General features: G+C 42.9%; 41 protein-coding genes and 1 riboswitch (1 of these 42 running past the window's edge). Of the genes, 17 read left to right on the top strand and 24 right to left on the bottom strand.

The genetic code is table 11. The features are described from left to right. The 3 genes in view from AC07UV_RS10660 to AC07UV_RS10650 are tightly spaced (at most 10 nt apart) and all read left to right on the top strand, a layout consistent with a single transcriptional unit that may run on beyond the window. On the top strand, nucleotides 1–1,127 hold the 3' portion of the coding sequence (locus AC07UV_RS10660; protein WP_495183697.1) for a TolC family protein. Its footprint begins 262 nt before the window's first position; only the last 1,127 of its 1,389 coding nucleotides appear in the window; its start codon lies off the left edge, out of view; it ends in the stop codon at nucleotides 1,125–1,127. Nucleotides 1,128–1,137: 10 nt separating this feature from the next. Continuing rightward, nucleotides 1,138–4,428, top strand: coding sequence for an efflux RND transporter permease subunit (locus AC07UV_RS10655; protein WP_495183696.1), 3,291 nt, complete (start codon nucleotides 1,138–1,140; stop codon nucleotides 4,426–4,428). Beyond that, on the top strand, nucleotides 4,425–5,522 hold the full coding sequence (locus AC07UV_RS10650) for an efflux RND transporter periplasmic adaptor subunit (RefSeq protein WP_282256092.1): 1,098 nt from the start codon (nucleotides 4,425–4,427) through the stop codon (nucleotides 5,520–5,522). Before AC07UV_RS10655 ends, AC07UV_RS10650 begins: the two co-directional genes overlap by 4 nt. Nucleotides 5,523–5,669: 147 nt before the next feature. Here AC07UV_RS10650 and AC07UV_RS10645 read toward each other — a convergent pair whose 3' ends face one another. Further along, nucleotides 5,670–6,707 carry a linear amide C-N hydrolase gene (locus AC07UV_RS10645; protein ID WP_495183695.1) on the bottom strand — a complete coding sequence of 346 codons (1,038 nt, stop codon included), beginning with the start codon at nucleotides 6,705–6,707 and terminating at the stop codon, nucleotides 5,670–5,672. Nucleotides 6,708–6,961: 254 nt separating this feature from the next. Here AC07UV_RS10645 and AC07UV_RS10640 point away from each other — a divergent pair, with 254 nt between their 5' ends. The 4 genes from AC07UV_RS10640 to AC07UV_RS10625 all read left to right on the top strand — a co-directional run bounded on the left by AC07UV_RS10640 (nucleotide 6,962) and on the right by AC07UV_RS10625 (nucleotide 9,869). Next, complete coding sequence (locus tag AC07UV_RS10640) at nucleotides 6,962–7,519, top strand: YdcF family protein (RefSeq protein WP_495183694.1); 558 nt, start codon at nucleotides 6,962–6,964, stop codon at nucleotides 7,517–7,519. Between the two features lie 168 nt (nucleotides 7,520–7,687). Beyond that, the gene (locus AC07UV_RS10635; RefSeq protein ID WP_495183693.1) at nucleotides 7,688–8,473 is read left to right on the top strand and encodes a class I SAM-dependent methyltransferase; all 786 of its coding nucleotides are present in this window, start codon (nucleotides 7,688–7,690) and stop codon (nucleotides 8,471–8,473) included. A gap of 58 nt (nucleotides 8,474–8,531) precedes the next feature. Beyond that, on the top strand, nucleotides 8,532–9,455 hold the full coding sequence (locus AC07UV_RS10630) for a Dyp-type peroxidase (RefSeq protein WP_495183692.1): 924 nt from the start codon (nucleotides 8,532–8,534) through the stop codon (nucleotides 9,453–9,455). A 51-nt stretch (nucleotides 9,456–9,506) separates the two neighbouring features. Next, entirely contained in the window at nucleotides 9,507–9,869 is a 363-nt protein-coding gene (locus tag AC07UV_RS10625; RefSeq protein WP_495183691.1) for a DUF4180 domain-containing protein, read from the top strand. 82 nt (nucleotides 9,870–9,951) lie between these two features. On the opposite strand, the gene AC07UV_RS10620 is transcribed toward AC07UV_RS10625, so the two are convergent. Then, on the bottom strand, nucleotides 9,952–10,434 hold the full coding sequence (locus tag AC07UV_RS10620) for a VOC family protein (RefSeq protein WP_495183690.1): 483 nt from the start codon (nucleotides 10,432–10,434) through the stop codon (nucleotides 9,952–9,954). A 179-nt stretch (nucleotides 10,435–10,613) separates the two neighbouring features. Between AC07UV_RS10620 and AC07UV_RS10615 the strand changes: the two genes are divergently transcribed. The 3 genes from AC07UV_RS10615 (at nucleotide 10,614) to AC07UV_RS10605 (ending at nucleotide 14,092) form a co-directional block, all read left to right on the top strand. Further along, entirely contained in the window at nucleotides 10,614–11,105 is a 492-nt protein-coding gene (locus tag AC07UV_RS10615) for a GNAT family N-acetyltransferase (protein ID WP_495183689.1), read from the top strand. A gap of 53 nt (nucleotides 11,106–11,158) precedes the next feature. Next, complete coding sequence (locus AC07UV_RS10610; RefSeq protein ID WP_495183688.1) at nucleotides 11,159–12,055, top strand: AraC family transcriptional regulator; 897 nt, start codon at nucleotides 11,159–11,161, stop codon at nucleotides 12,053–12,055. A gap of 96 nt (nucleotides 12,056–12,151) precedes the next feature. Next, complete coding sequence (locus AC07UV_RS10605; protein WP_495183687.1) at nucleotides 12,152–14,092, top strand: oleate hydratase; 1,941 nt, start codon at nucleotides 12,152–12,154, stop codon at nucleotides 14,090–14,092. A 74-nt stretch (nucleotides 14,093–14,166) separates the two neighbouring features. Here AC07UV_RS10605 and AC07UV_RS10600 read toward each other — a convergent pair whose 3' ends face one another. The 5 genes from AC07UV_RS10600 to AC07UV_RS10580 all read right to left on the bottom strand — a co-directional run bounded on the left by AC07UV_RS10600 (nucleotide 14,167) and on the right by AC07UV_RS10580 (nucleotide 19,743). Continuing rightward, complete coding sequence (locus tag AC07UV_RS10600) at nucleotides 14,167–15,306, bottom strand: serine hydrolase domain-containing protein (RefSeq protein WP_495183686.1); 1,140 nt, start codon at nucleotides 15,304–15,306, stop codon at nucleotides 14,167–14,169. Between the two features lie 18 nt (nucleotides 15,307–15,324). Then, nucleotides 15,325–15,999, bottom strand: coding sequence for a LytR/AlgR family response regulator transcription factor (locus AC07UV_RS10595; RefSeq protein WP_495183685.1), 675 nt, complete (start codon nucleotides 15,997–15,999; stop codon nucleotides 15,325–15,327). Nucleotides 16,000–16,004: 5 nt separating this feature from the next. Next, nucleotides 16,005–17,504, bottom strand: coding sequence for a TlpA family protein disulfide reductase (locus tag AC07UV_RS10590; RefSeq protein WP_495183684.1), 1,500 nt, complete (start codon nucleotides 17,502–17,504; stop codon nucleotides 16,005–16,007). 73 nt (nucleotides 17,505–17,577) lie between these two features. Beyond that, a complete protein-coding gene (locus AC07UV_RS10585; protein WP_495183683.1) occupies nucleotides 17,578–19,086 on the bottom strand; it encodes a sensor histidine kinase in 1,509 nt (502 codons plus the stop codon). Nucleotides 19,087–19,179: 93 nt separating this feature from the next. Further along, nucleotides 19,180–19,743: a Crp/Fnr family transcriptional regulator gene (locus AC07UV_RS10580; protein ID WP_495183682.1), complete on the bottom strand. Its 564-nt coding sequence runs from the start codon at nucleotides 19,741–19,743 to the stop codon at nucleotides 19,180–19,182. 202 nt (nucleotides 19,744–19,945) lie between these two features. Between AC07UV_RS10580 and AC07UV_RS10575 the strand changes: the two genes are divergently transcribed. After that, on the top strand, nucleotides 19,946–20,638 hold the full coding sequence (locus AC07UV_RS10575) for an HAD family hydrolase (RefSeq protein WP_495183681.1): 693 nt from the start codon (nucleotides 19,946–19,948) through the stop codon (nucleotides 20,636–20,638). A gap of 63 nt (nucleotides 20,639–20,701) precedes the next feature. Here AC07UV_RS10575 and AC07UV_RS10570 read toward each other — a convergent pair whose 3' ends face one another. Beyond that, a complete protein-coding gene (locus AC07UV_RS10570; RefSeq protein WP_495183680.1) occupies nucleotides 20,702–21,226 on the bottom strand; it encodes a DinB family protein in 525 nt (174 codons plus the stop codon). A 223-nt stretch (nucleotides 21,227–21,449) separates the two neighbouring features. On the opposite strand from AC07UV_RS10570, the gene AC07UV_RS10565 reads away from it, so the two are divergent. The 5 genes from AC07UV_RS10565 (at nucleotide 21,450) to AC07UV_RS10545 (ending at nucleotide 29,404) form a co-directional block, all read left to right on the top strand. Continuing rightward, nucleotides 21,450–22,130, top strand: a complete 681-nt coding sequence (locus AC07UV_RS10565; protein ID WP_282249706.1) for a response regulator transcription factor — start codon at nucleotides 21,450–21,452, stop codon at nucleotides 22,128–22,130. Then, the gene (locus AC07UV_RS10560; RefSeq protein ID WP_495183679.1) at nucleotides 22,130–23,506 is read left to right on the top strand and encodes a HAMP domain-containing sensor histidine kinase; all 1,377 of its coding nucleotides are present in this window, start codon (nucleotides 22,130–22,132) and stop codon (nucleotides 23,504–23,506) included. The genes AC07UV_RS10565 and AC07UV_RS10560 overlap by 1 nt, the downstream gene beginning before the upstream one ends. 162 nt (nucleotides 23,507–23,668) lie before the next feature. Further along, entirely contained in the window at nucleotides 23,669–24,814 is a 1,146-nt protein-coding gene (locus AC07UV_RS10555) for an efflux RND transporter periplasmic adaptor subunit (RefSeq protein ID WP_495183678.1), read from the top strand. A gap of 25 nt (nucleotides 24,815–24,839) precedes the next feature. Next, nucleotides 24,840–27,947: an efflux RND transporter permease subunit gene (locus tag AC07UV_RS10550; protein WP_495183677.1), complete on the top strand. Its 3,108-nt coding sequence runs from the start codon at nucleotides 24,840–24,842 to the stop codon at nucleotides 27,945–27,947. 173 nt (nucleotides 27,948–28,120) lie between these two features. Next, nucleotides 28,121–29,404, top strand: coding sequence for a TolC family protein (locus tag AC07UV_RS10545; RefSeq protein WP_495183676.1), 1,284 nt, complete (start codon nucleotides 28,121–28,123; stop codon nucleotides 29,402–29,404). A 5-nt stretch (nucleotides 29,405–29,409) separates the two neighbouring features. Here AC07UV_RS10545 and AC07UV_RS10540 read toward each other — a convergent pair whose 3' ends face one another. The 4 genes from AC07UV_RS10540 to AC07UV_RS10525 form a co-directional block, all read right to left on the bottom strand. Continuing rightward, nucleotides 29,410–30,987, bottom strand: coding sequence for an MFS transporter (locus AC07UV_RS10540; protein WP_495183675.1), 1,578 nt, complete (start codon nucleotides 30,985–30,987; stop codon nucleotides 29,410–29,412). Nucleotides 30,988–30,989: 2 nt separating this feature from the next. Next, complete coding sequence (locus tag AC07UV_RS10535; protein ID WP_495183674.1) at nucleotides 30,990–32,048, bottom strand: HlyD family secretion protein; 1,059 nt, start codon at nucleotides 32,046–32,048, stop codon at nucleotides 30,990–30,992. Further along, the gene (locus AC07UV_RS10530) at nucleotides 32,048–33,430 is read right to left on the bottom strand and encodes a TolC family protein (protein WP_495183673.1); all 1,383 of its coding nucleotides are present in this window, start codon (nucleotides 33,428–33,430) and stop codon (nucleotides 32,048–32,050) included. The genes AC07UV_RS10535 and AC07UV_RS10530 overlap by 1 nt, the downstream gene beginning before the upstream one ends. A gap of 372 nt (nucleotides 33,431–33,802) precedes the next feature. Further along, nucleotides 33,803–34,567 (bottom strand): DUF3050 domain-containing protein, encoded by a 765-nt coding sequence (locus AC07UV_RS10525; RefSeq protein ID WP_495183672.1) that lies wholly within the window; start codon nucleotides 34,565–34,567, stop codon nucleotides 33,803–33,805. 210 nt (nucleotides 34,568–34,777) lie between these two features. Continuing rightward, nucleotides 34,778–34,871, top strand: a riboswitch (SAM-I-IV-variant riboswitch). A gap of 68 nt (nucleotides 34,872–34,939) precedes the next feature. Here AC07UV_RS10525 and AC07UV_RS10520 point away from each other — a divergent pair. Beyond that, a complete protein-coding gene (locus tag AC07UV_RS10520; RefSeq protein ID WP_120259035.1) occupies nucleotides 34,940–35,206 on the top strand; it encodes a 5-oxoprolinase in 267 nt (88 codons plus the stop codon). 160 nt (nucleotides 35,207–35,366) lie between these two features. Here the strand turns inward: AC07UV_RS10520 and AC07UV_RS10515 are convergent, their stop codons facing one another. The 12 genes from AC07UV_RS10515 to AC07UV_RS10460 form a co-directional block, all read right to left on the bottom strand. Next, nucleotides 35,367–37,718, bottom strand: a complete 2,352-nt coding sequence (locus AC07UV_RS10515; RefSeq protein ID WP_495183671.1) for a glycoside hydrolase family 95 protein — start codon at nucleotides 37,716–37,718, stop codon at nucleotides 35,367–35,369. 6 nt (nucleotides 37,719–37,724) lie between these two features. Beyond that, nucleotides 37,725–39,710 carry a sialate O-acetylesterase gene (locus AC07UV_RS10510; protein ID WP_495183670.1) on the bottom strand — a complete coding sequence of 662 codons (1,986 nt, stop codon included), beginning with the start codon at nucleotides 39,708–39,710 and terminating at the stop codon, nucleotides 37,725–37,727. A gap of 97 nt (nucleotides 39,711–39,807) precedes the next feature. Continuing rightward, the gene (locus AC07UV_RS10505; protein ID WP_495183669.1) at nucleotides 39,808–42,006 is read right to left on the bottom strand and encodes an alpha-galactosidase; all 2,199 of its coding nucleotides are present in this window, start codon (nucleotides 42,004–42,006) and stop codon (nucleotides 39,808–39,810) included. Nucleotides 42,007–42,018: 12 nt separating this feature from the next. Next, on the bottom strand, nucleotides 42,019–44,259 hold the full coding sequence (locus AC07UV_RS10500) for a glycoside hydrolase family 95 protein (RefSeq protein ID WP_495183668.1): 2,241 nt from the start codon (nucleotides 44,257–44,259) through the stop codon (nucleotides 42,019–42,021). A 21-nt stretch (nucleotides 44,260–44,280) separates the two neighbouring features. Continuing rightward, nucleotides 44,281–45,876: a solute:sodium symporter family transporter gene (locus AC07UV_RS10495; protein WP_495183667.1), complete on the bottom strand. Its 1,596-nt coding sequence runs from the start codon at nucleotides 45,874–45,876 to the stop codon at nucleotides 44,281–44,283. 19 nt (nucleotides 45,877–45,895) lie between these two features. Beyond that, nucleotides 45,896–46,936, bottom strand: a complete 1,041-nt coding sequence (locus AC07UV_RS10490; RefSeq protein WP_495183666.1) for a GntR family transcriptional regulator — start codon at nucleotides 46,934–46,936, stop codon at nucleotides 45,896–45,898. A gap of 9 nt (nucleotides 46,937–46,945) precedes the next feature. Then, nucleotides 46,946–48,970, bottom strand: a complete 2,025-nt coding sequence (locus tag AC07UV_RS10485) for an alpha-galactosidase (RefSeq protein ID WP_495183665.1) — start codon at nucleotides 48,968–48,970, stop codon at nucleotides 46,946–46,948. A gap of 11 nt (nucleotides 48,971–48,981) precedes the next feature. Further along, nucleotides 48,982–50,160, bottom strand: coding sequence for a DUF4998 domain-containing protein (locus tag AC07UV_RS10480; protein WP_495183664.1), 1,179 nt, complete (start codon nucleotides 50,158–50,160; stop codon nucleotides 48,982–48,984). Nucleotides 50,161–50,180: 20 nt separating this feature from the next. Beyond that, complete coding sequence (locus tag AC07UV_RS10475) at nucleotides 50,181–51,371, bottom strand: DUF5000 domain-containing lipoprotein (RefSeq protein WP_495183663.1); 1,191 nt, start codon at nucleotides 51,369–51,371, stop codon at nucleotides 50,181–50,183. Between the two features lie 22 nt (nucleotides 51,372–51,393). Then, on the bottom strand, nucleotides 51,394–53,292 hold the full coding sequence (locus AC07UV_RS10470) for a RagB/SusD family nutrient uptake outer membrane protein (RefSeq protein ID WP_120259044.1): 1,899 nt from the start codon (nucleotides 53,290–53,292) through the stop codon (nucleotides 51,394–51,396). 13 nt (nucleotides 53,293–53,305) lie between these two features. Continuing rightward, a complete protein-coding gene (locus AC07UV_RS10465) occupies nucleotides 53,306–56,494 on the bottom strand; it encodes a SusC/RagA family TonB-linked outer membrane protein (RefSeq protein ID WP_495183662.1) in 3,189 nt (1,062 codons plus the stop codon). Nucleotides 56,495–56,769: 275 nt separating this feature from the next. Further along, nucleotides 56,770–57,075, bottom strand: a complete 306-nt coding sequence (locus AC07UV_RS10460) for a hypothetical protein (RefSeq protein ID WP_120259046.1) — start codon at nucleotides 57,073–57,075, stop codon at nucleotides 56,770–56,772. Nucleotides 57,076–57,671: the final 596 nt, after the last annotated feature.

Raw genomic sequence — 57,671 nt, 5'->3', positions numbered from 1 at the left:
GACTCGGTGTTGCTTCTTCGGGTGCGGCACTTCCGGAGCAAAATTGGAATTCCGCTTTTGGAGCGCTTTATCTTGCCAACATCAATTGGGATATCTACACCTTTGGTCGCAGGAAAGAGCGCATCGAATTGAGTAAAGCGGACAGCAGACGATTGGAAATTGATCTCCAACAAGAACAATTTCAACATAAGATCAAGATTGCCGCAGCCTATCTGAATCTTCTGGCGAGCCAGCGTCTTCAAAAAAATCAACAGAAGAACCTTGACCGCGCTCTGGTATTCTTTAACATCGCGGCCACCAAAGCCAAGAACGGGATTTTGCCCGGTGTCGATTCAACCTTGGCCTCGGCAGAAGTATCCCGCGCGAAGATCAGTTTGAATCAGGCCGGAGAAAATGTGAAGGAGCAAAACAACAAATTAACGGTACTGATGGGGATCAACGCAACAGACCTTCAGATTGACACTGCGCTGGTAACAAAAACACCCACCCAGCTACTGACGACCGACCCAACACTGGTGGACAATAATCCCGTGCTTCAATATTACAAAAGCCGGATTGAAGTTGGTGAACAACAGCTGCGACTGTCAAACAAGGAATATCTGCCCACCTTATCGGCCTTCGGTGTTTTCCAGGCAAGAGGTTCTGGCTTCAAAAGCGATTACACAACAGACCTCCATGCCTTTACAAGAAACTACTGGGATGGTATCCGTCCCAACCGACAAAACTATCTTTTGGGCTTAGGGATCAATTGGAATTTAACCACGATCGCCCGAATCAACAAAAAAATCAGCGCACAACGGCATACCAACGATGCTTTACGGGAGGAATATCAAACCACCGCAGCAGAGTTTGTTGCACAGTTGGATGCCGCCGACGTTAAGATCAGATTAGCACAACAGAGCGATATCGAAGCCCCCCGACAAGTATCAGCGGCCCAACAGGCCTACAATCAAAAGATGGCTATGTACAAAAACGGTCTAGCGGCACTTGTGGATGTCACCCAAACCCTATATACACTTAATAGAGCCGAAACAGATCGCGAAATCGTCCATATCAACCTGTGGCAATCACTTTTGCTGAAAGCAGCAGCAGCTGGAGATTTCGATATTTTCAACAAAGAACTATAAATAACACCGCATGAATTTAATACGTTTTGCCTTACGTAAGCCGATATCCATTCTTGTACTGGTCATGGGACTTATTGTATTTGGAATAGGCGCAGTACGCACCATCAAGGTAGACATTTTACCCAAAATGAACCTTCCTGTTATTTATATTGCGCACCCCTTTGGAGGTTATTCTCCAGATCAGATGGAGTCTTATTTTGCTAAAAACTACGTCAATATCCTGCTTTTTGCCAACGGGGTCAAATCCATTGAGACCAAAAACATCCAGGGGCTGACCTTAATGAAGATCTCCTACTACGAAGATACCAACATGGCGCAGGCTGCAGCCGAATTGAGTGCATTGGCTAATCGTATCCAGGCCTCCTTTCCTCCTGGATCACAACCGCCCTTTATTATCCGGTTTGACGCATCTTCACTCCCTGTAGGGCAGCTTGTACTCAGCAGTGATAAACGTTCCAACAACGAACTGCAGGATCTAGCCAATGTCTATGTACGGGCTTCTTTTACCTCCATACCGGGATTACTTTCCCCGCCACCATTTGGAGGTAGCCCACGTACAATCGAAGTCAATGTTGATCCCGATTTGATGCGCAGTCACAACATGACCCCTGATCAGGTCGTCGAAGCGTTAAAACTCAACAATCAAACCGCACCTGCCGGAAATGTCCGTATAAAAGATAAAAACTATATTACACCCACCAACAACACCATTCGCGATGTGAAAGATTTTGAGAAAATCCCGCTTTTTAAAGGCGGAGTACAAAATCTCTATCTGGGTGATATAGCTACTGTAAAAGATGGTGCCGATGTCACGGCAGGTTATGCACTCGTCAATGGTAAACGATCGGTCTACGTCAGCATTGCCAAAGCCGGTGATGCCTCCACTTGGGAAGTCGTACAAAATTTGAAGGCCGCACTTCCAAAAATACAGAATACCCTTCCCGAGGATGTAAAACTATCCTATGAGTTTGACCAATCCGTTTATGTCATCAACTCCGTCAAAAGTTTGATTACCGAAGGCGCTATCGGAGCAATACTCACCGGTCTGATGGTCTTATTATTTTTGGGCGACCGTAGAGCAGCTTTAATCGTTATTTTAACAATCCCAATCTCTGTTATTTCGGGCGTGCTCTTCCTGAAACTATTTGGACAGACGATCAATCTAATGTCACTGAGTGGATTGGCACTGGCAATCGGCATCCTCGTTGACGAGAGTACAGTCACGATAGAGAATATACACCAACACCTGGATATGGGCAAACCCAAAGCATTGGCAATCTGGGATGCCTGTAAGGAAATTGCCCTACCAAAACTGTTGATTTTATTGTGTATCCTTGCCGTATTTGCGCCGGCATTTACGATGACAGGTATTCCGGGATCCCTATTCTTACCCTTGGCCCTGTCCATTGGATTCTCCATGATTATCTCCTTCCTGCTTTCACAGACTTTTGTACCGATCATGGCCAACTGGCTTATGAAAGATCATCACAAAACCGGTCCACATAAAATAAATCCAAAAGGACTGAATGCAGATGAAGTAAAATTTGCCGAAACGGGTCTATCCGTTGAATCCGAACAAGATACCCTGAATCAAAAGAAACTTCTTGTTGAACGGGAAGATTTTAACAACGATGGCAAGATCAGCCTATTTGAACGCTTTAGAAATCAGTTTATGAAAATGATCGACAGATTGTTCAAGCAGAAGAAAATTATCACCGTCGTCTACCTAGTTGGTGCCATAAGCCTTGTACTCGTTTTGCTCAATACGATTGGACAGGACGTATTTCCAAAGGTCAATTCGAGCCAATTTCAGATGCGTCTGCGTGCGGTTGAAGGAACCCGTATCGAACGTACCGAAGAGAAAGCCAAACGCGCGTTGGCCGAACTTGAAAAACTCGTTGGAAAAGAACATATAGGGATCTCCTCCGTGTACATTGGCCAGCACCCCGGGCAGTTCTCTGTATCACCGATCTATCTATTTATGGCTGGGCCTCATGAGGCAGTTTTTCAAATAGCCCTTAAAGATTACGAGCACGATATGGACAGCTTCCGCGATGAATACAGAAAGCGACTCAAGGCCGCTCTTCCAGATGTGCAAGTTTCCTTTGAACCCATCGAACTCACTGATAAAGTCTTGAGCCAAGGTTCACCAACACCGATCGAGGTGCGAATTGCCGGCAAGAACAAAAAAAATAATGAGAAATATGCAGGCAAATTAATCGAAGAACTGAAAGCTATTCCCTATTTCAGGGATGTGCAGCTAGCGCAATCCATCAAATACCCGTCCTATGACATCAATATTGACCGGGTACGTGCCGCTCAGCTAGGTATTGACCTTGCAGAAGTAACCCGATCATTGATCGCAGCAACATCGTCCTCCCGTTATACTGAGAAAAATACCTGGATTGATGAAAAAGCGGGGCTATCCTACAATGTGCAAGTACAGGTTCCCATTGATAAAATGAAAGACGAGAAAGAGATTGGAGAAATTCCATTGTTAAAAAATTCGTCAAGGCCAATACTGAGCGATATTGCAACCATTACGCCATCTTATACTTATGGCGAGAACGACAACCTAGGTGCCATGCCCTACATTTCTGTCACCGCCAATATCGACCATACGGATCTGAAAACAGCCTCCAATGATGTACAACGTAGTATTAAAGCTTTGGGCGAACTTCCACGCGGTCTTTCGGTGGAGCAAATCGGGTTGGGAAAAGTATTAAATGAAACTATGGATAGCCTACAGGCAGGTCTGGCGGTAGCAATTATTGTGATATTTCTGATGCTTTCGGCCAACTTTCAGTCGTTCAAAGTATCCTTGGTTGTTCTCACCACCGTACCAGCAGTTGTCCTTGGATCCTTACTGATGCTCTTAATGACCGGTTCAACACTCAACATGCAATCCTATATGGGTATTATTATGTCTGTGGGTGTATCCATCGCCAATGCGGTACTATTGATCACCAATGCAGAGCATATTCGCAAGCACAATCAAAATGCATTGGCAGCAGCACGTGAAGCAGCTTCCCTGCGTCTACGTCCAATTATTATGACCAGTTTGGCCATGATTGTCGGGATGTTACCAATGGCCATTGGTCATGGTGAAGGTGGTGAACAAGTATCACCATTGGGACGTGCCGTTATCGGAGGCTTACTCTTCTCCACTTTTGCCGTACTGGTGATTTTACCGTTGATATTTGCTTGGGCACAAGAGAAAAGTAGCACCCAATCGATCTCCTTAGATCCAGAAGACGAAGAAAGTAAACATTATATCGCAGCATTAAAACCTTTATCATGAAACACAATCTCCTAAAAATATTATCCGCAGTAGGCCTACTCGCCTACTTAACCGGATGTCAGTCCGCAGCTGAGGAAAACAGCAAAAAAGTGGCAGCGGTAACGGCAAGTCCAGTAATGGAAACATTTGCGCCGTCTAAACAGAAACTAACAAACAAAATGCAGATACCCGGCGAGATCAGTGGATTTCAACAGGTAGAAATTTATGCCAAAGTGAGCAGCTATGTACGGGCATTAAAAGTTGACATTGGCAGTCGGGTTCAGGCCGGACAGCTGTTAGCTGTACTTGAGGCACCAGAATTGAGTTCACAGTTGTCAGCCGCAAAATCAAGATTAAAGTCGCAGGAAGCGATTTACATGGCCACCAAAAGTACCTACGATAGACTATTCGAAACCAGTAAAGTTGAGGGTACCGTAGCACGTCTGGATCTCGAAGTCGCTGAAGCAAAAAAGAATGCTGATTTCGCCCAATTTCAGGCAGCAAAATCAGCCTATGCGGAGGTACAGAACCTACTGAACTACCTCGAAATACGCGCACCATTTGATGGCGTTATCGCTACACGTAATGTCAATCAGGGTGCCTATGTCGGACCAGCGGGCAGAGGTTCGGAGATGCCTATCATGACCATCCAGCAACAGAGCAAGCTCCGCTTGGCTGTTGCCGTACCCGAACAATACGCAGGCTTCCTGGCAGCAGATCAACCGCTGCAGTTTACCGTAAAGTCATTGCCGGGTCAACAGTTTTCAGGTAAGATCGCACGCAAATCCGGGGCGCTGGATAGCAGATTCAGATCTGAAAGAGTTGAAATCGACATTACCAATACCAACAACAAACTCATCCCGGGTATGGTTGCTGAGGTCGAGCTGCCCCTGACTTCTCAGGATAGCACCTTTGTTGTCCCCAAAACAGCAGTCTTTACCTCAGGTGAGGGAAGTTTTGTCATCGCCGTTGTAGACAATAAAACAAGTCGTGTTCCGGTACAAAAAGGACGTAGCATTGATGGACAGGTAGAAATATTTGGCAATCTTAATCCTACCATGCGGCTTGTGAGTAAAGCCGATGAAGAGATCGCGGATGGCACCACTGTTAAATAAAAGCAAGGCAGCTGTCCTAAAAATAAAAAGCGAAGCCCATGAGAACTGACCGTTGAAAAGAGGCTCTGGGGAATACAAATGAATTAAAAACCAATGGGGTGTCCAAAAATATCGGACACCCCATTGGCTTTTATTATTTTTAAACGACTATATACCCATAAATTTAAAGGCGTTGGCAGATTTAAATAGTCCATTTGAGATGCCATTAATTGCTACGCCCTGTTTTAAATCCAGTTTCATTGCAGGGGAGCCCTTTTTCAAATCAAATTTAGTAAGATCCACCCATAAAGTTCCCGGAGTCAACACATTCTCAAAATAATAAACTTTATTCTTTTGGTCTGCGACTGACCGCCATCGGGTAGAGGAAATATTAGGTTCAGTTTCCGAGCTGATACCAAATGGGACAGAGCAATTACGAATGACACTAAATACACTTGCGACAGCGGTTCGTGTATCCTCCGTTTGTGGGATAGCATTGATATAATACGAAGCACGCACAAAACGATCTGCAGCCCGATTGGTACCCGGAAGCATAATTGTCCCCGGGATTCCTTGCCAGTATCTGTTTAAAGCCAGCTGTTCCTCAAATACGGGTGAATTTGTCATCACCGTATATGCTGCATTATGGTGAATAACCAATTTTCCATTGATATATTCAAAGATGGCATTGTCACCCGTTGCATCCGAAAGGGATAGGTGTACGGTTGTAAATTTTTCGGTTCCCGGAATATAGTCACTCACAATTACAAAAGGCTCGTCCTGCAACACCTTCACCGCCTCAGCCACCGTCGCAAAATTGTCAAGTACATATTGTGCCCAAGCCGAGATCGCTACCCCCTTTTTTGTTCCGGCAGGATCAAATTTAGGATAAGTAGACTCGACCAGCCAAAGTACATTGGCGACCAGTCCCTTTTCATTCAGTCCATCCACGGTCGCAATATCCCATGCGCTAGAAATCACACTTCCATATTGTGATGTCCAGGTCAGCGACTGCGGCCCCACTTCTCCACTTCTTTGCATACCTCGCGGAAATACCCAAATATTCGCAGCAATGTCATCCTTCCAGTCCATGCTACGTGCTGTTATAACGGTTTGACCGGGTCCCTTATAGACCACTCGGGTGCAGGCATTCGTCTCTCCATGCAGGAGGAACACAATTAAAATAATTGAAAAAAGATACTTCATAAAATAGTTGTTTGACATATTAACAAATACTTAATGATTTTGTTTAAACAAAACTATTAATAAAAAAAGCAACATTAAAAGCAATATCCCTAAACAATTAACATCTTATCCGCTGAAAGATCCTGTTTTCCAGCCGCAGATCATTTTTTTGTAGCCTAAGCCTTTTAGTTTTTAACCTTATTTTTTCTTATTTTCAAAATATGTCACTACAACGACAGTGAATCATTTAACTAAAAAATCAATTGCCAAAGGACATGTTGAAGATCTTTAAATCAGGGATAAAACTTGGGCTTATCGTATTTCTGATCCAAAGTACATTGATTTGTATCGATGGGCTGCGTGACAAAAAGACCAAAGCGGCTATCGGTATTGTCCTCGGTAATAAAATCAATCCCAACGGTAGTCCCTCGGAGAGACTGCAGGAACGATTAAACAAAAGTATCCAGCTATACAGGGCACACCGAATTCAGATGATTCTTGTCAGTGGAGGATTGGGAAAGGAAGGTTTTTGGGAGGGTGACAAAATGAAAGACTATCTGATGCAGAACCATATTCCATCACAAAAAATTATTGTTGACAACTATGGTAATGATACCGAAAAAACAGTGGTCAACAGTATCCATATTATGGACAGTCTGCACTACGAAAGTGCCATTTCCATCTCCCAATATTTCCATCAGACACGAACAAAAGCGCTCTTTCGAAAAAAGGGATTTGTCAATATCGAAAGTGCAAGTCCCATTTATTTTGAATGGCGTGATGGCTATTCAATCTTCCGGGAGTTTGTTGCCTACTACAAAGAGGCCTTATAACGCAGATAAAAAAGAGCTGCGTAAATCCATTTATGGTACCTTATAATTTATTGTACCTTATATTTGAGCGTATCTCCAAGCTGATAACCATCCACGAATCATTCAATCAAAAAGAAGTTTGTTTTATCGTCAAAGCAAATTATATTTACGGCACACTAAACCAATCAAATGAAAGAGAAATTTATTGATAGAAAAGACCAACAGGCAAATAAAATATTTGAGAGACGAACATTAGCAAATGACTATCGGACTATTCTCTCCTTGTTAAAACCCGGTTTGGCTATCCTCGATGTCGGCTGTGGTACCGGAACACTGACAAATGAAGCCGCATCACTTATCGCGGACGGAACAGTGATCGGTTTGGACAACACCCAATCTTTTATAGATATAGGGAATCAACAGTACGGTGACAGCGCCAATCTTAGTCTGGTCTGTGATAATATTTTCAGTTATGAGCCACCACATCAGTTTGACCTGATTATGACTGCAAGAACAGTGCAATGGTTGAGTGATATTCCTGCGGCCTTAAAACGGTTCAAATCCTGGTTGAAACCCGGAGGACAGCTTTCGATCCTGGATTATAACCATACCGCAATTGAATGGAACCCAGCACCACCGACCAGTATGCAGGAGTTTTATCATACTTTTCTGAAATGGCGTGCCGATGCGGGCATGAACAACCGTGTCGCAGATGAAATCGCCGCTTTACTCCAACAACAGGGATTTACAGCCATTGAGACGATCAACGCCGATCAGACCTATACCAAGGGCGATGATCATTTTCAGACCAATCTTGGAATCTGGATCAAAGTTGCCCAGTCGCAACAAATGGTAATAGAAGGATATATTACAGATGAACTGCGTTTAAAAGCCATCGAAGATTACAGCAACTGGATCGAAACAGAAGCGCTATCGATGACCTTAAAAATGAATGAGGTGAGAGGAAAAGCATAGATTACAATTTTATTTGTAGCTTAGTATTATTGTCAATGTCCAATCAACACAATATTTTATGAACAATCAAGCGCAGAATGTTATCGATTCACCCAGCAACAATACCGTTTTCATGGTATGGAATTTTCAGGAAAATAAAGAGCTGAAACCGGTGTTTGAACGGATCTGTGCCCTGGTCGTCAATCTGAATAATTCGGCTCAGGTACGTTCTACTGGTATAAAAGCGAGTATCGTCATGGGGATCAGTTATCATGCCTGGAAAAAATTAGCACTACAGGAACCATTACCAAAAGAATTGATTCCTTTTGAGCCTATCGTAGGTCAAAAACATGTCGCTGTTGCTACCCCAGGTGATCTCCATTTTCATATCCGAGCTGAAGAACAAAGCTATTGTATTGACATGGCAGCCGAAATTTCCGATGTACTGGCAGCAGTTGCTGATTGCAAGGAAGAAATCCACGGTTTTCGTTATTGGGATAGAAGAAGCATTCTAGGTTTTGTCGACGGCACCGAAAACCCGACAGGTGAAGACCGTGCTTTCTTTGGTATTATTGGAGATGAAGATCAAGCCTATAAAGGGGGCAGCTATCTTTTTGTTCAAAAATACATTCATGACATGAACAGCTGGCGAGCCTTACCGGTATCCGAACAGGAAAAAGTTATTGGCCGAAGTAAAACCAATGATATTGAAATGGCGGATGAGGTAAAACCTACAAATTCGCATTCGGCCTTAGCCAATGTAGGCGATGATCTCAAAATCGTCAGGGACAATATGCCTTTTGGTAATATCGCCAATAATCAAATGGGCACCTATTTTATTGCTTATGCCAGTAGATTTAGTACTGTGACACAAATGCTAAAGCGAATGTTTATCGGTGAGCCTGAAGGTAATTACGACCGTATTCTGGACTTTAGTACAGCCCAGAGTGGCACATTATATTTCTGCCCATCTATTGATATGCTGAAAGATTTTGCCGGATAAGGCAATCTTTAAGGCTTAAAGACAATCATTACTACTCAATATATTACAACTATGCAAATCGACGTTATCCAAGTAAACGATAAAAATATCGCTGAAGTAAAAGACACTGATATCCTCATCAACAATCTCGATGATGGTTTACAGATCATGGTAGATTGTAGTGTACAGGAAGCATACAAAGCAATCTTATATCAAGAAAATATTTCGGCTGATTTTTTTGAACTCAAAACTAAGTTAGCTGGGGATATTCTTCAAAAATATACGCAGTACGATTTTGACGTTGCTATTGTTGGTGACTTTTCCATTTATAATAGTAAAAGTTTGAATGATTTTATCTACGAAAGTAATAAAGGCCGTAAGATCAACTTTGTTGCTACGCGGGACGAAGCCATTACTAGACTATCAAAGGGTTAACGGTGCAGCTCGATCCATTCAAGGCTGCCTGTCAAACTCATTTCATAAAAAATAAGCGACTAATAAAATAGCCGCTTATTTTTTATGAAAGCTGCAACCAATTCTCGTAAGACATTACCCCCAATTCTGGCCTCCCCTCGTCTTCCAATAGGGCAATAAATTCCAATTGATTTCCATCTGGATCGTTAAAATAAATGGCCAGTGCCGGCATCCAGGCAAATACCATTGGTTTTTCTACACCATCTTTCAAAAAATTGTAAGGCTGTAAATCCCTTTCCCTGAGATAGTCTACAGCGTAATTCAGGATATCTTCTTTACTGGTTCTAAAAGCAAAATGCCGTGGCTGAAAATTTGCTTCCTCCTGCCAGAGTCCCAGCATATACTCCTTACCTGTACCGACCCATAGAAAGACGATAGGTCGATTGGGATCACGGTGTGCGATCCGCAGGCCAAGTACCTTCGTATAAAAATTGACAGACTCCTCCAGATTACGTACCTGGATATGCGTTTCATATAATCCTGCTATCTTCATTGTTTCAATAGTTAAATGTAATCCAGTTTCCATACAGCATTCCAAACTTTTGTTGGCATGAACCGATGTATTTATTCCTTCATGACAATGTAAGTTAAATTCCGATCTCCCAATTGGCAAAATCAGAAATAAGACAGAAAAATGATTATTTGGAGCACAACTTTTGATTTAATAGAAAAACAACCTTATCTTGTGTAGAAGACACATTAGCCATGTACAACACACTAGAATTAAAAAAATACACTGCCGAAGATTTCGTTCTTTTTCGAGACCTTACCAAAGACGATGATATTATGAAATATATTTCGGGTGAGGGATTAACAGCCGAGCAGGCCGAGAAAAAATTCGCTTCAATTCTCGAAATCAATACAGATCCATTATTGGGTTATTTTAAGGTGATAGATTCCGAGAGCCAATTATTTTTGGGCGACTGCAAATTAGTCAACTATAAAAAAGATCCAACCGTCTTCGAAATCGGTTATTTGCTTAAAAAAGAGTTTTGGCGTAAAGGTCTCGGTACCAAAATCTGTGAATCTCTGCTGGCGATGGCCAAAAGCATCGACGCCAATAAGGATGTGATCGGCATCATTGACCCAGATAATGCTGCCTCCAGACAATTACTGACAAAGTTTGGGTTCCAAAGCTACTTTGTTGGTATAGAGGATGAGCTAGCGACAGAGAAACTTATTTTAAAGCGCACATAACCTATTTTATCCAACCGAAAGAAAAAGGTCAATTGCACATGACAATGCCACCTATGAAATTTAGTATCAAGATCAATCCAAATACACACGACAGCCTACAAGACACTTTATCTTTCTTTGGTGTAGATTGCAATCGACCTTATTACATCTCATCAGGAAATCCCCTTTTCGAATACCCCAGAAATTCATTCCGAATTGATTTTTATGCCATTTGCATTTGCACGGCTGGAACGATTACAGTAGAAATTGATAATCAAGAACATACACTATCACAGGATAGCTTACTTGTTTCAGCTCCTTCCACCATCATCAAATTTACAGCGGTCAGCAAGGATTTCAGAATGAAACTACTTTTCTTTGACAAGTTGTTTCTACTTAAAAACATTGCCAACCCATTTTTTATAGAAAAACTGGGACTATTCAACAACGCGACATTCGCAATTATACCCGAGGCGGAAAAACTCGCCGGAAAATTATTAAGGCTCCTTGAATATTTAAGAGAGGTGACCCTCAGGGCGACACGTTTTACCCCCGACATTATTCGCACCATTATCTTTAACATGCTGCTAGAAATAGCCGATGTGCTGGCCGTGGAGGACCAACATGCAGTTGAAACAATTCAGGAGGCCAATAGCCTCTACTTTAAGTTTACGGATCTGGTACAGCAACATTGCAGCCAATCCAAAGATGTAAAATATTACGCCGATCGGTTATTTATTTCAAACAAATACCTGATTAGTATTGTTAAGAAGGCATCTGGAAAGACGCCACATGAAATCATAGACGAAAATTTGCTCAAAGAGGCCTATGCCCTACTCGGAAATCCTGAGAAGACCATTTCCGACATTGCCTACACTATAGGCTTCAATTCGATCTCTGCATTTGGCCGTTTTTTCAAAAAGTACTCCATGTTATCGCCTTCTGAATATCGAAAAAGACAAAATATGTAAAAAAAGGAAATTCGGTAGAACAATAGCGAATTTGAGGGCATAAATGATCTAAGGAGTATAGCTAACTTTACTCAAGAATTAAAAACAATAAGAATCATGAAAGAAATCACCTCAAAATTCGACAAAGTATTAAATGCATCTGCTGAATATGGAAATGTAAATCATGAACCGGATTCAAGCACAGAACAACAACGCAATACGCCCAAAAAGGCCATGCCTTTTTCAGATCAGATAGGAAATTACCAACGCAATAAAGGTATACCGAACAAATCCTACAAAGACAGCAAAATCTATATTGTCGGTAGCGGGATTGCGGGTATGTCCGCAGCATACTATTTCATTCGTGATGGACATGTCCCCGCAGAAAATATCACCTTCCTGGAGCAGTTACATATCGAAGGCGGATCCTTGGATGGTGCCGGTAATGCGAAAGATGGTTATGTCATCCGTGGTGGACGTGAAATGGACATGACTTATGAAAATCTATGGGATATGTTTCAGGATATTCCAGCATTGGAAATGCCAGCTCCTTACAGTGTGCTTGACGAATATAGATTGATCAACGACAACGATTCCAACTATTCAAAAGCACGGCTTATCCACAATCTTGGTGAAATCAAAGATTTTAGCAAATTTGGGTTGGCCAAAAAAGATCAACTTGCAATCATCAAACTCCTGTTGAAAAAGAAAGAAGAATTGGATGACCTGACGATTGAAGATTATTTCAGCGAATCTTTCCTAAGCAGTAATTTTTGGACCTTTTGGCGCACCATGTTCGCCTTTGAAAACTGGCATAGTTTATTGGAATTAAAGCTGTACATGCATCGCTTCCTTCATGCAATTGATGGATTAAACGACCTTTCGTCCCTTGTATTTCCTAAATACAATCAATACGATACCTTTGTCACCCCATTACGCAAGGTGTTACAAGATAAAGGTGTTAAGATCCAGTTCAATGTGCTGGTCAAAGATCTTGACATACAGAGCAATACTGAAGGAAAAACCGTTGAAGGCATCATTACCGAACAAGATGGCAAGGAAGTACGCATTCCACTTGGTCCAAATGACTTTGTGATTGTCACGACCGGCTCAATGACCGAAGATACCTTCTATGGTGATAATACCAAAGCACCGATCATCGGTATAGACAACAGTACCAGTGGACAGAGTGCCGGCTGGAAACTCTGGAAAAATCTGGCCGCCAAGTCAGCTATTTTCGGTAAGCCAGAAAAATTCTGCAGCAACATTGAAAAGTCAGCCTGGGAATCTGCTACCCTGACCTGTAAACCCTCGGCTTTGATTGAAAAATTAAAGGGCTATTCGGTCAATGACCCCTATTCAGGAAAAACAGTCACCGGCGGTATTATCACAATTACAGACTCCAACTGGTTGATGAGCTTTACCTGTAACAGACAGCCACACTTCCCCGGCCAGCCCGACGATGTCCTTGTACTTTGGGTTTATGCCCTATTTATGGACAAACAAGGAAATTATATTAAAAAGACTATGCCTGAATGTACCGGAGATGAAATTTTGGCCGAACTATGTCATCATCTGGGAATCATTGATCAATTGGATGATGTCATCAAAAATACGATCGTCCGCACGACATTTATGCCCTATATCACCTCGATGTTTATGCCTCGTGCTAAAGGCGATCGCCCAAGAGTAGTTCCAAACGGATGTAAAAATCTAGGTCTCGTTGGACAGTTCGTCGAAACCAACAACGATGTGGTATTTACCATGGAAAGCTCCGTCAGAACGGCACGTATAGCTGTGTACGAACTCTTGAATCTCAACAAGCAAGTACCTGATATCAATCCTTTACAATATGATATCCGTCATTTGTTGAAGGCCGCACGGACGCTCAATGATGATAAGCCGTTCATAGGCGAAGGACTATTGCGTAAAATTCTGAAGGGATCCTATTTTGAACATATTCTTCCCGGAGGAGATGAAGAAAGTGAAGATCATGAATCATTTTTGGCCGAGCAGTTCGGTAAATTCAGAGATTGGTTAAAAGGAATTAAGGGTTAATTCTAATCCAAACGCCAAATCGCCTATGTCTTTTCCAAAAACATAGGCGATTTTATTTTCAATCAGCAGACATGCTAATTCGCATATACCGCATTTAGCCAGCCGAAAACAGATTTGTTTTGGGCACTTGGATTCATGGGCTTAGGCAGTTTAAGTACACCAAGCAGCGCGTCAAATGCATCCGCAATCTGGAGATCATCACGATTGCTAAATATAGTGATAACAAGGTCTTTCTGCTGATCTAAATACACAATATTATGGAAACCCGTTGATTCTCCCGAATGGAAGAAAAGCCTATTTCGCTCCAAAGGATAGATAAACCAGCCTAAGTTGTAGGAAACACCATCTTTTACCGGAAGGCTCTCTGTTTCCAGAAAATCCTGTATAAGGACTTCGGGAAAACGCTTATGAAGCAAAAAATTAGCCCTTTGATGATACTCCAAAGCCGATAGATAAACACCACCATCGCCTTGAGTCGCACTGGTCAAACTCTGATCGGCAAAAACAAAGGTATCCTCCTTAGGATGATAACCGAAAGCCCGATTGGGGATAGCCGAATCTACAGTGTAAACGATTCCATCGCGGATACCATTCGGCAGAAACAAATGCTTTTTCACAAATGCCGCAAAAGACTCCTTTGCCACCTTTTCCACAATCAAAGCCAACAGGCAATAGCCCGTATTGCTGTACCTGAATTGACTCCCCGATGGAAAATAAACAGTATCAGTCTGCCGGATATAATCCAGCACATCCTTATCCGAAACCTGCGCTGTTCGATCACTCGGTATCAATGCCTCATAATCCATTATTCCCGAACGGTGCTGAAGTAATTGAGCAACGGTAATACCCTGCAAAGCCAAGGGCAAATCGTCAAAGAAAAGTCCCAATTGATCCGTTGGTTTTAGGTTTCCCTGAGCAAACAGACTGCAAATAGCCTGTGCCGTCACCTGTTTACTGACGGAGGCCATCCGAAAATGGGTCTTTTCCGTGATCTTTTGTTTCGTTTTTAGATCCGCTATTCCGACTGCATATTGATAACGAATCTGTCCATGCTGACTAATTGCAACAACTATCCCAGGTTCATTTCCATTCGGATAATAGTTGGAAAGCGTTTTATCTAATAAAGATTTCTCCATATTTTGTCCCATCGTATAGCTTGCTACACACATAAAAAGTAAAATGAGTTTTAGGTACATGATGTTATAGTGCTGCATTGCTTTTATTTTTGTGTATTAATACAATTTAAGATCTGTATAGGTGGTACCAATAGGTATTATTCTGTCAGCTACCCAGATCTGGGCACGATCAAACTTTGTCATCTTGCTCTTTGCAACAATAAACGCTCTGTGGCAACGCACAAAATCAGACTTTGGCAGCAATTCGCTGAGCTCACTGATGGTGATCCTTGAGCTAATCAGTTTATTCGATAGGTGTATTTGTGTATAGTTGCCAGAAGCTTCAATATAGTGTATATCTTCAAATTCGACCTTTACATGCTCATAGCCATCTTTTACAAAAAAATAGTCCTTGTTGGTTTCAGCCTTTGTGGATCTCAGATGGTACAATTCATGTGTTTTGTTACAGGCCTTTAAAAATCGAGCCATAGAAAAAGGTTTTAACAGATAATCAATTGCATCAAGTTCAAAGCTCTGCAAAGCATGTTCGGAATAAGCGGTTGTAAAAATAATCATGGGAACCGTACTCAGGCTTTTCAGAAATTCGATACCTGAAATATCAGGCATCTTAATATCCAGGAAAATTAGATCAACATGCTGCCGCTGTAAATAACTGATCGCCATAAAAGCATCTGTGAATGTTTCTCTTAATTCAATAAAGGGAACTTTTGACGTGTGATGGCTAATGACCTCCAACGCCAACGGCTCATCATCTATCGCAATGGCTATCATACAAATTATTGGTTTAAAATCTTATCAAGCTGCTCGTAAAGCTGCTGTCCATTACTTGGTCGAAGCGCTTTTTCAACGACCAATTTTCCTGTTTTATCAAATATAAAATATTGTGGGTAATATTCCGCTTTGTCCTTGGCATTTCGTAGCAGCTCCTTCCAAAAGGGATCCATCTGTTCCCTATTTTTACGCAAATGGATTCCTGTCAAATTATTGATCCGTATAAAATCTTTCCAGTCTTGATCTTTATTATCTGCATCCATATCCAGGTAAACAAAGGCGATATCTTTATCCGCATATTTTTTCTTCAGTTCCGGTGTATATCTTAACTCTGCCTTACAGGGGCCGCACCAGGTCCCCCACACATCAAGATACACGACCTTCCCCTTCAATGTTGCAATCACCTCATCAATTGAGTTTACACGCTCGTAATCCGCAAAAATCTGAATATTCTTGTTTTGCTTATTTTCTACCAACGCCGACTTCAATTCGGTAATATAGCTCTGAATGGTTGAATTATGTTTGGCTGTAGGAAAGCGGCTAAAATGAGCCGTCGCCAACGCTTCCAAATGCTTCAAATCTTTATCCTGATATAGGTTGACCAATTGCTGATAATCATACTCCGCAGCAATATTTGACGGAAAATTGTTCGCCACACCGATAAGCCGCCAATAATCCTTGCTATAAATATCCATCAACCTATTGGCGCTATCCAAACTTATTCCAAAATAAGGTATCGATTTACCGGATGGTATTTTCTCCGCTTTTATTTTGGCAAAAGCCTTTTTTTCGAGATACCGCACATAGTTATCCACGAAGGTATAATAGGATGGTCCCCCAGTTGAGGCACGAAGGCTCAGGTCAGCATGATCAAAAATATGTAGAATCAAACTATCCGCTGTGGATGTGGGCAAATCACACTCGCGCACAAAATCATTGAGCTGATTGTATTTCTGTGCATTAAACTCCATTCGGATAAACTGCTTTTGTTCAGGAGACAATCGTGAACCGTCAATCAATGTGTTCATCTGATTGCTATCCGAAAAATAACGTTCCAATAAGTTTTCTTGTAACTGGGAAAAGGAGAGTTTAGCAAAATCAGCAAGGGCTGGAGCTTTCATAAAAAAGGGTATTGGATCCGGATTAATCTGTTGTATAAGTTCATTCTCGGCTCTAGCAGTACCACCAATAAAACGAATGGTACTATCTGTCAAGATCAGTTCCAAATCCTTTCCCGGATTCAGCAATAGCGTTTGAAATATCACTTTATTATACTGAATTGTTGCCGACTTTTGTTCCGAAATCGGAAAGGTATACTGAAATGAGCCATCGTCAGCAATGGATATGATTTGCGAGTTTTCACTACGAAAACCAAATACAAGCGGTATATTGACATTCAGACTTTTACCTGATTGATAGTTTTGGATTTGGCCATACAGCTTAAACTGAGCCTGTATAGTCGAGTAACACAAGACGATAAGTGATAAAATAAAAAGCTTTTTCATTGGATTTTAAAATGCTCCGTTGAACGAAGACTTATAAAAGGTTAACAAAAGATCGAAAATAATGACAATTTTCCTAGTCAATATGTAAGGTCAAGTGGACAAAAAATTCCTGTGCATTTTCACGAATGATCAGATCATGTCTATCCTTATACAACAGCAATAGGCGTTTCCGTACATTATCAAGTCCAACGCCACTTTTTAACTTTTCCGGGTCATTCACATTTTTGAGATTAATACTGTTACTGACATCAAAGAATAGCACATTCCCCCTGACCTGTAAAGAAATTTTGATATACGAGGGCTTCTGTAAACTAATACCATGTTTGAACGCATTCTCAACAAAAGGAATTAGCAACATCGGGGTAATTTGGTAATTTTCAAACTGCTCTTCAATCAACGTTTCGATTTTAATATCGGCAGACGATGAGGTTCGAAGAGTTTGCAATGCGATATAATTATTTAGGTATTCGACCTCTCGAATCAGCGAAATCTTATCTTGTGTGTTCTCATGAAGCATAAACCGCATCATGTCCCCCAGCCGTTGGATCCCCGCCCCTGTTCTTTCGGCTTTTTCCTGCAGAGCGGTACCATATAATGTATTTAATGCATTAAACAGAAAATGTGGATTGATCTGTGACTTTAAGAAGTTGAGATTAGCATCTGATTTACCCAGTTCGGTACGTAGTGAGGTCAACTCAACATTTTGTAAAACACGTTTTCTATACAAAAACCATGAAAGTGGAATACTGACCAATAGCTGTGTAGGTAAATGAAACAAGGCTACAATAAAAATGACTTCGGCAGTCCTATTGAAGAAGAACAGCGCCAAAATACATAAGGGTAACATGAGGACCAAACTAATGACAAAGATGTTCCAAAAATAGCGGCTAAATTTCTTTTGTTGCCTGTACAGTTCAGGCAATAGGTAGTAAAGCGAATAAATCACGATACCAACCGCAGAGAGCACCACCATGGTCCAGAGGATCGCAAATTGAAAATTCGATCTGGATGTAATCCATAAAAATAATCCCACAAACCAAAATCCTATCCCGAAAGCCAGATCCACCTTCATCTGTCTTTGCACAGCGGTATTTCCCTCCATATTTTTGAGCAGATAGGCAATAAAATATTTGCCACAGGTATAAACCGAAATAAGGATGACCATCAATGCCGTCCTATTAAATGCATCAAAAAATAGACGATTATAGCCCTGTTGAACTGTCTTATAGGCCAACAACTCATAGGTATGGCTGTACGTCTTAGAAATACCTAGAACAAGGCTAACGACAGCGATCAGCAGAACGATCAGAGAATAATGTAATGCTTCCCCTTTCTTATTGATAATGGCGGGAATCAGGATAAAATTCAGCGCCAAAAAACTTAGATAGACCGCTAAAATATAAAGGAACTTGGGTACAAAAAAGTTAAAGAAATAGGAATAACTTATGCCTACGGCAATGAATTGTTCATGGATACCACCATCATTCCTTTGATTGGTGTCTGATACAAGATTATAGCTGAATATAATAAAAAGCAGCGTTGCTAACCAGAATTCTACTTTTCGAAAATCTTTTAGTTTCATCTACGATTGGTTTTGATGATACAATGCTAATAGAAATGAAAAGATAAATAGAAAAAATGTGACGAATGCCCTAAAAAATGGGATGGGTAATTATTATAGCAATTTTTTAAGCTCCCGATTGAGGCTCCTGACCGAAATACCGAGGTAAGCAGCCATATCTTCTTTCTTTATCGCAATATCCTGTTGGGATTGGATTTCCAATAAACGGTGTAAACTATGCTCCAGACTGTATAACTGCTGGTAAGATGCCCGGCTCGAAGTATGCACAATACGTTGTGCCATCACATCCAGCAACAAATTGCTCCAGGTAATGTCCCTTTCCAATAGCTCCCTAAAATACGCTTTGGAAAATGCATAGACCATCACATCGGTCATGGCCTGTATGCTACATAGACTGGAAATATGACGAATGCTTTCGATCTCCCCAACGATTTCCCCGACCGAAAGAAATTCCACGATATACTCCTTGTCATTGGCCTCGGTAAAATAACACTTGATTATTCCTTCACTGATAACCATGACCTTGGTGGATGCTGTACCCTGATCATATAAGTTTTGCCCCTTGGTATACTTTCTCAGCACGATATCATCCTGACGCGATTGCTGCGCGTAAAGTGTTGTTGTCCGATCCAAAAATGAGTGATTTGTTCTTAACATAAAGATCCGGGACAAATGTCCTTTTAATAATGATTTCCTTTTGAGAAATTAGCTTTATAAAAATACAAAAGTAGATTTAAAAACAGCATGATTTATTCAAGACGAGTCTTCTATACGAGCGGATATTGTTAAACATGAATAACTGAGCGGAGCGAGCTCATGAAGACCATTGAAAACAATTAATGAACAACTAATGATACAAATGAAAAGTAAGATAACAACCATCGCTTTTGATGCCGACGATACCCTCTGGGCCAATGAATCCTATTTTCAGGAAGCAGAAAGACAATTTTGCCTGCTTTTAGAAAACTACCTTCCACAACATACCGTCTCGCAGGAGCTCTTCGCTACCGAGATGAAGAATCTGCACCTATATGGTTATGGGATCAAAGGTTTTATGTTGTGTATGATTGAGACCGCCAATCGAATTTCGGAAAACACGCTGCACGTTGAGATCATTAATCAAATTATAGCGATCGGACATGAGCTCTTGCAGAAGCCCATTGAATTGCTACCGGGGGTGACCGAAACGCTGACACAGCTAAAGGGAAATTACAGACTGGTCGTTGCAACCAAGGGTGACCTCTTGGATCAGGAACGGAAATTAAAAAATTCCGGGTTGGAAGACTATTTTCACCACATCGAAATCATGAGCGATAAAAAAGAAAAAGACTATCGTAAATTGCTCAAGCATCTGGATTGCACACCTGATCGCTTTATGATGTTGGGCAATTCCCTCAAATCCGATATCCTGCCAGTACTCGAGCTTGGTGGTTTTGGTGTTCATATCCCCTATCATGTGACTTGGACACATGAACAGCATGAAGTTAATTTAGAACACGAACGCTTTATTGCCCTTCAACGAGTCGATGAGATCCTGACGCATTTGGGCTAAAGACATTTGAACAGCATAAGCTAGCACATTGTCTACAAAACGCTAGCTTATGTTGTTTGACCCTTAATAGGTCATCTGCTCGTCCATTTCATATTTCATACCCGGATAATTGAGTATACGTCGCATCAATGCCATCTGACCGCAGAGATAATCCTGCCGTCCAATGCACATCCCTATAAAATTAAGTTTGTTCTCCTCGACAAAAGGAACGTTCATATCAATTTTGAATATCTCTGCCAATTGCGCATCGTCAACTTCCAGCAGACGCTGATATACTTTGGGCGAAATGGCATAGAAACTATCTTTTAATTCTTTTAAACTTGGGTAGTTAAACTGTTCATCCAATGTTTTACCCATAAAAAATAAGTCATGATAGGGATCTTCCTCCTGAAGGCCCAAAATGTATGCGATTCCATAACGTACGTTGACGAAGTTACCGGCCATCCAGACAATGTGGTTGGTCTGCCCGTTGATACGTTGACGTGCATGTTCTTCGGAAATACCGTCCAAAACATTGATAAAACTTCGACTGTGCATCCGATACGCAGGAATAATGACTTCTAATTTTGCCGATTTTGGTTTATCCATTGCTCATTGATCTATAGGTGCCAGGCACCTGGTTATTCATCAAAGTTAACTGATTTAGAGCACGATACTCTTGTCGTATGGCAAGAATATGAACTTATCGAAAAGAGAAGCCGTTAAATAGCGAAACCAAGGTAAATTTGATAACTTTGTCCTGTACCATCCATACGCTTTGGTCGAAGTCAATATTGAGGTTGGGTATTAATGAATAATCTTTCACTGTTGTATGAAAATTCTTTTAGTTGAAGATGATGTCCGTGTCGCAGGACTAATAAAACGCGGGCTGGATGAAAACGAATTTCAGACCGACATTGCCTATGATGGTATTTCAGGAAAGAAAATGGCCCTACAGCACGATTTCGACCTGATCATTACCGATATTGTATTACCCAAGATGGATGGGCTTGATCTCTGCAAGGAGATCCGTCATATTAAACCCGACCTCCCCATCATCATGCTTACCGCGCTCGGTACCACAGACGACAAAATCGAAGGTTTTGATGCTGGAGCGGACGATTATCTGGTCAAACCTTTCGAAATGCGGGAGCTATTGGCGCGGATACGGGTGCTGCTCAAACGCTATCAGAAACAGGAAAGCACAACAGGAACCATCCTGCGCTACGCGGATCTGGAAATGAATCTGCATACCAAAAATGTCAGACGCAACAATACCGATATCAGTCTGACACCAAAAGAATTCAAACTACTCCACTACCTGTTACTGCACCCCGAACGTGTATTGTCTAGAATGGAGATTGCCGAAAAAGTCTGGGAAACCCATTTCGATACCGGCACTAATTTTATTGATGTCTATATCAATTACCTCCGAAAAAAAGTAGACAAGGATTTTGATAAAAAATATATCCATACCAAATCCGGGATGGGCTTTATTTTAAAACAGGACTAATGCAGATCAGAACGCGAATCACCATACTGTTTACAGTCGTCACAGCGACCATCCTGATGGTATTTGCCTGCACAGTCTATTATTCGGCAGTAGAGAATCGGGAGAATGAATTTTATGCCCTGCTAAAAAAAGAAGCCTACACCAAAGCAAATCTATTTTTAAATGCACAGGTAGACAAAAAAATACTGGAAGATATCTACCACAATAACCGAAAAATTCTCAACGAGGTTGAAGTAGCCATCTATGACACCAGTTTTAAGCTATTGTACCATGATGCCGTAGACATTGATTTCGTCAAGGAGACGCCGGCTATGTTGCGGGATATTGTCAAAAAAAAGGAAATTGGCTTTTATCAGGACAAATGGCAGGTGATCGGCATTACCTATGCGTACAAAAACGCGAATTTCATCATCACCGCTGCCGCTTATGATCAGTATGGTTACAATAAACTTCAAAATCTGTTATCGACCATCATTATTGTTTTTATTTTTGCGGTATTTTTAAGCTATGCCGCCGGAATATTTTTCTCAAGAAAAGTATTCCGTCCGATTCAGGCAATGACACTAAAAGTCAAAAACATATCGGCCAATAGCCTAGATGCAAGACTTCAGAGCACGGGCAATAAAGATGAGCTATCCGAACTGGCAAACACCTTTAACGATATGCTGAACCGTCTTGAAAACTCCTTTGATGGCCAAAAGCACTTTGTCTCCAATATTTCCCACGAACTGCGTACGCCTTTGGCAGCAATGATTACCGAACTCGAAATTTCCACGAATAAAGACCGAAGCACCGCTGAATACAAGGTTATCATTGACAACACGCTAAACGATGCCCAGAAACTTAAAAAACTGTTTAATAGTCTACTGGATTTTGCCAAGGCGAGTTACGATAGTTCAGAGATTTCCTTCAAAGCACTACGTGTCGATGAAATCCTGCTTGACGCCTGCCAACAGGTTTTGCAGGCCAATCCCGATTATAAACTCGACATTTTTATTGATCCCGCTCTGGAAGACGAGCAGATGATTTCGATTGTCGGCAATGAATACCTCCTCCAGGTCGCTTTTGTAAATTTAATTGAAAACGCCTGTAAGTTTTCCGATAACCAAAAATGTTCCATAGCGATTAAATCCAGTGGAACGTCTATACAACTGGAATTTAAAGATGACGGCATAGGCATCGAGCCTCAGGATCTTGAACGCATATTCACCCCTTTCTATCGCGGCAACAACAAAGCCTACAGTGAAGGGAATGGCATCGGTCTCTCACTGACCAAAAAGATTATTCTACTGCATCAAGGCGAAATTCTTGTCCGCTCAACGAAAGGCATCGGTAGTGTATTCCAGATCAATCTACCCCATCCATCAGCACTCTAATAAAATTCTAATATTTTTCTAAAGCCTCTCTAACTGCCTTCCAGCAGAGGCATGGATAGCTTTGCACCATAATTTTTTAGAAACAGAAACGCCGGTCATCAACCGTCCATTCACTGAACAGTTCTTGAATGGGTAGAAGATGGCCTTTATAAACTAAAAACAATGGTTAACCGCGCTATCAAAATTCCTATCCATCCCCTTAGATTCATGGGCTGGATCGCTGCCCTCACGATCATGCAAGCATGCACGCAACGCTCCGCTGTATCTTCGGACGAATCCTCGGCCCTGCATTTCGCAGGTGACAGCCTGACGATCAACGCACATGCGCCACTGCTGTCCAAGATCAAGTGTACCGCCGTCGTCCAGCAACCGCATCAGTTAACATTCAGCACTGCCGCTATGGTCAAAATCATCCCCAATAGTTATGTTGAAATCCCCATGCCCTTTGCGGGGCGGGTTGTCAGATCCTATGTGAACCTGGGGCAGAAAGTAGCGGTCAATACAGCCTTATTTTCAATCAGTTCTTCAGATTATTTCGAGGCACAACGAACATACCTTGAGGCCAAACAAACCTATGCCCTGGCAGCAAATGTTTTAAAACGTCAAAAAGATCTACTTAGCCACGGTGTCGGTACACAAAAAGAACTTGAAGAAGCGGAAACCAATTTTGCCATTAGCAAGACGACGCTCAATAATGCAGCTGCTGCTTTAAAAATATATGACAACAACCCAACGCAGGTCGTGCTTGGTCAGCCTCTGCTCGTCCGTTCACCCATCCATGGTGAAATCCTCAGCAATACCATTGTCCTTGGCCAATACAATAAAGAAGACGCTCCAGCTTTACTCCGGATTGCCGAACTGTCGAAAGTATGGGTTTCGGCCTATATAAAGGAAAAAGACCTCGGTGCCATAGATCAGATCCGCAGTGTCGAAGTGCACATTGACAACCAGCCCACAAAAAGACTGCAAGGAAAGATTGTCCATATCAATCAGTTTGTCGACGAAGCAAACCGCAATATCGAAGTGCTGGTTGAATGCGACAATAAAGATCGGCTGCTCAAACCCGGTATGTATGTCAATACGCAATTTGAACAGCTAGCTGCTGCCAGTATATTTATTCCTGCGAAAGCTGTACTCCAATTTAATGATAAAAGCTTTGTCTGGGTACAGCTAGCACCGCACACATTTATGAGGCGATATGTACAGACCGGTGTCACCGAAAATGAGCAGATTCAGATTATACAGGGTCTGTCCAACGGTGAACAGATCATCGGTGAGGGCGCATTTTATCTACTAGCAAACAACTAAATCTTTATCCAAAAATCGTATTACAATGAAACAACTTGTTAGCCAGATCATCGCCAAGAGATGGGTTATTGCAGCTGCTTTTCTCCTTATTGCATTTTTCGGTTATTACGCTTGGAAACAGCTTTCAGTTGAGGCCTATCCCGATATCGCAGACGTGTCCTCACAAATCGTCACTCAGGTGCCGGGCCTGGCCGCCGAGGAAATGGAGCAACAGATAACAATTCCCATTGAACAGACCATCAACGGATTACCCGGAATGGAAGTCATGCGTAGTAAAACCACCTTTGGACTATCCATGGTCACCATCGTGTTTAAAGATGGTGTTGACGACTACTGGGCCAGGGCCCGTATACAGGAACGCCTGGCAGATCTCAGTCTCCCCTACGGCGCAGTACCCGGATTAGATCCACTTACCTCGCCGACAGGAGAAATCTTTCGTTATATTCTCGAAAGCAATACCCAGGATCTACGGAAATTGACCGAACTCCAAAACTTTGTCATTATCCCTAAAATCAAACAGGTGGCGGGAGTAGCCGATGTAACCAATTTTGGGGGCATCACGACGCAGTTTCAGGTCGAACTGGATCCTAAAAAACTCGATCAATATGAAGTTTCTCTAGGCGAAGTAACCGCAAAGATCGAAGCCAACAATGCCAATGCAGGAGGAAGCATGATGAACCGTGGCGACCAATCCTATGTGATCCGAGGTATCGGCCTTGTCAAATCGCTGGACGACCTCGGCAATATCGTTGTCAAATCGGTCAATGGAAACCGTATCTACATGCGGGATCTTGGACAGGTAAAGCTTGGCAACCTCGCGCGTAAAGGCGCCTTGGGCTACAGCGACAAACGTGGAGTAGACTATTCAGATAATATTGAAGGTATTGTATTGCTATTAAAGCATGAGAATCCCTCCAAGGTATTGGCCGGTGTAAATGCGGCGGTCGAGGAACTTAACAGTAACATCCTCCCTAAAGATGTCAAAATACACGTGGTCCTGGATCGCACGAGCCTGGTCGACAACACCCTGCATACCGTATCCAAAACACTGCTCGAAGGTATGGTACTCGTCATTCTTGTACTGATCCTTTTTCTGGGGAGCTGGCGTGGTGCTCTATTGGTTGCCATCACCATTCCACTCTCGTTGTTGATCGCCTTTATATTGATGCATTTTACAGATATACCTGCCAATCTATTATCCCTGGGGGCGATAGATTTCGGAATTATCGTGGATGGTGCCATTGTTATGCTCGAAACCATTCTGAAAAAAAGGGAAGAAAAACCCGACGCTCCATTGGTCGAGCAGACCTTAACAACGAAAATTGCTGAAGTTGCCAAACCAATTTTCTTTGCCACCATCATTATTATCACAGCCTATCTTCCTCTTTTCGCTTTCGAACGGGTAGAAAAGAAACTGTTTACACCGATGGCCTATACCGTTGGTTATGCGCTATTGGGGGCTCTAGCGGTATCCTTGCTACTGATTCCCGGACTGGCTTACCTCATCTACCGCAAGCCACAAAAAGTTTATCACAATAGATGGCTGGAAAAATTAACGGCACTTTACCATCAGCGGATCAAAAAAATAATGCTGCGTCCCAGACGAGTGTTTGTTCCCCTCGGCCTTGTTCTTTTAGCGACAGGACTGCTGACAGCATCCGTGGGTAAAGATTTTTTGCCTACACTTGACGAAGGTTCGATCTGGTTACAGGTCTCCCTCCCTCCGGGCATCACGGTGGAGAAATCCAAAGAAATGAGCGACAGCCTACGTGCGCGTACCCTCAAATACGAGGAGATCTCCTATGTTATGGTACAGGCCGGACGCAATGATGATGGTACCGACGCCTGGACCCCTTCACACTTCGAAGTCAGTGTGGGTTTGAAGCCATACAAAACATGGAAATGGGGAAAAACCAAAGCAGATCTTATCAATGAGCTGGCCGCAGAATATGCCCAAATGCCCGGCTATAATGTAGCTTTCTCACAACCGATGATCGATGGTGTCATGGACAAAATCGCGGGAGTACATAGCGAACTCGTGGTCAAACTTTTTGGGGATGATCTGAAAGAAACCCGGCGTGTTGCCGAAGACCTCGTGACCACACTTAAAGGAGTGGAAGGCGCTGTTGACCTGGCCATTGACCAGGAGCCGCCACTCCCACAGTTGCAGATCATCGTTGACCGCGACAAAATTGCACAATATGGATTGAATATTTCGGATGTCACCGACCTGATTCAAATTGCAGTTGGTGGCAAAGCTGTATCTCAGGTCTATCAGGGGATTAAAGTATACGATGTCACCTGTCAGTATGCTGAGAACGAGCGAAACTCGCCGGAAAAGATCGGCAATCTGATGTTGTATCCCGATAATGGCACACGCATCCCCTTGTCGCAAGTAGCCATGGTCAAACTCAATACCGGAGAAAGTACCATTTCACGCGAACGCAATAGCCGCCAGCTGACCGTCAGATTGAATGTACGGGGGCAAGATTTAGGTACATTTCTGACCAAAGCCCAGCAGGCAATCGACCAGAAGCTGAAATATGATCCACAGAAAATCAGACTGCAATGGGGTGGTCAATTTGAAAATCAGCATCGCGCCTACAGTCGACTGGCGGTCATCGTCCCCCTGACACTGGCGATTATATTTATCCTGCTGTATAGCACCTTCGGTTCTTTTGGACAGGCCGGCTTACTTATCGGTATTGTACCGCTGGCACTCTTTGGTGGAATGCTTGCGCTCAATATACGGGGTATGACCCTAAATGTATCTTCGGCAGTGGGTTTTATCGCTCTTTTTGGTGTTGCCATACAAAATGGTGTATTGATGCTTTCCCAGTTCAATGTGCTACGAAAAAATGGAATGGCCTTAGAAAAAGCTGTCATTGAAGGCGCTTTCAGTCGATTCCGCCCTGTACTGATGACCGCGACGGTGGCTATACTTGGTCTACTTCCAGCGTCATTGGCGACAGGTATCGGATCAGATGTTCAACGGCCTCTGGCCACCGTGATCGTCTATGGTTTACTCTTTTCTACCCTGCTGACACTGTTTATGCTTCCACCCTTGTATTATCTGATGGCGCGGAGACAGCAAGACAATAGCAAACCACTTTCGACGAACGATCAGAAATAATAAGAGAAACTTTATTAATAAGATACTATTTGATGGAGCGAGGACGGCAATACAGCTTGGGCCAAAACCATCAACCGATCACATACAAACGGAGACAAATTCCTAAAATCAAAACCGTACTCTGATTAAAGCAGTACAGCTGCTTTAATCAGAAGGACTAAAATAAAATTCCGATGAAAACACAGATCAGACTTCTTCTTTCCTTTATGCTGCTCGTTGGAAATGCTGCTGCACAAACAATAGACTCAACTTTTACCCACAAAAATTTGGACTATAGCAGCTTTATTGCCCAGGTTGGAAAGAACAACCTCGGTTACGCCGCTGAAAAGTTCAACCTTTCAATCGCCGAGGCGAATATCATCAGTGCCGGTATCTTCCCCGATCCCGAATTCACCGTAGGGCTCTTTGACAATAGCGAAAGAAGCAAACAGCTCGGGCGGGGTTATACCGCCGGATTGAGCTGGACGGTAGAATTGGGGGCAAAACGGCAGACACGTCGCCAGGTTGCAAAGGATGAGGCCGAAACCACCCGTCTCTTATTCGAAGACTATTTCCGAAATCTACGTGCCGATGCCACCCTTGCTTTTTTATCAGCAAGGTACAACCAGCAATTGGCAGCAACCTATCGCAGTTCCTATCAACAACTCGCTCAGCTCGCCAGCTCAGACAGTATACGTTATCAACTAGGCGCTATTCCACAAATTGACTACCGCCAGTCAAAATTGGAAGCCGCCCATTTGCGCAATACGCTTTCGGCAGCCGAAGCCACAGCCAATTCCTCCCTAGTAGGGTTATCACTGCTTATGGGGGATAAGAGCCCCATTCTTTGGCTACCACAAGGATCTGATGTTTCTTTTGATCGCAACTTTTCATTAAGTACATTGCTATCAACCGCAGTACGAGAGCGTGCTGATCTTAAGGCTGAGCTACAAAACAAACAGCTCTCCCATAGTCTGCTCCAGCTGGCAAAGGCAAACCGTGTGTTAGATCTCGGTATTTCCATCGGCTTTACCTACAATGGTGAGGCCAGAAATGAAACCGCACCGACACCACAGTTTAATGCCCTCAATGCCGGCCTAGCCATACCACTAAAATTTTCCAATTTTAATAAAGGCGAGCTGAAATCTGCTCAGTTCAAAATTGAGCAAGACGAATTGATCTATCAAGATGCAGCATTACGCATCCAGAATGAGGTAAATCAAGCTTATATGCAATATGAAGCCACTCAAAAACAGGTACTGCAATTTAATAATACAATGTTGCTCAAAGCAAAAGCAATCCTGGAAGGAAAGATCTACAGCTACAATCGGGGCGAAACCGCCCTGCTGGAAGTGATCAACGCACAACGCTCCTACAATGACACCCAACTTGCTTACCACGAAGCGCGCTACAATTGTGCGGTCGCATTGGTGGAATTACAACGTGCCGCAGCCATTTGGGATATTGATCAATTGTGACACCGTTATACCGGTGAAATCTGATTCTTTTTAAGCTTCTTATACATGCTTTTCAAGGAAGGGGAAATCAGTATCAGCAGCAAGATGCTGATACTGATTATGGACATCAATTCATAGTAGTCCATGCCATAGCGGACGAAAGACTGTATATTAACCCGCTCGCTGATGAGCTTCAATCCCGCGGCATGCTCCTTGTACTGCAATCCATGTTGCAATACCCTGTGAGATTCCCGCTGAATATAGTCTTCAAATATCAGATTGCTTGATTGCAGCTGATCCCGAAAAACCTCCCGGTGCTGGGCATGTTCAAATAATTTAAAGAAATTCTGCAGACCGATACTACTGGTATAGCCCAAGTAACGGACGGCCAAACAAGCTGCCGCCGCTGAAGCTCCCAAATGAGGGCGTACACTGGCAATTACGAATAAGATTGTCGGCACCATGATCAGACCGACACCCAGCCCATGCAATACCAACGGCAACCAGAAGTGGTCTTCATTACCCTCACTTTCAAATGAAAAAAACATATATTGATGAAAGGCCAGCAGGCAACAGTAGCCAACTATCCAGATCCATTTCACTGTGCGCCGTTTTAATAACCAGTAGAAGGATAACATAACACCACATACAATCCCGAGGATATTAAACCATTGGATATAGGACAAGTGAATGGGATCCAGGCGGATGACCTGTAGAAAATACTGATTAGAGATCGCCAGCGAAAACCGTTCGATATACATCATATACAAGACCAAGATTCCGAACAGGAATTTCCGGTTTCCAAAGATGGACAGCTCGATATAAACACGTTTGATTGCTTTCTGCCTCATGATAAACAGGCCCAGACATAAAATTCCACCGATCAGTACAGTCAGCATGGAAGTATCCGAAAACCAATAAAGTTCCTGTCCGTAGACCATCAGATAACCGAAACTTATAACAATGAAACTGTAGAGGATAAAACTGGCCCAGTCCAGGGAAAATAAAGGGTACGGTCGATTGTGCCGGATGGGTTTCATTGTGACGATGATCAGTAGTAGCCCCGGTACAAAAGATAAGGCAGCATACAGGTAAAGTTCATCAAAGTTAAATGAATCTATAAATTCAGCTGTCACAAACGTATTGAAAGGCGAACTACAGAGCAGCATACCAAAAAATATGGCATAACTTCCCTCCTTGGCCCTTTCGGTTTTCAGTCGGGAAAATATCATGGATATGGAGAGGTTGACAGCCGATGCGAACAGCATACCCTGAAAAAAGCGTAAGCCATATATCCAACTGATCTCGTTAATGCGATACATCAGGTAACAATTGAGCAACTGTAAGAGATTGAAAATGATGTAGTACTGTTTGACAGGGAAATACTGAAAAAAGCGACGTTCCAGGACGTAGAATCCGACAAATCCCGCGTAGAAAAGAACAATAAGAAACTGTACATCACTCGGCTGTGCACCGTAGAACCCTGCAGTGACATTGACATTGGCACCGGGCAGAAAAAACAAGACCATGCTTGGCATCAATCCGCTGAATAAAATCAGCTTAATCAACCATTCGGGTACCCAGTCTTTGAAGATCCCTTTCACTGTTATTGATTTTTTGAGACCGAAACATTGACATTCATTCCTGAGAGTAATTTTGCAGCTCCCTTACTCCGATCCAGTTCGATACGAACAGGAACCCGCTGTACGATCTTCACAAAATTACCGGTCGCATTGTCCGGTGGAAGCAATGAAAAAGAAGATCCTGTTGCTGGCGAAATAGAAATTATATTTCCATAGAATGTTTCATCCGGGTAGGCATCCGCAATAACCTCTACACGCCCACCAAGGTTGAGATAACGCAATTGCGTTTCCTTAAAGTTGGCCGTCACCCAAGTTGGTGTCTCTGCATTGACAATAAATCCCAGCACCTCGCCCGGATTTACCATCTGTCCTTTTTCAATGCTACGTTTCCCTACCCGACCATCATAGGGAGCCCGGATTACGGTATATCCCACATCAAGATGCTTTCGGTTTGCTGCAGCTGACAATCGTGCTTTCTCCGCATTGATCACCCCCTTTTTCACATCAACATCATTCACCCGATCCCGTGATGCCTCCAGCTTATGCTGTAATACGGCAAGTTCACTTTTGTACACCTCCAGTGTGGCTTTTATATCTTCCAGCTGCTGCGCCGTAGCAGATTTTTCATCAAACAAAAACTTATAGCGATCGTATTCCAGTTGCTGTTTCGTCATCCGCGCTTCGGCAGCAGCAATGGATTTTTCCAACGATTCATGTTCGGCCTGCAATATTTCCTTTTGACTACCCAGCACACTGATTTCCGCATTTTCTTTGTTTATCGAAGCCGAAGCTTGCTCAGCTTCATATTTGTACTCCCGGTTGTCGATCAGTAATAAAGTGTCGCCACGCTTGACCGATTGATGATCTTTAAAGTGAACCGAAACAATGTAACCGCCCACACGGGAGATAATGGGATTAATATACTGGGTTACTTGTGCATCATTGGTATAGGTATACCGGATGCGTAGCCAGAGTATCCTCCCACCCCATAATAAAAGTGCCAACAAAGCAATCCCAGCCAACCAATTGGTGATTCTGGTCAATTTTACATCGGTCATTGACCGGCCTGATTTAGGTTTCATTAGATAGTACCCTTCAAAAATTCAATAAAATAATAATGTTTCTGTATCGCGATCCGGGCGGATTCCAGATCAAAGTTTGTCTTGAGGCATTGCATATCTGCATCCAATAGATCTGTAATCAGCGCCGAAGACTTGAAATACCTATTTTTTATAATACGGGCATTTTCGTTGGCAAGGGCCAGATTTTTTTGGCAGACAGCCTGTTGTTCCAGTGCTAGATTATAATCCAGATAAGCCCGCAACAGTTCATTTTCCACCACTTCCTCCTCATGATGGTGTTTGACCTCCTCTCGCTTTAGTGCAACTTGAGCTCCTCGGACAATATTTTTATTGAGGTACAATGCGGATATTGGGATGTTCAATTTAAGTCCTACGATATTTAAATTGTACCAGCTCGCATTATATGGATATAGAAATACCTGTGGATTCGCAAAAGTAAATGTATTGCTCAGGCCTAGTTCGGGCAGGTAGTTTGACTTCGCCTGTTTGATACTCAGTTTTTTCAACGCAACTTCCTGTTCGGATTTCAACAGTACAAAAGCTTGATGTTTGGCAACAGCAACGATTTCTGCATAGTTCAGCGGATGACTTTCCATCGTGGCACACATCGGGATAATTTCTTGTCGTATATCTGCGATCAGCTGCAATTTTTGGTTGATGATCTTGATATCATTAGCGATCTGTACCAGCAGCAGTTCACGCTTGGACAATTCGAGGGAAATCCTTAAGACATCACTATGCAGCACAACACCGGCTGTATAACGGTGTTCGATCTCTTTCAATTGTGTCCGCTGATCTTTGATATCCTGCTCGATCAGCAATTTGTTGCGATAGGCTAAATCCAGATCCAGAAACAAGTTACAGATCTCCAGCTTAATCTGCGCCGTGGAACTTTTCCAATCAATGTTGGCCAGTTCCATTTCGAGCTTTTTTGATTCGATTTTCATAAGATCCCGATGGCCGTTGTAAAGGTTCAGGTAGAAATCGAGTCCGGTATCATATAGGTAATGGATAACATCGTGTTGTGATGGTTTGGCAAATATACCTTGATCGTAGACCGGCATATTGCTCGCATAACTGGCAGAAGCCCTGACACCGATTTTCGGCAGCAATTCCATCCGTTGCTGCCGCAGGGCTATTCCTTTTTCCTGTAATTGCAAATGCGACTGTTCGATATACTTACTGTTTTGCAACGACTTACTGATCAGATCAGCAAGTGAGGTGCGTAGCGAGTCCTGGGCCTGCGTTTCTAAAACCGAGCATACAAGTACCAAAACGGTACCTATAGCTTTTGTCCAATGCGACGAAAAAAAGTTCAATGTCTTTCTGTTATTTTTTTGCGTTGCAAACTTAGACACTAATTGAAAAATGAATTTCTTCACAAACGCCAATATGTTATGTAAAAAAGACATTTTTCAATCAATTTTCCACAAAAGGACAAAATCTGCCAAAACCAGGACCAAGCTGTCCTTGGTGTCAACCTCTTCTAGTGGCAATTCTCCGCATGCTAATTGGCTAAAAAACAGCACAACAGCACTAAGTTCGTATGCAGATAAAAGATCTAGCAGAAAATTCTTCGAAATAATTTAGTGGGGGAATTTTTGTTAGCACAGCCTCTTCTCCGGATAATACCATTTCTGGGGAAATGGAGGTTAAAAACTGTATGAAATCACTATGCAACAAATACATATTCACATTTATTACAGAATAAAAATGAACGCGGGACAGGAGCTCAATAAAAAATAGAAGATTCCTTATAGGGAATCTTCTATTGCGTTCCAGAGTTCAATGCGCTTTTGAAGCGCCTCTTTACTGACTATTTTCATTTCTTCCCACTTCTCATCATCCTCTTTGGCCAAATCGCTGATCATCTGCATTGCCAAAGGGCCATGCTCATCACCGTCCAAATCAATATGACGTTGGAAATAGTAGATAAAATTATCTAAGCTCGATTCAGGGAAGTTGGTTTTCAGCTCCTGCAAAATGGAGGTAAACATACCCGGGATAAGATCCTCACGACCAAATGTAAAGGCAGCAGCAATTTTATGTACCTCCCCTTCTTCGATCAATTCAAAAGTAAAATTCAGAAAATCCTTGATCCTTTTATCCAAGGTTGTCAATGCAATGGCATCAAAAATACTTTTGGATTTCTTGGCGCTCACGATAAACTTGTTAACCAGGTGCAGGTCTGCCCCCATTTCACTCATTGCGTCCAGATACATTTCAAAATGGCTCAAACGGCGACCATCGATATATTCGTCGGATTCTTCCGCTAATACAATTTCGTTAATCAGATAGCGTGTCGAAGGGTGCTCACTTGCAAACCAAGGTAAAGTTGTGCAGGTCAATTTAATCTGCAAAGCTTTTAATAAAGACATAAAATCCCATACAGCGTACGCATGCCCTTCAGTAAAAGAACGTAGATTCTTGATCGTTTTGATTTTAGGATACAAGGAGTGTTGCAATAATACCTCGCGTTCGGCAGCAATGTATTCGTTAATTTCCGCAATTCTATTCATGCCGCAAAAGTATTGTCTTATCTCTGTTTTTTAAAGTATTTTCGACGAGATTACAGTAACATGATAAATTATCGGTCAAGCTATCCACTTCATAACCAAACCACAGCCAAAAAACCAAACTCACTTTTGCCGGCCTTAGTCTTCTTATCCACGCCCAATTACCAAAAAAACAAAAATATTTTTAATATTAAAAAATAATCTACTATATTTGTAGAGTATTCAGAATTGCATGATGCAATACCAACCGAGTGTAGACACCGCGGTGGTAAATTAATACGGGTTTCGACCAAAATAAACGTTATACAACGGTTATTTTTCCCCAACAAGATCTGGATACAGTTTATGGTTTAATCCTTTAAATTTTTAAATTGTATGGCTACAACAACAAATCTTTACCAACACTTACTGGAAAAATTCAGCTACTATTCCACAGACGAACTAATACAGCTCAATAACGATACAATCTTGGGACAGGGTTGGGGCTCGGCCAAAGCGACCTTTCGGACAGCGCTGCTCAGTACTTTCTCCAAAAGAGGACTGGATCTATCCAACATCATTTCCAAGGAAGACGGTTTTACCTCAGTGAAGCATGTCCCTGTACGTTTGGAACACAATGTATTGATTCCATTGCAATCTTAAGACAGCAGTCATAGCACTTTCAGCGCAGAAGTACCGACTACCGTCTTGTCTTCTCTGTTTTTCATATTTACATGTAATTGTGTATAACACATGTGTATGCAATGAGATTTTTAAGACAAAAGGATCCCCGGCCTGCAAAAATTGCAGACTAGGGACCCTTTTATTTTTCTTTTGTATGATAGGCGACCCAGTTATGATCTATACATACCTGAAGTTGATGTGATTTGGGTGAATAAATCTGATAGTTCAGTATCTTACCATCTTTCCATTCCATGTCTATGGTATGATTTCCTTTGATGCGCATTCCCCTGACCTGACCTTCTTTTTTCCAGGCTTCAGGGGTCGCCGGTAGAAGATACACCGTATCCTGATGGGACTGCACCAGCATCTCGGCAATACCAGCTGCTCCACCAAAATTACCATCGATCTGAAATGGGGGGCCTGCTGTTAACAAATTGGCATAAACACCGCCCCCAGCACCATAATTAATATGTGTATCGACACGTGGTGTCATCAGCTGCCGAAATAATTTATAGGCCCGTTCGCCCTCATGCAATCTGGTCCAAAACAAGAGTTTATGGGAAATGGCCCAGCTCGGCCCATCATCTCCCCGTACATCTAGGCTTTTTTTAGCGGCTAGCTGCCAGTCTGGATGTTCATCATAACGGATCAAATAGCCTGGATACAAACCATACAAATGCGAGATATGCCGATGCTGCGGATCAACTTCTTCATAATCTTCGATCCATTCCATGATACGGCCATCTTTGGCTAGCTGCACTGCCGGTGCTAAGCGTTTCAATTGCGCTGAAACCTTCGTTAAAAAAGGATCCGATTGTTTGCCCAATAATCCCGCTGCATGAATGATATTTCCAAATAATTCACGTACGATCTGATTATCTATCGTTGGTCCCATCGTGACGTTTGCCTGGTGGCCATTAGGAAGCTTAAAGGAATTTTCGGGAGATACCGATGGCGAAGTCAACAGCCAACCTTTACCGGGGTATTCAGTCAAGGCGCTGGCGTAAAACTGTGCTGCCCCATAGAGAATCGGGTATATGCGTCGTAGATAATCTATATCTTCGGTATAGAGGTAATGTTCCCAAAGGTTATTGCAGAGCCAGCCCGAGCCCGCATTGGCAATTCCCCAGGAAGCAGACTCTCCGGGTTCGGTATAGCCCCATACATTGGTGATCACATGGGCTACCCAGCCCGGTGCATTATAGTATGCTTTCGCGGTCTTCGCCCCCGGGGCCATAAGGCCTTCCACAAGCCCCACCAAGGGTTCATTGAGCTCGCCCAAATTGGCCGCCCCGAGGTGCCAATGGTTCATTTGCACATTGATATCCAGGTGGTAGTCCCCATTCCAGGGTGTCTGAATCTGATTTGCCCATAGCCCTTGTAAATTCGGCGGCAGCAGACCTAAACGCGTACTGCTAATACTAAGGTAGCGACCATACTGATAAAATAAGGCTGCCAGCCCCGGATCCTGATCCGGTTCTTTACCAAAGGCCACCAAACGCTCATCGGTCGGTAAGTCATCTTTCGACTGCCCCAATCGAAGCGACAAACGGTTGAACATGGCCAAATAGTTTCGCAGATGTTCGGCATACTGCTGGCTATAGGATTTTTTTAAAGCCTTTGTTAAAGTTTCGGTTGTTGTACGCTCAAAATCCTTGCCTTTAAAATCGGTATCTGTCGCCACATAAATCAGCACTTCGTCAGCCTGTTGAATAACAATAGATTGTCCTTTTACAAGCTGTTTCCCGCCTTTTATCTGCGCGCGGACACGTGTTTTAAACTGCATTCCTTTACCGTCCACACCATTATCCAATTGTCCCATCAAAATGAGCTCGCCATCTTTGGTCGTAGCAGTCGCCCTTTCGGGACGGTCAATCTTGATTTCCAGGCTTAGCTGGCCTTTTTTGCTACTCTGTAGACGAATAATACCCACATCGTCTGCAAAGCTTGTCCAATATTCCCGGTCATATTTTACGCCTTTGAGCTCATAGCTCGTTTTCACCAGGGCCTTTTCAATATCCAGCTCGCGGCGATAGTTTTGTACCGCAGCAATATCTGTTTTTCCATCAAATGCAAGCGTCAAATTGCCAAGAACTTGATAACAGCCCCATTGCTTACCACCCGATCCCGGGCCTTTGCAGATAAAATGTTGGTCAATCAATCCCTGAGCGAGGTCATTTTTCCCGTTTTTGATCAGGTTTCGAATGCTATCCAAGTACCTACTGGCTTCATAATTATTGGCATCCTGAGGGCTTCCCGACCATAGTGTAATATCGTTGAGTACAACATGTTCATTTATTAAGCCACCGTCGGGCATCATACCGATCTTTCCATTACCTAGAGGCAAGGTCTCCTCCCATTGCTTTGCCGGTTGCCGATACCAGAGTTTGCTCCCTTGCTCCTGCCCAAATAAGTTGCCCGAAAAAAAGAATAGCAGCATAGCACAAAGTATCCTATCTATTCCACGACCTATTTTTGGATATCTATTCATATCACCTTAGTTTTTTGTCCAGTCATCTGTCCGGAAAGGAGATCCGGCCATCCCAGCATCATTATACAAAATCAGGTCCGGGTTATCGGCCCAGCCGTAACGCACTGCCACCGGCGACAGCACTTCTTTAGCGAATACGATCAGCCTATTTCCCACCTGTTTGACCTCAGCGGGGTAAAAGACCTGATCTGCACCAGCAATGGTAAAACTACCTTTCAGTTTATCCCCATCTTTCAGCACCAGTTTTTTGCCCATAGGGTTAAAGCTGAGCTGCATCTCTGTCCCCTTTGTGATCCAATGTTCAAGGACAGGACCCGAATAAGGGATCTTCTTTCCATAAAGCTGCGCTGTTGCAATCCAGCCAAGCCTTCTACCGACATCCTGTTTATTTTTTGGATGAATATCCACTGCATCACCGATATCAGCAATAACAGCCATACCTGTGTAAGGCAGTTTGAGCGTTTGGCGCTGCGCCTCTCGTAATCTCGCCCATGAAGAAGATTGCGGTGCCGACTTCTTCTCCTTATAATTTGCCAATTGCACAAAATAAAAAGGCATCTTTTCGTTGTTCCACTGCTGGCGCCAGTCCTGAATCAGTGCTGGCAGCAGTTGCTCGTAAGGTGCATCTTTTGAATCTGCATTACTTTCTCCCTGATACCAAATGGCTCCTTTTATTTTAAAATCCACAAAAGGTTTAACCATAGCATTGTAGAGTACAGTCGGTCTATTGGGCCCCTCCATCGCGTTAGGCTTTGCGGGCAGCTTCGCCAGATCATAACCTACTTTGCATTTCCAGTCTCCAACGAGAGAAATCTGCTCCCCATTCGGTCCTTCCAGTCGTGGCTGTTCTGTACCGCCATATATTCCTCCGTCTCCGGCGCCATCAAATACCCGGACGGCAATATGCAATAGGCTGCCGTTGTTGGCCGTTGCAGGAACAGTATACTTCCGAATCTGGTCGTATCCGACAGTTTCCCCCACTTTTGTACCATTGACATAAGTGATGTCGTTGTCATCAATCGCTCCCAAAATCAACTTGAGAGGTTTACCCTGCCAATGTGCCGGCAGCGCAACGTCTTTGCCAAAATAAACGACACCGTCCATACCCGGAAACAGGTTTTGGTCAAAAAAGCTGGGAATAGTAATCGTAGACCAGGTGCTTTTATCCAGTTGTGGCGCAAACCACTCGCCTTGCGTTGCTGTCTTCACCTGATCCTGCTGTTCGGCAACGCGATTCCATTCGGCCAGATCTTTCGCATAGACTTCCTGTGCATCTGGGCGTTGGATTTTTTCGATGGCCGCCGTATAGATTGAAAATGGTGTAAGTGCCTCTCGGCTCATCCAGGCTTCAATAATTGTTCCGCCCCAGGAGGAATGGATCAAACCGATGGGGATTCCCGTTTTCTCGTAGATCTCACGTGCAAAAAAATAGGCCGTCGCCGAAAACTCTGGAATACTTTGTGGCGTTACAGGATTCCATCCACCAGACTCCACCTTAACTGCTGTACTAGGTTGATTGGCCGTTGCTTTTGGAATCTGCAAAATGCGAATATTGGGGAAGTTGACTGCTTTGATTTCCTGCTCGAAGTTATTGATCTTACCCCAACCCGCCAGGGGCATTTCCATATTTGATTGCCCCGAACAGAACCAGACTTCACCGATCAAAATATTATTTAGGATCAATTGATCCCCATCATTGATTGTAATTTGGTAGGGTCCACCGTATTTCGGTGTCTCCAAGAAGACTTTCCATCTCCCCTGTTGATCGACTTCTACCTGATAGTTTTTGTTATTCCAGCTGCTGTTTACGCTAAGTTCCTTGCCTACTGCGGTACTGGTTCCCCAGATCTTGACCTTCTCTTTCTGCTGCAGTACCATATTATCGCCAATAAAGGCAGGCAGCTGTACTTTGGCCTGTAGGGTAGAAAATCCACTGGCAACGCTGAGTAGCAGGGCCAGAAGAGTCCTCTTATACTGTTTAGGTTTTATCATGATTTTTGAGTTTATTGCTCAATTGGGTTTATAAATTTGGCGCATCCGAAGTCCCGACTGTTGAAATCGGAGCTTCGGATGTGCCACAGTTATTTTTTTAAAGTGCCGAGATCTTCAGCAAAACGCTGGAACGGTTGCTATTCAGATCGGGATTCACACCGACTTTCATCAGGTAATCGCCCGAATAGGTTTGTCCCTGGCCTAAGCTCGACTTGGTTCCCGGATACAAGTTGATCTCCTCCACCCGGTATTGTTTTTGGGCATCTAGTCCTTTTAAACGCACTGGATCCGTTGAACCTATGCCATAACGGTTATTGACCAGATAGTTGAAGATGACAGCTTCTGTTTTTTTGCTATTCACATAACTCAGGGCGGCAAAGTCACCTTCACGCGGATCGGCCAAACGATACTGATCCCCATGCCAGATTGTTGCTTTAAGCGCCTCGTAATTCTTTACCGCCTGCTGGGAGAATAACAGATCCTGCTCATTCAGGTGACTCACCACAATATCAAAACCCAGTTTGCCCATCATAGCCACATCCGTACGGAATTTGAGCGGCTGTTTTCCCCAGTCTGTCACATGGTTTGAGGTACTAATTGCCGGGAAAAAGTACGAATACTCGTACTGCATAAAAATACGTTCCAGCGGATCAGTATTATCCGAAGGCCAAAATTCAGTAAAGTACCGAAGTGCCGCATAGTCCACACGACCACCACCGCCCGAACATAACATCATCGGCACCTTTGGATACTTTGCACGAATACGTTCCAACACCTTATAAAGGCCTTCCACATACGAAATATAAAAGGCGCCCTGATCTTTCAGAAATGCGGAATGCGCATTGTATATCACCGCATTACAGTCCCATTTAATGTATGCCAATGCCGGATTTTTAGTAAACAGGTCGTCCAAGATATGAAAAACAAAATCCTGCACCTTGGGATTTGTCAGATCCAGGATTAGCTGATTGCGGAAGTAATGTTCTTCCCGCTGTGGCTGTTTAACGACCCAATCCGGATGTTGCTCGTAGAGTTCGGATTTGGGGCTGACCATTTCGGGTTCTACCCAGATACCAAATTTAACACCTTGTTTAGTCGCTTCTTCCACAAGCGTCGCAATACCATTGGGCAATTTTGTGCGGTTAGGTTGCCAATCTCCCAAGCTCGAGTGATCACTATTACGCGGATATTTATTTCCAAACCAGCCATCATCCAATAAAAAAAGGTCCACTCCTAGTTTCTTGGTATCCTGAAGCAGTCCTTTCAATTTTTGCTCATTAAAATCAAAGTAGGTCGCCTCCCAATTATTAAGTAAAGTCAGGCGTTCGCCATTTCCATCCAACAACTGATATTTACGAGCCCAGTTGTGCAAGTTCCGGGAAGCCTCTCCTTTTCCCTTCGTCGATAAGGTATAAATCAATTTGGGCGTTGTAAACTCTTGGTTGCTGGCCAGTTTCACATTGGAAGCATAATTATTTATTCCGGCGATAATACGTAAGTTATTGAGGTAGTCGACTTCAAAATCCACCTTAAAATTTCCGCTATACCCAAGGCTTGCCATCAGGACGGTTCCTTCATCTTCGGATGCCGCCTTGCCCAATGACACTATAAAGGAAGGCGGTTGGAATAAGTTTGCGCGTGTTCCGAGTTTACTGTCCAACACTTTGATGCCGTGCGTCAATGGGGTCTCCTCCACCTGCATTTCTTTTGCCCAGTCGCCATGATACTGCCGCAACCAATACGCTTTTGAGCGCAGGGTCAGGTTGGCCGAAGCAAACTTTTCGAGGGTAACAACTTTTTTTTCTTTATTCTGGATAGTTGCCCACTGCTCAATGATGTTCTCATTCGAAAATGATTTGTAGTGTAACACGACGTAAATATCATATACTGGATCTTTCAGCGTGATATCAAGCTGTTTAACATTGGCATCCAGGTCTTTCACCGCATGCTTTTCATAGCGCAAGTCCAGGGAGCGATTACCATCGGCATGGACAAGACTAATGGCAGGTTCCAGTAGATTTTTTGAACCTGAAGGGGTATAAGCCGCATTGGATAGGCCACTATAGTCTGTCAATTGTCTATAACCGCTTGCAATGGTCGCATATTCTTTTGAATCACTCAATTTTTCACCGTAATAGAGCATTTTCAGTGTTTTCGTGGAATCGTACTCCAATACAAGTGCATTTGATCTGGTTTCAATGGGAATCTGTTTGGACTGCGCCTGCACATCCAGATGGACAAGCCCTTGAGTCATCAAGAGCCCGAGTACAACATGTTTAAAATGATGGGTTGGCATATATAAATAGATTTAGGATTTGTTAACGAACTTGACTATTTTGTTTGCTTTCAGTTGAATCTTGTAAAGGTATTTGCCATTGACTTGCTCTTGCAATGCAAGACCTTCTAATCTGGAAGGACTTAATACCTGAATTGTTTGATCCTTCGGCGAAGAAAGGACGAGCTGCGTAATACTTCTGTTATTCCATTCCATCTTATCTAGCTGTACATTGCCCCGGGCTTTGAGTCCTTTGACTGTCCCGGCAGACCAACGATCGGGCAAGGCAGGAAGTAATTCCAGAACATCAGTTTGCGATTGTAGCAACATTTCACTCAGGGCAGCCACATAACCGAGGTTGCCGTCAATCTGAAAGGGTGGATGCGCACAGAGCAAGTTGGCATACACTCCGCCTCCATTGTTATAATCGATGCCCTCTCCACCGACGAGGTTAATGAAATTCGTTAAAATCTTATAGGCATGATTTCCATCCTGTAATCTCGCCCAAAAGGCAACCTTCCAGGCCATGGACCAACCGGTAGATTCGTCGCCACGTGCGGTCAGGGTGACTCGTGCAGCCTTGGCAAGTTCAGGTGTTTTCAAAACCGAGAATTGATTGCCGGGATATAGGCCAAACAAATGCGATACATGGCGATGTTTGTCCTGTGGATCATCACGATCGGTTTCCCATTCCTGCAACTGCCCCCATTGACCAATCTTGGGTTTGAGCAATGCATCGCGAAGTGCCGTAATATGTTTACGATAGTCAGCGTCAATATTTAAAACTGTGCTTGCCTGGATGTAGTTGTTAAAGAGATCGTAAATAATCTGATGGTCATAGCTCACGGCATCCTCCGTGGGGCCATGTTCTGGCGACCAACCCTGTGGTGCCACCACAGTTCCGTCCGGTCTTCGTACCAGACGATCATCCCAAAATTCACTTACTTCTTTTAAAATTGGATATGCAAACTCGCGTAGATACTTCCCATCCTTATTAAAGGCATAATGTTCCCACAGGGCCTGCGCATACCAAGCACTTCCAGGGGTGTTCCAAAGAAAACTCTCGCCACCGAAGATATTATTTTCGGTCTTTACGGTCCAGCCCCGTACGCCCGGAAATTCCTTTTGTGTATTTACTTTCTTTACCTCGCGCATGCTATTGATATAATCGAGGTAAGGCCAGGCCGATTCACTCAGATTGGCCACTTCGGCAGGCCAATAGTTCATCTGCACATTGATATTGGAATGGTAGTCCGAGCGCCATGGCGGATTGTTGCTGTTGTTCCAGAGTCCCTGTAAATTTGCTGGCAGGCCACCTTTTCGGGAGGAACTGATTAAAAGATAGCGTCCATACTGGTACAGCAAGGCTTCTAGCGCCGGGATCGGCTGTTTTTTATATGCTTCCAACAACATTTTTGTCGTCTGTTTGCCATCCAACTGACTATGGTCAAGATCCAGATCCACCCGGTTGAACAGTGCCGTATAATCTGCGACGTGCCTTGCCAATAGTTTATCTATGCCATATTTTATCGCTTGGTTCAGATAACGTTCATTGGCGTGTACTGGATTTTCAGCCGACTTCCATTTTGTTGCCCGCGTATTGGCATAATCTGTTGCCGCACTCAGTAGCAGAACGATTCTATCAGCAGATTTTACCGTAAGGACGGCCTGTCCTTTTTCATCTTTTGTTTCGGAAAGTGAGCCACCGACCACCTGTACCTGCACCTGGGCAGCATACTGCATGCCATTGGCTAGCTTACCCTGAAACCGTAAATGGCCATCTTCCACTTGTACGGTCTGTCCATGTGCATCTTGCAGTGCAATTACGGCATTCAGTTTCCCTTTTTTACTGTTTGTATAGTCAAATACCATGACCTGATCCGGCTGACTGGCAAAATACCGTCGATTGATCTGCTGTCCATCCTGCTGATAGGCGGTTTCATGCAGCCCCTTATCCAAATTCAATTTCCGGCTATAAGCTGTAAAAGACTTGTTAACATTGGAATCAAAGCGAACAAAAAGATCACCGAAAGCCTGATAAGCGCCCGTTTCCTGTTCATCACCAGTCCATAGGCTATTTTCATTAAATTGAATATGTTCTTGATTTACTCCAGCAAAGATCATGGCGCCAATTCGCCCATTTCCGATGGGGTAAGCTTCGGTCATCCAGTCCGTTGCGGGCTTATTATCCCAGAGGTAATAGCGTTGTGCATAGGTTGTGGCTGAGCAAAGGGTCAAGCATGTAAAGATGAGGTATTTAATTTTTCTGTGCATTAACATAGCGACTTATACAATTTATTGAGCGATGCCCAATGGTGAAAAAACAAAATAGATGACAATCATCAATAGAATGAGAAAGGTGCCAACCCCGTACCTCCCCTTCCAATAACTACCTTTGTCCTGACCTGAAAACTCAAATTGATAGACCGATAGGTAGTTTGGCTGGCTCAATTTACTTCCACTCCAGATGACTAGCGCAACAGCGATAAATAGTAGTGCGAACAGGTGCAGATAGTGTAGTTCTGTCTTCCATACAAACACCAGCAGAAAATAACTAAACATGTACAGGAACAAGCCAATTTGTGCCATCCTTGGTGTCACACGGCGGGAGAGAATCCCCAAGATCATAATGGTGAAGATCGGCATATTGAACAGCCCCGATACCGTTTGTAAGTACGTATAAAAACCATCGTGAGCAAAGAGAATAAAAGGTGCAATAAACATGGCCGAGATAGAGATGATCAATTCAAACAGTTTCCCTTTTCTGACCAGTTCTTTTTCATTAAGGTCTCTTTTCTTATATTCCAAATAAGGCTTGTAGATATTAAAAATAAATAAGCTACCACAGCTCTGAAGGCCGGCTGTATAGGTAGTCATTGCAGCACCAAAGACCAATGCCAAGGAAAAGCCAATCAGTACATCCGGAAAGATCAGTACAATAAGTTTTGGAAAAACGGAAGCTGTAGGCTGCACATGCGGTAATAAGTGTACCGCCAGGAGACCAGGTAAATTGATCAATAGTGGCATCAGGAGTTTTCCACCGGCAGCCAAAGTCATTCCCTTCTGTGCTTCTTTTAAATTTTTAGCGCTTAATGCCTGTTGCGCAATATAAGGTTCCATTCCCCAGTAATAGAAATTGATCAGCAACATCCCTGTAAACAAGGTGGAGAAAGGCACTGCATCCTGTTTTGATCCCACCGCATTGAGATGATCTCTTTTATCGTGAAACAGTTGCAATACACCAGTCCAGATATCACCATTACCCAGCTGCCAAAACGCGAAAATCGGAATGAGCACAGCAAGTATAAACAAACAGAGCCCGAGTCCCATGTCGGACAACGAAATCAGCTTCAATCCCCCCAATATGCTGTATAAACTGCCGATGATACCCAATGCCCAGACCAATAGCCAGATACTCTGCCAATAACTGATATGCAGCAGTCCTGGCACATCAAACATTGTGGTCAGACTAAGCGCGCCACCGTATAATACCGGCGGCAATAAGTTAACAATATACCCGATCAAGATCAGAATAGAGACCAATATTTTGGTTTTGGAGTCAAACCGCAATGCCAAAAAGTCCGGTACTGTACGAAAGCCATGTTTGAAATAAATGGGCAGCAAAAATTCCGAAACCAAGAGCATGGCGACCACAGAGCTTACCCCCCAACCGATCACCGAAAGATTATTGATATAGACCGATTCATTTTCACCTATAAACTGATTGGCGCTCAGATTGGTCAATAGCAAAGCCGAACCGACCATCCAAAAACTGTTGCTCTTTCCGGCAAGAAAGAAACCGTTTAATGTATTGGAATAATTGGTCTTAAACTTCCATAAAGATCCCAAAGCAACCAGACCAGTAAAAAGACAAAAACTAAAAACTATCATCGTAAAAACCTTCCCTATTTTATACGGAGTTGCGGTCTGCCAATGTTGTTGGCACAACTTCCCTGATCAATGTTCTTTCCAGCACAAACCTGGCCGCCTCCGATCCGATCCGCGCAAAACTTGTCGAAAAGGTGGTAATACCGCCACTAATAATCTCTTTGATGACATCATCATTATGAGAAAGAATACCTAGATCCTGCCCCAAGGTCCAATCTTTTTGCAAAACTTCTTTCAGCATTTGGTACAACTCAGGATTATGAATGGTAAAATAGAGCTTTCCCTTTTTTAGGTCGCCTACATGATATTGCTTTTCGATACGCCCTTTTACTTTATACTCTTTTAGAAAGCGTAAGAAAGCATCTTTGATTTCATTGGGTTCGGCTGTATTTTCCCGAAAATAGAAGATCACTTCTTTATATTTTTTGATCTTTGGGTAAAGTTCTTGAAATACAGCATAGGTTGCCTCCTCAAATTCCTGTGACACATAGGAATAGTCTTCGCCGAGATCCACCAAGCGATCGATAATCAATAATTTGGAAGCCGGGATGGAACGTAGCAGCAAGTCAGATTCTTTATTTTCAATTGGAGCGACAATATATACGGTATATCGCCCCTGGATACGATTGAAAATATCTTCAAAAGTCTCCATGTTGTTGTGATGGAAAAAGAGATCCACTGTTACCTCCTCCGGAAGATTTGCCCGCAATTCATTCACCAATGTATCTTGAAAGGTATCGTATGCATATAACAGTACCGCAACTTTTTGTTTCATCTGCGTATTGTTGCTCACCACAAAATATCCCTTTCTGTTTTTTGATTCCACGACACCATGGGCAATCAGATCCCGATAAGCCTTGGCAAATGTCTCGCGTGCATAGCCTAGGTATTGGATCAAGTTATTGACAGAAGGTAAGCTGGCATGTACCTCCAGCTCATTAGCGTCAATGGCGTCCAATACCCCTTGTACAATACATTCATGTTTTGACAGAGTATTCAATGCTTCCAAGCGTTTGATCCGATCGATCAATACTTTAAAATGTTCTTCTTTGCTTAACTTCATACGTTGTGATTAAAGCAGGGCAATTTTAAATAATTTTGCTCCTGCTTGCTCAAAGGCAATGGATTTTTCAGCGCTAAGCTCTTGATTTGTTTTATCAAACAAGTCCACCGCCTTATATTTTTTGTTTGGCGTTAGGCCAATCTGTTTAAAATCTATGTTTATTGCTGCCGGGGTGGTATTGTAATTAAATACCGCCACATACAGATCTGTTCCTATCTTTTTGTAATAATAGGTATTTGCAGCTTTTCCTTCTACAAATCCTGCCGGACGGAAGCTCTTACCATCAGCTATAATCTTTAAAATTTCGGGATCCTGCAGATATTGATTCATCTTAGGTTGCCAGTTTTCCTTTTTCGACAAGTCATCGCCAAGGATAATGGTCCCCGTTACAACGCCTGAAAGCAATCTTGCTTTATTGACTTCAGGACTTTCATCGTGAAAGACCAGGTGGTCTGCATCAATAAAATCATAGAGATGGGTCTGCCACCAACCGTAGCTGACACTGTTTAATGTATATTGTGTTTGGTCTATCGTCTTCCAGGCATCGCAGGCAATTCTGCGCATATGTGCAAATTGTGCTGTCGCCAAGGAAGGAGAAATCGCTGCATAGATCAACATCTTACCCTGCAAAACATTGACCAAATGCTTCATTCCTACAGCGTATGCCTGCATACCCGTCTGAATTTTATTATCATAGAAACCCGTGGATTCGATTGCGGCATGAGAAAGAAAATCGATCTTGATCATTCTAAACCCACAGTCGACCAATTTTCCCAAGATCACATCCATGCGGGCCTGTGTACCAGGATGTGTTGGATCCAAAGCCCGCCCCCCGTCTAAATTATGGTAGCCTTTTTGTGTTTTGGTCCAAAGTTGGCCAAAGGTAAATTGGCTTCCCTCTGCCTTGCGGTCCGGTCCACTTCCATGGCCCCAGTCCGTAAAAGGAGCCCAATAAACACCGGGTTTAAGACCCAAAGAATCACAATAGCGAACAAACTGCTTCAATTGTGTATAGTCGCCCGACATTCCGCCTGGTGTCATATTATCCCAAAAGGAGTCCAGATCAATAAAAGCTTCGCCACCTGCATTACGGAAATAAGGTATATCCTTCGCAAAATATTCGGCTGTGGCCGTGGCATTCTGAAAATTGATTTTATCTTGTATCACACCCCAGCTATTCCAACCCACAGGGGTCGCACCTTGCCATTTTTTCACATAGGGCGGTGACAACTTACGGTGGATTTTAGCATAGTTTTCCAATCCCATACGCCAGTCATTTACATAAGACACCGCATATTTCGGCGAACGGATCACATTTCCGCTCACAAAACCATGGCCCATTGAATCCCGTGTAATAGCCACATCGGTAAATCCCGCTTTGGCAGCAATCAAGTTATACTGTCCATTGTCGCCTTTGATATCAATCCCCGATTTCCAGACCGATTGATCCAACGAACCGATCAATACGCCATGGCTATACTCTCTGTCGTAAACCACAGCAACTTCTGCACTCACTTTATTGTTCGAAGAAATCGCCTTATTTTCGTAGGAGATAAAGGTATCATTGTCAAAAGGAACAGCGACCTGATAAAGTGATTTCCCAAGCGATGATATGGTCGCATTGGACCATATCGGAACCAATTCATTACTTGACAGGTTTTTTCCTTTGACTTCCAGTTCAAGGATAACCATATCACTGTTGTCATAGAAATAAAAATGCTGTAACAAGGTTATTCCAGTAGTAGTCTTGGAAGAAACGGTATAACGTGTACCCTTTCCCAAATTATCCTGAATTACCGTCTCAGTCACTTTACGGCCATCCTTCAGTTTGTCTGTACTAATTTTTTGTCCATTGGCAAGTGTTAGATAAGCACTGGCATCTTTTAAATAAGTGACTTGATCTTTGCTTAGCGAATATGTTCCGGTCTGCTTGTTGTAGGCCAAGGTTATCCCCCCTTTTTTTACCTGAAAGGACTGGGCCGTTAACATTACTGTACTGAGCATAAAACATAGCGCGAAAATAGCTGTCTTCATTCTGTTTGATATTATTGTAAATTGATCTGAAACGCGTTAATCTTCATGTAATGGTCCGGTTGAAAATTGACCAGCATCCCCATATTTAAGGTGACTTTTTCCTTGATTTCAAAATAGACCCCATCGGATTTTACGTCTGCATGGGCCATTGCCTGTTGAATTTGCTCAAGATCTGGAATTCCACTATTTGCTTTGCTTACGACCAGTTTTGCTGGCGGTTGATCATAATTTGTCCAGGATAAGTTACAAAAAAAACGATATTTACCAGGAAATAAGGTTACTTTTTGCTCAATTTTACCATTTACGATCGCTGGAGCGCCCCATCCGGCTTCAATATTAACCACACCCCCATCATCCGAACCAAAGCCACCATAACCATTATGGTTTTTCATGCTCCTATTGGTTATCCAATGATCCAGATTTCCCCAACGGTTGCCATCGAAAGCCGTCGCTGTAAACGGAGTTTTGTAATTCTTCAGACACCAAATACTGATGTCGCCTTTTTTTATCGGTAGTTTGTTGCGCTGCACCATAAAGGTATCAATCGCATTGCTATCAGGCCGAAATACAGTCTGGTAAGCAATCTCCTGATTCGGCAGATAGTCCAAGAGATTAATTTTCTCATTCAGTTCTTTCGTCCGCACCACGGTATCCGTAATTGTATTGTTTTGATTCTTATAAGTCATGCGAACGGCATAGAATCCCACACTCGGTGTCACATCCTGTAGGGCAAGTTGAAATTGTTGATCAGCCATAAAATTCTGATCCAATATTGTCCGCTGGAAAAGTCCTTCACGATAACGATCGCCATAAACGTTTCCAACAAGAAAGGTCGGCACCGAAAATCTTCCTTGGCTATCTACTGTACGGATTTCGAAATTCATGGGCCCTTCTGGTAGATTTTCAATCACATAATGTACGGTATCGATAGCATCAGTCAATTTTACCGGAAACTTCATGGAATCCTGTCTACTGTTCCAATACACGCGCAGCTCGGAAACTCCGGCATTCACCCGAAAGATGCCATCTACTTGTACACGATATTTTCCCGAACGTATTTTGATGGAATCCAGCTTCGCAGGATATACTATTTCCTGTCCATCGGTGAATTTGGTAAATTCATCCATCTTAGAACATGCGCCGAATAAACAAACGCCGAACAAGGCCAGTATGCATAGATATGTTCTCATCTTCATTTTCTTTTTAATAGTTAATAAACACCCCATACTTGTACTTGGGCAATCTGGATAAAGTAACTACCACGCCAGTTGCGCAGATTGCGGATCCGTAGATATTTGTATTTTGGTGCATCTTCGGGCATATCAAAAGACCAACCTGCGATGCCATATACTTCATCTGCGTTGGTATTTGTTCCAGCTGGAGTACCCGAAGGTTTTCGCACGGTACAGGTTGCCAGTTTAGACCAAGATTCCCAGGAGCCATCCAGATTTGGACTGTTACTTCCCCAGACTTCAAATTCACGCATGTTACCCTTATCGTAAAAACCATTTTCCCGACGGGGGAAAATCACGACACGGCTTAATTTTGCTTCCTTACCGATAGAAAAAGTCAGGGATTGCGGAGCACCGGCACTTTCAACTGTATATAAGGCTGGCCATCGGGAGGGATTCATGTTGCCGTCCCACATCATTTCCGAAGTCGTCCCGTACATATACTGCGCATCCCCCGGTAAGTGTAATGCTGCAAACTGCTGTCTCGGAAAAAGATTTTCTTCCAGAGGTGTCAGCGAGGTATACAACGTATCCGATTTATTTAACCATTGGTCACGCACATAAAAGGCAAATTTCATTTCACGGGATTTCAGTCCGCGGATATTATATAAGATCAGGGAATCCTGGCTATAATAGTTGTCCAAAGGCAAATATTCCCCATTATTCAGGGAGTCAACCATAGGGACAATAACGACATCACCTTTTTCCTGATTGATTGAACTTATCCGGACGCCGCCAAATGTCGGCGCAATTTTCATTTGCCCGAATACGAGATCAAAAATCGGTGTTTTAGGTTCTACTGTAACGTCCACAGCATCTGAAGCCACTTCGGCCTTATTGACGGCGTAAAGCTTTACAATATGTTTTTGTGTATCCGGAAAACCGTCGATTAAGATCTCATTTTTATAGGTTGATGATTTTACAATCCGTGTCTGTCCATTGGCCATGACATATTCGGCCTTTACATACAATACATTTTGACTGGACGGTAAACTGTAATGTATCGTTGCCTGTCCGTAGCCGTTGGTAACAGAAGTATTTTGCACAATACCTGGTTTCGTTTGGTCATCTTCAAGCAGCGTCCATCCCTTTTCCTCTTTACAACCAGCCAATAGATAAAAAAGACCGATCAGGACATAGCAATAGTTTAAATATTTTAGATTTTTCATAATTTTTCTATTTAATAAGGGATTACCAACCTGGGTTTTGTACTAAGTTGGGATTGACCAAAAGGTTGTTTTCCCTTATCGGCCAGAAGTAATCTCTCGGTGCCACAAAACGTTGTTGAAAAAAGGTCTGCTCTTTATAGAAAAGTTCGGGATGATCTTTATCCTGGTTTCTATCCCAGCCGGTAATGTTTTTATTCAGTTCCTGTGCCGCCAGCTTCCAGCGTTTCAGATCCCAAAAACGTGATCCCTCAAAGCTCATTTCAATATTCCGTTCACGTTGGATAATGCTGCGCAAGCCTTGCTTACTTGTCGGTTTAGCAGGATTTAACGCATACTTTGACCAGGATTCTTGGATACCCTCCAACCCAGCCCTTTTCCGAATTTTATCGAGGTATAAAAAGACATCGGCTGTTGGTCCCTCGCTTTCGTTCAAGGCTTCGGCATACATCAAGTACAGATCCGCCAGGCGCATCATCGGCCAAGGATATTCTTCAATGTGTGAACTATTGCCATCTTTGAAAGCAAATTTCCAATTCACTAATTTTTTGGGATAGTATGTCGTCACAGGAATAGAGAGTCCGCTGCCAAATAATCCCAGGCGCAACTGTGTGGTCCAGGTATTTTCATCACTACGGCTTGGACTATTTTCCATAAACCAGATCCCCCCGTCAAAACCAACATTGGCGTAAAACCTATTTTCGCGATCAAAATGTACACGTGCAGTCTGATAATTCTGAATATTATTGAACCGCTCTGCATAGTTACCCGAACGAAGCTGATTCTTATTACTAAAATCCAGGGTTTTATCTTCGTCCATTGGCACGCCATTTCGGGTATAGAATTGGTCAACAATCTTTAAGGAAGGTGCTAAGGTACCATGTACACTGTTATTACCTGCATTATTGGGATCAATATGTGCCATGGATGAATACTGCATCTGCCAGGCCCGTGACGTCGGATTTGCCCAGATAATCTCCTTGTTCCATTTTTCAGTCACAGCATTGCGAACGCTCATTTGAATCATTGTCGTATCGGAGAGCGGAAATACAGTACCAGGAAATTGGTATAGACCCATTCCCAGGTTCTCGCATGCGGTAATCGCTTCCTTTGCAGCACGTGCGGCCTTCTGCCATTTTTCCAACTGAAAGCTCTGGTTGAAGAACAGTGTCCCATCAACATTTTTAAAGGTCGCATAATCCGTATTACCGTTGAACAACGGACTCGCGGCATATAATAATACTTTTGCTTTAATCCCTAAGGCAATAGGCTTGGTAATACGGCCCAAATCCGTAACCGGAGACTGGACCGTATTGGGTAGTTTAGGAATTGCCTCGTCAAGAACCTTGACAATATAATCGACAACCTCATCAATAGGCTGGCGTTTAACTTTTGCATCCTCGATAGAAGTATTTACAGATAAGTTGACATCCATTGTAGGAATAGGTCCGTAATGCCGCATCAACATAAAGTGATAGTATGCTTTTAAGAACATCACCTCTCCTTCCCAAGTGGTACGCTCGTCCTGTGTCATATCACGTACTTTTTCGGGATTACGAATATTTTCCAGAAAAATATTACAGTCGCGAATGGCATTATACATATAACCATCCCAATAGTTCACGTAAGGATTGGTGACGTTCTGATTTCCACGGGCAATATTCCAGTTTGTTCCATCAATACTGAGGGTTGGGTAGTCCAGCCAGAATTCATCCCCTGCAAGGTAAGCTGGATTTCTGGTGGGATCACCATCCGGCGGCAGGTATGAATAACAGGTAGCCAAGTACTTTATTGCTTCGCTACGCATCGTAAATGCATTATCTATTGTCGCCACATTGTCCGGTACGACATCCAAATAGTTGCAGGATTGAAAAAACAATAAACCTGACGCAACCAGTAATTTAATTAATCTTAGATTTTTCATGATAAACTGCCTTTTAAAATCCTACGTTAATACCTACGTTATACACAGCCTGCACAGGATAGCCTAATCCTTCACCACCCATTTCAGGATCCCACATCTTAAATTTGCTCCATACGGCAAGGTTGAGTGCATTGACATAAAAACGGACATTGGACATCTTAAACTTGTTGAGAAACTGATTTGGGAGATTGTAGCCCAATTCAACAGATTTCAATCGTAAGAATGCGCCATTACGCATCCACCAGGTTGAAAACTGATTATTATTGTTGTTAAAACCATCCGTCAAGCGTGGCCACAGAGCCCTAACGTCCTGGTTATCTTCGGACCAATAGCTGTTTGCCACTTCCTGCAACAAACCGTTTTGATAAGGTCCGTTGATCGCAAAAGGTGTAATATTTCCCGGATCAATAAAGAATGATGAACGGGCAGATCCCTGTAGGAATGCACTGACATCAAAGCCTTTGAAACCCACAGAAAAACCCATACCATAAATAATTTGAGGATCTGTCGGATAACCGATCGGCACTTTGTCTAAATCCGTGATTTTACCATCGCCATTGATATCCCTGTATTTGATATCACCACCCATGGTTCTAAAGGCGCCACCAAAATTTTGTAGCGGCGAGTTTTCCGCTTCGATATCATCGACAAACAGACGTTCAGCAATCAGACCATACGATTGTTTGATCGGATGTCCCAGCCGAGAGAGGTAGGATAAATTTGCCGGATAATCGGGCTCTTCGTTAACCAGTAATTTGTTGGTTGCATAGGTCATATTCGCCCGCAACTGAGTCCACCAGGTATTTTGAAAGGACTTATTGTAATCCAGGGCCAAGTCAAATCCTCGGCTCTGCGCCTTTCCTATATTCGCCTGGATATCGGACTGAAAACCAGTTGTAGAAGGAATATTCGAACGCACCATCAGGATATTGCTGCGGGTAGAGTTGTAATAATCAAACACCACACCCAAGCCATTTTTTAGATTCAGGTCCAATCCAGCATCGAAGGTTTTTGCCCGTTCCCAGGTAATATCACGATTTTCATACCGCGATATGGAATAACCAGGCCGTGTGTAATCCCAGTTATTTCCCCAAGAGAAACCTCGGCCACCGTTATTCGGATTCACTTGCGATAGATAGAAGAAACGATCACGATCTTCGCCAATCTGATCGTTACCCACCAGACCATAGGTTGCCCTCAATTTTAAGCGGGAAACGACAGGGGTCATAAATTCAAACATTTTTTCCTCATTTAGGTTCCACCCTACACCAAAAGAGGGGAAGAAACCAAAACGATGATCTTTAGAGAAACGTTCGGAACCGTTGTAGCCAAAGTTAAATTCAAAAAGGTAGCGGTTTTTGTAGGCATAGGTTGCGCGGCCTGACACTCCGAGGTTGCGAGCAGGCAAAGAAGCCTGCAAGTCGCCACCGTTAGCGGTTTGATAATTACGGATAATACCGATCAACATCCCTGTGATATCATGGTCCTCAGCGATGGTGCGGTTGTAATTGACAGCAAACTCACCGTACGTCGTGGTATTTAGGATTTTATTTCCCTGGTTGTAATCCAGGTATTCTGTACCCTCATTTTCGTTGAGCAGACTTAAAACCGTATTGCTGGTACCTGGGATTCGGACCAGATTGTAATAAAATGGCTTAAAGCTCCGCGTGACAGAAAAATAAGAATAGCGTTGTGTATAGGCCATTAAGCGAGCGGATAGACCTTTGGTAATAAAATCGAAATTCTGTTTCAGTTCCAATTGCACATTGACTGTGGAGCTATTATATTCCTGAAAACCATTGACCATATTGGCGTAGGGATTGTTATATAGCGTTTTGGTTGGGATAAAGTTATTTCCGAAAAGCGGATGCGTCGCAAATGGAGAATAGGAAGATGGATAAATTGCCGGAAACATTACCGGGTTGGACCAAATTGCTTCACGAAATACGCGCTGTCCACCATTGATCAGATTTCCCCATTTATCATAGCCCCCTATTGGTCCTGTATAGTCATCAAATTGGGCCGAAGTACGGATAATTCCAATAGTCGTTGGGGTAACATTTAAGGTAATATTAGAACGTAAGGAGTAGTTTTTCAGGTTGATATTATTATCAAAGCTATTACTATTTTCGGATCGCAGAATTCCCTTATCGTTATTAAAGGTACCTGCGACATAATATTGAGCAAGGTTTCCCCCACCGGTGACATTGAAGTTAAAGCGCTGGTTGTTGGTATAGTCCTTTATCAGTTGGTCGATCCAGTTATTATTGGGATAGAGCAACGGGTCGTCTCCCCGTTCAGTATGATCAATTTTGTTTTGGCTATAAGGAAGGGTTCCTTTCGGATCTCTGGTCAATACCGCCTCATTAGCCATCTTCATATAGGTGATATTATCGGCGAATTTAAAATTACGCGTGTTGGTTGAGATGGAGTTCTCAAAACGTGCATTGAATTTTGCCTTACCGACAATACCGCTTTTGGTGTTGACCAAAACAACCCCATTTGCACCTCTAGCGCCATATAACGAAGAGGCTGCTGCATCTTTCAGTACGGAAAAACCAGCGATATCATCAGGCTGTAAGCGGGCCAGTGCGGTGGTATTGGATTCCATTCCGTCGATCAAAATCAAAGGATCCTTTTTCCCAGCGCCAAAAGAACCGACGCCGCGAATAAAGAAGGAAGCGTTGTCATTACCTGGTTCCCCACTCCGTTGGTAAGCAATTAGTCCTGCTACCCGACCCGCCAGCATGGAGGTCAGATTGGATGTTGGTCCCTTAATTTCTTTCGGATTGATCGAGGTAATGGAGGCCACCATGCTCGTTTTTTTCTGCGTACCGTAGGCTACGACAGTCACTTCATCCAGATTGGAACTTGATGAGGATAAGTAAATGGTCATACGGTTGGTACTTGTGACCTGAACAGTTTTGCGGTCGAATCCGACCGAAGTCAGGACAAGATGATCGTTGATGTGTGCATCTTTAATCAGAAATTGTCCCTGTGCATCCGTTGATACAACTGCATTCTTTCCCATAAAGGCAATTGTAACATTGGAAATGGGTAAATGTCCGACGCTATCCAATACAACTCCTCTCAATTCAAACGATTGGGTCTGTGCGTGCGCAAAACCAGCCATTAGCATAAAAAGGAAGACAAGACTACATCGCTGCCATTTACAGATTCGGTAATACATGTGGTAGATCATAAATTGGTCTTCTTCTAGATTGGTTATTATACAGTAGTATGGCGAGTATTAATCTATACTATTCTATACTACTATACAATAGTAAAAACATTTTCCGACATCCGCAAATATTTTTTAATAATAGCTTCTGTTTGTACGATATACGGCACCAGAGGGCAACTCCAAAAGGTGGGATTTGTTATATAAATAAAGCGGTATATACCGTAAAGAGTGAGGTTATATACCGCTAGGGAATCTATTTAGAAAATTTTACACAAAAAAAAGGTAGGCCTAGCCTACCCTTTTGTCAATGAGTGGTGATATTTTAAGGTATGATTGAGCGAATGTGCAGTCTGTCGGGCATCGTCCTGATAAGACGACAGATCCCCACAATTTCGAATGTCTGCCACATCCACTTTCTTTCTTACTTTGCTGATGACCTGATTTAGTTCGGATTTCCAGTTGCCCGGATCACCAAAATCGTCCATCCAATTTTTATTGATAAACCTTTTGTAGTTCAAAAGCAAAATATACAATTCCTCACCACTACCGGCGCGATTGATTGACGTGCGCCAGTTCTCTAATTTGTCTTTAAAACTCATAACCAGCAATATACAAAAAAAATATTGCTTATCCAAATAATTACTCAGATGAGGACAGAAAGCCAACGCAAATATGACTATACTTCCATAAAGTCCTGCTTTTTGATATCAAAACCTCCCGCTGTCCTTAGTTAGTCCTTGTGCAGTGTTAATACCCATTGGAATAAAAACTATCGTGTATAACCAATTCAGGATTTACTCATAAATTGGTATCGCCAATTTAGGATAGGCACCTTTCAGGAAGATTATAGGAACCAACCTAACCCATCGTTTGCATTTTCTTTGCTTTTTGTTTACCGTTTTGATCCTATTTCTTTAACATTATAACAAAGAAACAGCAACGGAATACCAAAGAAATAGCAAGCCAGAAGCAAGCCAGGTCCCTAGCAGTCTCGAAGAAGGTTCGAAGAAACGGCCTAGAATAAGTAATAAATAACCAAAGAATCACCAATAAATAAGCAAAGAAAAGAGGCAATCTTTTTAAGAAGGGCTAGTTTTTCCGTTTTTAGCAACGGTACAACTTTGATAAAAGGTCAATGATTCACAAAAAAGAGAATCGGTATAAAATTAACAGAAAATAAAATCACCATTAAACC

It is taken from the genome of Sphingobacterium sp. GW821-FHT03E03, from assembly GCF_059420745.1.
Note: the sequence above shows the minus strand (reverse complement) of the source record. Positions and strands in the feature narration are given on the sequence as shown.

Coding starts and splice junctions, on each gene's coding strand:
- AC07UV_RS10655 (WP_495183696.1), top strand. CDS start 1,138: ATGAATTTAATACGTTTTGCCTTACGTAAGCCGATATCCATTCTTGTA.
- AC07UV_RS10650 (WP_282256092.1), top strand. CDS start 4,425: ATGAAACACAATCTCCTAAAAATATTATCCGCAGTAGGCCTACTCGCC.
- AC07UV_RS10645 (WP_495183695.1), bottom strand. CDS start 6,707: ATGAAGTATCTTTTTTCAATTATTTTAATTGTGTTCCTCCTGCATGGA.
- AC07UV_RS10640 (WP_495183694.1), top strand. CDS start 6,962: ATGTTGAAGATCTTTAAATCAGGGATAAAACTTGGGCTTATCGTATTT.
- AC07UV_RS10635 (WP_495183693.1), top strand. CDS start 7,688: ATGAAAGAGAAATTTATTGATAGAAAAGACCAACAGGCAAATAAAATA.
- AC07UV_RS10630 (WP_495183692.1), top strand. CDS start 8,532: ATGAACAATCAAGCGCAGAATGTTATCGATTCACCCAGCAACAATACC.
- AC07UV_RS10625 (WP_495183691.1), top strand. CDS start 9,507: ATGCAAATCGACGTTATCCAAGTAAACGATAAAAATATCGCTGAAGTA.
- AC07UV_RS10620 (WP_495183690.1), bottom strand. CDS start 10,434: ATGGAAACTGGATTACATTTAACTATTGAAACAATGAAGATAGCAGGA.
- AC07UV_RS10615 (WP_495183689.1), top strand. CDS start 10,614: ATGTACAACACACTAGAATTAAAAAAATACACTGCCGAAGATTTCGTT.
- AC07UV_RS10610 (WP_495183688.1), top strand. CDS start 11,159: ATGAAATTTAGTATCAAGATCAATCCAAATACACACGACAGCCTACAA.
- AC07UV_RS10605 (WP_495183687.1), top strand. CDS start 12,152: ATGAAAGAAATCACCTCAAAATTCGACAAAGTATTAAATGCATCTGCT.
- AC07UV_RS10600 (WP_495183686.1), bottom strand. CDS start 15,306: ATGCAGCACTATAACATCATGTACCTAAAACTCATTTTACTTTTTATG.
- AC07UV_RS10595 (WP_495183685.1), bottom strand. CDS start 15,999: ATGATAGCCATTGCGATAGATGATGAGCCGTTGGCGTTGGAGGTCATT.
- AC07UV_RS10590 (WP_495183684.1), bottom strand. CDS start 17,504: ATGAAAAAGCTTTTTATTTTATCACTTATCGTCTTGTGTTACTCGACT.
- AC07UV_RS10585 (WP_495183683.1), bottom strand. CDS start 19,086: ATGAAACTAAAAGATTTTCGAAAAGTAGAATTCTGGTTAGCAACGCTG.
- AC07UV_RS10580 (WP_495183682.1), bottom strand. CDS start 19,743: ATGTTAAGAACAAATCACTCATTTTTGGATCGGACAACAACACTTTAC.
- AC07UV_RS10575 (WP_495183681.1), top strand. CDS start 19,946: ATGAAAAGTAAGATAACAACCATCGCTTTTGATGCCGACGATACCCTC.
- AC07UV_RS10570 (WP_495183680.1), bottom strand. CDS start 21,226: ATGGATAAACCAAAATCGGCAAAATTAGAAGTCATTATTCCTGCGTAT.
- AC07UV_RS10565 (WP_282249706.1), top strand. CDS start 21,450: ATGAAAATTCTTTTAGTTGAAGATGATGTCCGTGTCGCAGGACTAATA.
- AC07UV_RS10560 (WP_495183679.1), top strand. CDS start 22,130: ATGCAGATCAGAACGCGAATCACCATACTGTTTACAGTCGTCACAGCG.
- AC07UV_RS10555 (WP_495183678.1), top strand. CDS start 23,669: ATGGTTAACCGCGCTATCAAAATTCCTATCCATCCCCTTAGATTCATG.
- AC07UV_RS10550 (WP_495183677.1), top strand. CDS start 24,840: ATGAAACAACTTGTTAGCCAGATCATCGCCAAGAGATGGGTTATTGCA.
- AC07UV_RS10545 (WP_495183676.1), top strand. CDS start 28,121: ATGAAAACACAGATCAGACTTCTTCTTTCCTTTATGCTGCTCGTTGGA.
- AC07UV_RS10535 (WP_495183674.1), bottom strand. CDS start 32,048: ATGAAACCTAAATCAGGCCGGTCAATGACCGATGTAAAATTGACCAGA.
- AC07UV_RS10525 (WP_495183672.1), bottom strand. CDS start 34,567: ATGAATAGAATTGCGGAAATTAACGAATACATTGCTGCCGAACGCGAG.
- AC07UV_RS10520 (WP_120259035.1), top strand. CDS start 34,940: ATGGCTACAACAACAAATCTTTACCAACACTTACTGGAAAAATTCAGC.
- AC07UV_RS10515 (WP_495183671.1), bottom strand. CDS start 37,718: ATGAATAGATATCCAAAAATAGGTCGTGGAATAGATAGGATACTTTGT.
- AC07UV_RS10510 (WP_495183670.1), bottom strand. CDS start 39,710: ATGATAAAACCTAAACAGTATAAGAGGACTCTTCTGGCCCTGCTACTC.
- AC07UV_RS10505 (WP_495183669.1), bottom strand. CDS start 42,006: ATGCCAACCCATCATTTTAAACATGTTGTACTCGGGCTCTTGATGACT.
- AC07UV_RS10500 (WP_495183668.1), bottom strand. CDS start 44,259: ATGCACAGAAAAATTAAATACCTCATCTTTACATGCTTGACCCTTTGC.
- AC07UV_RS10495 (WP_495183667.1), bottom strand. CDS start 45,876: ATGATAGTTTTTAGTTTTTGTCTTTTTACTGGTCTGGTTGCTTTGGGA.
- AC07UV_RS10490 (WP_495183666.1), bottom strand. CDS start 46,936: ATGAAGTTAAGCAAAGAAGAACATTTTAAAGTATTGATCGATCGGATC.
- AC07UV_RS10485 (WP_495183665.1), bottom strand. CDS start 48,970: ATGAAGACAGCTATTTTCGCGCTATGTTTTATGCTCAGTACAGTAATG.
- AC07UV_RS10480 (WP_495183664.1), bottom strand. CDS start 50,160: ATGAGAACATATCTATGCATACTGGCCTTGTTCGGCGTTTGTTTATTC.
- AC07UV_RS10475 (WP_495183663.1), bottom strand. CDS start 51,371: ATGAAAAATCTAAAATATTTAAACTATTGCTATGTCCTGATCGGTCTT.
- AC07UV_RS10470 (WP_120259044.1), bottom strand. CDS start 53,292: ATGAAAAATCTAAGATTAATTAAATTACTGGTTGCGTCAGGTTTATTG.
- AC07UV_RS10465 (WP_495183662.1), bottom strand. CDS start 56,494: ATGATCTACCACATGTATTACCGAATCTGTAAATGGCAGCGATGTAGT.
- AC07UV_RS10460 (WP_120259046.1), bottom strand. CDS start 57,075: ATGAGTTTTAAAGACAAATTAGAGAACTGGCGCACGTCAATCAATCGC.